Origin of the sequence: Thermopolyspora flexuosa, assembly GCF_006716785.1 — a bacterium.
Classification (GTDB): Bacteria; Actinomycetota; Actinomycetes; order Streptosporangiales; family Streptosporangiaceae; genus Thermopolyspora; species Thermopolyspora flexuosa.
The window spans coordinates 1-43,922 of record NZ_VFPQ01000003.1 but is presented as its reverse complement, the minus strand read 5'-3'; the positions used below and the strand labels follow the sequence as shown (position 1 = coordinate 43,922).

Below are 43,922 nucleotides of genomic sequence, written 5' to 3'. Positions count from 1 at the left end.
GTCTGCGAGCCGCCGGCGCCGACGATCGCCTCGACGATGATCGCGAGGATCGTCATGCCGACGATGCCGATGAGGATCGCGCCGCGGACCCGCCGGGCGACGAGGGCCGCGGTTGACGAGCAGGCCGATCACGAAGACGAGCACGGCCAGCTGGTGAGCGTGCCGCCGATGCCGAGCTCGACCGGCACGCCGCTGCCCGACCGCACGAACCCGGCGTCCACGAAGCCGATCAGGGCGATGAACAGGCCGATGCCGACGCTGATCGCGGTCTTCAGCTCGGTCGGGATCGAGCGGAACACCGCGACCCGGAAGCCGGTGAGCACGAGGATCGTGATGACGATGCCCTCAAGGACCACGAGCCCCATCGCGTCCTCCCACGACATGTGGGAGGCGATGCCGTACGCGAGGAACGCGTTGATCCCGAGCCCGGCGGCGATGGCGAACGGGACGTTCGCCACCAGGCCCATGACGATGGTGAGCACGCCCGCGACGAGCGCGGTGGCGGCGGCGACGAGGGCGAAGTTCGGCGCGGAGCCGTCGCCGAGGTACTGGCCGTCGGCGTCCTGCGCGGTGCCGATGATCAGGGGGTTCAGCACCACGATGTACGCCATCGTGAAGAACGTGGCGAGGCCGCCGCGTATCTCGCGGCCGATGGTGGAGCCACGCTCACTGATGCGGAAGAAACGGTCCATTGAACTACTCGAGGGTGTTTTTGGGGGACTGGGGATTTGGGGGAAGGTGCGGCACGTGTGACGCTCACGCGCGCAGCGTGACAGCCGGTTTCACATGCGGGAAGACCTGCCGAAGGACGGTGACGGGATCGCAACCAATTCGTTCGCGGCCCGCGCTGCTTCGCACAGCACCGAACCACGCTCACGTTACCGTAACCGCTCTTACCAGGTGCTTTGGCCCTCCCCGCTTCCGGCCCCCGGCTGAGGCCGTCGCTTAGTCTTGAGACGTGAGCCAGCCGAAGCGCCCGGACCTGCAGCCGATGAAGACGAACGACACGGCGACGTTCCTCGTCGGCACCGCGTTGTGGGCGATCGCGCTGGTCGTGCTGCTGATCGCGCGCCCCGCCGTGGCGGAGCCCTGGTGGGTCTGGACCTGCGTGGCCGGCATCGGCGGCGGCCTGTTCGGGCTGTGGTACTCCCGCCGCTACAAGGCCCGTAACCCGATCGGGCCCGCGACCGACGAGCGGACCGGGGCGCCGACCGGCGAACCCGCCACCGGCCACACGTCGGCGAACGGCACGGCCGGCGAGGCGCGTACGGCCGAGCCGCACGCGGTGCCGCCCGCCGAGCACAACCGCTGACCTGGCCCGCGCCGCCCAGGCGGGACCGTGCGCCCGGGCGGCTCAGGCTCGGTCAGGCGGAGCCGTCGAGGTCGGCCTCGGCGAGCAGCAGCGGGACCGCCTCGGGGTTGTGCAGCAACGCCGCCACGGCGAGGCGGTCGCTCCACTGGCCGCTCGCCCAGGCCAGGCCGCGGGCGAGCCCCTCGATCCCGGAGGCGTGCACGACGCCCTCGTGGAACCGCCACGCGGCGGGCTTACCGTCGACGAGCAGCCGCTCGTGCTCGACATAGGTGGCGGGGGCGGTCGGCAGCAGCGAGCGGACCTGCGGGGGCACCGGCCGTTCCACGCCGGTCGAGGTGACCTCGCCCGGCACGATCTCCCCGGCGAGCGGCAGGTCGAGCACCTCCGACAGCGCCTCGGCGAGGTCGAACGGCGCGAGCACGAGCGGCCGGGAGGCGACGAGCGGCAGCAGGTCGGGGGCCTCGACCACCACCGGGCAGCCGGGCGGCTCGGCGCCCTCCGGCGTGCCGTCCGGGCCGATCACGGCGCCGTCCTCGGCGTCCGCGACCACGATCTCCCCGCCCAGCACGGCCCGGACCGCCGCGGGCGGCCGCACCCGCTCCGGCGGGACCGCCGCGATCGCGGTCCACAGCGCGCGGAGCTGGGCCCGGTCGACCTCGAGCTCCGGGTCGGCGAGCAGGCCGAGCAGCTCGTCCGGCCCGCCGTGCGAGGCGAGCAGGTCCGCCAGCGTGGTGCGCACGCCGATCAGCGCGAGCGCGGTGCGGTCGATGCCCTCCGGCGCGTCGCCGTACAGGCCGAACAGCAGCGGGTCGCCGTCGGGCACGCGCAGCGTGGTGGGGCGGCGGCCGTCGAGCACCGGGTGGGTGCTCAGCCACCAGGCGGTGTAGGAGGGCACCTCGACGATCTCGCCGCCGGCGAGCACCCGCATCGGCTGCAGCGCGGCGCGCAGCGGCGGCCGGGTGAGCAGCTCGAGCGCGCCCCGCCAGTCGGCGACGAACTCCAGGTCGCGCACCGCGTAGAACTCCCGGCCGATCGGCGGCACGTCGGCGTCCGGCAGCAGCTCGCGGATCGCCTCGAGCCACTCGTCCTCGCGGTCGAGCGCGTGGTCGCACTCGTCCGGGTCGAGCAGCACGTCCGCGTCGGCGACCGTGGCGAAGCCGTCGAGCACGCCGACCGCCTCCAGCACCCGCGGGCCGTACCGCGCGACGAGGTCGGCGGCGACCACCCCGAACGGCGAGTCCGGGGCGACGATCTTGCTGAGTTTGCCGTCCGGCAGCAGCAGCTCGCTCGCCGGGTACAGCTCGCCGTCCGCGCCGCGCAGCGCGAGCTCGGCGAGCCAGGGGGCCTCGCCGGGGGTGAGCCCGGCGGCCTCGACGAGGGAGAGCACGGCCTGCGCCACCGGCTCGGGGTCGTCGGCGTCGAGCGACCCGGTCACCGCGGCGTGGGTGAGCGGGTCCTCCAGCACGGTGCGCGGGGTGGCCTCGGCCGCGCCGAGCCGCAGCAGCAGCGGGTGCGCGGCGTCGGCGTGCACGATGCGCAGCCCGAGCGGGGCGAGCACCTCGGGGTCGATGCGCGCGCCCGGCTCGGACATGAGCAGGGTGCCGCGCGGGCCGCGCACCAGGCGGCCGTCGGCGAGCGGGACCGGGATCGCGCCGATCGCCTCCAGGTCGTCGGCGGGCAGCACCTCGTACAGCGACCGCCACCAGGCCGGGTCCTTGTCCTCGACCGCCTCGCCGGAGAGCATGTCGACCACGTCGGCGAGCTCCACCCGCTTCACCCCGAGCGCGGTCAGCGCCGGGCTCCGGTACGGCCAGCCCGCGGGCAGCAGCCCCGGCACGAACTCGGCGATCTTGGCGAGGAACTCGGCGGGCCCGGCGACCACCGAGGCCTGCCGCCCGGACACGATCCACGGGGCCTCGGCGCCGTCGCCGGGGGTGGCGGCGGTGGCGGGGCGGTCCCCGGCGGACCAGCCGGAGGTGCCGTCCTCGTCGTCGGCGGGCGGGGAGAGCGCGGGCAGCAGCGGGGTGTCGGGCAGGCGGCGCAGGATCGCGCGCCGGATCGCGGCGTCGAGCTCGCCCCGGCCGATCGGCCCCGGCACGAGGTCGAGCAGCCGCGGGGTGCGCGGCAGCGCGGCGAGCAGGTCGAGGTAGGTCTCGGCGACCCGCTCGACGAGGAAGTCGGTGAGCGGCCCGGGCGCGACGTGGCGGCGGTCGGTCGCCATCGGGAACGTGGCGATGAGCAGCGCGGGCAGGTCGAGCGGCTCGTCGCTGGGCGTGGGCGCGTGCACCACCGGCCGCACGTCCTTGGGGAGCGGGCCGGGCTCGCCCGCCGTACCGGTGGCGCCGTCCCCGACCGGTACGGCCCAGCGCACCAGCCAGAACGGCCGGGTGCGCTCCTCGGTGGGCCGGTCCGCGAACAGCTCGGCCACCTGCTCGGGGGTGAACCGGCCGGACGCCTCGACCACCCGCCAGCCCTCGGCGGTGACCGTGCGGATCTCGCCGTCGAGCTCGATCTCGATCGCGCCGAGCGACGGCATGGCGATCGGCAGCGCCGGGCTGGTCTCCTCGAGCATGCGCCGTACCGCGCGCTCGGCGGCCTCGTCGCGCAGCGGCAGCACCACGACGGTGTCGAAGCCCTCGGGCACCTCGGCCTCGGCGGGGAACGGGAGGCGCAGCAGCGGCACGTGCCCGTCGCGGGCGGCGAGCTCCTCGGCGAGCGCGGGCTCGGCGGCGACCAGCTCGGCGGTCTCGGCGCGGGACCAGCGCACGCCCCCGGTGGCCCGGGAATAGATCAGCGGCTCGTCGCACACCGACACCACGGCGGCGAAGCCCACCCCGAAGCGGCCGACCACGTTCGTCTCGCCGCGCTTGTCCGACACGCGCAGCGTGGCGAGGCTCGCCACCCCGGCGGCGTCGAGCGGCGCGCCGGTGTTCGCGGCAATGAGCACCCCGTCGCGCAGGGTGAGGCGGAGCCGCCCGGAGATGCCGGCCCGCGCCGCCGCGTCGGCCGCGTTCTGGGCGAGCTCGACCACGAGCCGGTCGCGGTAGCCGCCGAGCGCGAAGTCCTCCTCGGCGTTCGCGTCCTCGCGAAACCGCGCCGGGGAGGCGGCCCACGCGGCGAGCACGGTCCGCCGGATCCGCGCGGTGTCGAAGGTGTCGCTCATGAGTCTGCGTTCCTGTCGAAGGTCCTGGTGACGGGGCCGGCGGTACGGCCGGCCCGGCAAACGACACGGCGACGCCCGGTCCGCCGGACGCCGCCGTCACTTCTCGGGTCAGGAATGGCCGAACGGCTCGGAGGCGGTCTCGTCCACCGAACCCGGCGGCACCTCGTCCTCGCCGGGCTTGCCCTCCTCGCCCGCGCGCAGCTCGTCGGGCTCGTCCATGAGGTCGTACCCCATGTCGTCGAGGATCGGCGGGGCGGTCTCGGTGGCCGGGGACGGCACGGCCGCCTCGGAGTGGGCGCCGCAGCCGTGGTCGGCCGAGACCACGCGGCCGTCGTCCGGCGCGTACTCGTTGGCGCACACGCCGAACATGTGCCCGAGCGAGCCCGCGAGCGGCCAGTAGAAGCCGCAGGTCGAGCACTGCGCCGGGGCCGCGTAGGCGATCGGGGTGTGCGGGCCGTGGTCGCCGCCGTACCAGCGGCGCACCGCCAGGTCACGGCCGTGGGCGGAGAGCACGCGGGCCCGGCCCAGGCCGAGCTCCCAGATCATCTGGTGGTCGCACTCGTCGTCGGCCGACGTGTAGCCCGGCACGAGCCGGTCGTCGTCGGCCGGGGCGGGCAGGATGTCGCCGACCCCGAGGTCCCCCGGGCGCAGCCGCTCGCTCCACGGCACCCAGGTGGGCGGCAGCAGCGCGCCCTCGCCGGACAGCAGCACGGTCTCGCTCACGGTGACGTGGCGGGCGCGGGCGGCGCGCGCCACGGTGACGGCCCACCGCCACCCACGGTAGGCCCGGTCCAGGCAGGCGAAGTAATGTGTGATGACGCGATCGCCTTCGACGTCGAAACCCAGGTGCTCGCCCACCTCACCCGGACGGGCGATCTCCTCGGCCGCCTTCCGGGCCAGGTCGACGGCGTCCACGCAGGCCGGGTCGGCGACGGGGGTTCGGGTGCGGGTACGACTCACGGTTCAATTTTCCCCCATGCCACGAGCGGACGGGACCGAGCCGGTGCGATAGGACGAAGGCCGACGAGGGGGGAATCCGATGGCCGGAGCCTGGCAGCGGGTTCGGCGCGCGGCGGCGGCGACCGCCCGGGCCACCGCCGAGGCCTGCCGGAGGAGCTACCGGGCCGGCCGTACCACCGTCGACGCGACCCGCCGGGCGGCGCGCGGCGCCGGGCGGGCGGCCCGCCGGTTGACCCACGCGCAGGGGGCGGGCCGCAGTGGGCTGGGGCGGCTCATCGAGCTCACCGCGGCGCACAGCGCGGGGGACGCGCTGGTCACGGTCGCGCTCGCGGGCACGCTGTTCTTCGGCCTTCCGGTGAACCAGGCGCGCGGCCAGGTCGCGCTCTATCTGCTCGTCACGATGGCGCCGTTCGCGGTGGTCGCGCCGTTCGTCGGCCCGGTGCTCGACCGGTTCCGCTCCGGGCGGCGGTACGTGATGGCGGGCACGATGTTCGCCCGCGGCCTGCTGTGCTGGGCGATGGCCGCGGCGATCGGCCCGGCGGACGCGGTCACGCTCTTTCCGGCGGCGCTCGCCGTGCTCGTGTTGTCGAAGGCGTACAACGTGTCCCGGGCGGCGATCATGCCGAGCGTGCTGCCCGCGGACGTCTCCCTGGTGCGGGCGAACGCACGGGTGACGCTGTTCGCGCTCGTCGCGGCGGGCGTGGCCGGGCCGGTCGCGGCCGGGCTCGCGGCGTGGCTCGGGCCCGAGTGGGTGCTGCGCGGCACCACGCTGCTCTTCCTCGTCGGCGGCGTGGCCGCGGTACGGCTGCCGCGGCACGTCGACGCGCCGGACGACCCGGCGGACGATGCCGAGGCCCCGGACGAGGCGGCCGGGCCGTACCCGGCCGACGGGGAGACGGTGGCGTTCGCCGAGCCGGGGCACGGGCGGCCGCGCCGGCGGCGCGGGCGGGAGCTGTGGCGCACGCTGCGCACGGTCGGCCCGGTGGTGAGCGAGGCGATGCAGGCGAACATCGCCACCCGGGTGCAGTCCGGCTTCCTGCTGTTCTTCCTGCTCTTTCTGGTCCAGGAGAACGGCCTGCCGGGGCCGCCCACCGAGGTCACCATCGCGGTGCTCGCCGCCGCGGCCGGGGCGGGCGGGCTGGTGAGCTCGGGGGTGGCGTCGTGGATGCGCGGGCGGTCGCCGGAGCTGATCTCGTTCGGCACGCTCGCGCTCGCCACGGTCACCGCGGTGGTGGCGGCCTTCCTGTTCGGGCTGTGGACGGCGGTCGCGGTCGCCGCCGTGGCCGCGTTCGCGCAGAACCTCGGCAAGCTCGCGCTCGACGCGATCGTGCAGCGGGAGATCGCCGAGGAGGTGCGCTCGTCCACGTTCGGCGTGGTCGAGTCGGTGCTGCAGATCGGCTGGGTGGCGGGCGGGCTCGCCGGGCTGCTGCTGTCCGGCCTCGCCGACGGCCCGGCCGGGCTCGGCGTGATGGCGGCCGGGCTGGTCGCGGTCCTCGCCCACCTGGTGGTCGCCCGGGCGCGCCGGGCGCGGGCGGCCCGCGCGGCACGGCGGCGCGGCCGTCCCGGGTACGGCGGGCATACGGCACCGGCGACGGACGGCCGGGCCGCGGACGGCGGGACCGATCCAGGGGACGCCGGCTCCGGGGCCGGGGACACCCGGCCGCTCACCCGTCCGCACGGATGAGCGGCCGGCACGCGTCGGGGCGGCCGTCGCCCGGCCTCGCCGTACCCGGGGCCGGGGCGGACCGGGGGATCAGCCTTCGATGTCGTCGGCGACCGCGCGCAGCACCGCGGCGATCTTCCTGGAGTGCTGCGCGTCGGGGTGCTTGCCCTTGCGGTAATAGGTGGAGATCTCGTCGAGCAGCTTGATCAGGTCCTCGACGATCACCACCATCTCGTCGGGCTTCTTCCGCCTGGCCTTGGCCTTGCGGACGGACGGTACCTCCACGATTCGGACCGAAAGCGCCTGCTGTCCGCGTCGGCCCTCCGCCACGCCGAAATCCACTCGCTGCCCGGGCTTGAGCGTCTCGACGCCCTTGGGGAGTGCGGAGGAATGCACGAACACCTCACCGCCGTCGTCGCGGGTGAGGAAACCGAAACCCTTTTCGGGGTCGTACCACTTGACCTTGCCAGTCGGCACAGGGGTGACCTCGTTCAGACAGTCGTGGAGATGAATGGAAGTAGGTTATGCCCACCTGAAAGCTCAGGTGACCGTCGAAACCGTTCCTATTTCGCGAACCCGCCACTCGTCGTACCACGCGGCGAACGCCGCCAAGTCCGGCAACACGACGTCCGCCCCGTGATCACGAAGCTCGTCGGCGGTGTAGGGTCCGGTGGCCACCGCGACGCTCACCACGCCGGCCGCCCGCGCCGCCTCGATGTCGGCGATGTGGTCTCCGACGTAGGCCTGCGCGCCGAATTCGGCGATCGCCGAGCCCTTCGCCGCGCCGAACACCATCCCGGCCACCGCGTCCACGTCGATGCCGATGTGGCGCAGGGTACGGCGGGCAAGGTCGGGGTGCTTCCCGGTGACGACGATGACCCCGCCGCCGGCTCGCCGTACCGCGTCGACGGCCTCGGCGGCGCCCTCCATCGGGGTGGTGGCGGGCACGGCGATCTCGGCGTACTTGCCGCGGAACAGGTCCGCCGCCGCGGGGACCTCCTCCGGCGGCAGCCAGTTCGCCAGCTCGGTCTCGAGCGGCGGACCGAGCCTGCTCACCGCGACCGCGCTGTCGATGAACACGCCGAGCCGCTCGGACAGCCAGTCGTAGGTCGCCGCGATGCCCCTGCGCGTGTCCGCCAGCGTCAGGTCAAGGTCGAATCCCACCGATCTCCCCACACTTGAAGCATGCCAAATCCCGAGGCGATTGGCCTAACCCGTATCGGCGAAGTGACCGGGCCCTCCGCCCGTCGCGAACCCCGGGTACGGCGAGCGGCACGGCGACGGCGCGCCTCGCCGCAGCGCTCTCCGTCGTGCTCCCCGGTGTGCTTCCCCGACGCCGGGCGGAAAGACGGCCGGTTCCCGTTCCGGCCGTGACCCGCCGGGGTGTTTGCACGGCTTTTCCGCTGTCCCGCCTTTCGCGGTTTCCGTCCGGGAACGGCCGGCGGTCCCGGTCCCGGCCACCGCAGCGAAACGTCACCGCGCGTGCTTCCGCGGTTTCGCGGCGGGGCGGCCGTCGGTGCGCGTCCCTACGATTGAGGGGATGACCGGGGAGTTCGCCGCCTGGCTGCGTGGCCGTACCGACGAGGAGCTGCGGGCCCTGGTCACCACGCGCCCCGAGCTGATCACCCCGGTGCCCGCGCACCTGGAGGCGCTCGCCGCGCGGGCGGCGACGCCGTCCGCGATCGGCCGCGCGCTCGACCGGCTCGACCGGTTCGCGCTCGCCGTGCTCGAGACGCTGCTGGTGCTGGGCGGGACGGCCGAGTACCCGCGCCTGGCGGAGACGGTCGGCCGCGCGCTCGCCCCGGACGACGCGGGGTTCGACGATGCGCTGCGGCGGACCGTGGACCGGCTGCGCACGCTCGCCCTCGTCTACGGGCCGGACGACGAGCTGCGCCTCGCGCCCGGGGTGGACAAGGCGCTCGAGCCGCCCGCCGGGCTCGGCCCACCCGCCGCCGAGGCGTTCCGGCACCACCCGCCCGAGCATCTGGCCGGCATCCTCGACGACCTGCGCCCCTACGCCCCTGCTGCCGACGAGGAGGCCCGCGGCACGGCCCGCGAGCGCCTCGCCGCGCTGCTCGCCGACCCCGCGGTGGTGGAGCGCGTGGTGGCCGCGGTCTCCCCGCGGGCCCGGGCGGCGCTGGAGGCGCTCACCTGGGGGCCCGCCACCGGCCAGGTGCCGAACGCGCGCCGCGAGGTGCGGGCGGCGACCGCCCGCAGCCCCATGGACGAGCTGCTCGCCCACGGACTGCTCGCCGCCACCGGCGCGGACACCGTGACCCTGCCGCGCGAGGTGGCGCTCGCCCTGCGCGGCGGCCGGGTGCACCGCGAGCTGCGGCACCGGCCCGCCGCGCTCGACGGCCGGCGGCGCGACCCCGCGCTCGTCGACCGCACCGCCGCCGGGCAGGCGTTCACCCTCACCCGGCACGTGGAGGAGCTGTGTGAGCACTGGGGCGTGGACCCGCCCGGCGTGCTGCGCTCCGGCGGCCTCGCGGTGCGGGACCTGCGGCGCACCGCGGGCCTGCTCGACCTGCCCGAGCCGGACGCCGCGTTCGTGGTGGAGGTCGCCTACGCGGCCGGGCTGATCGGCTCCGGCGGGTCGGTCGAGGGCGAGTGGCTGCCCACCCCGGCGTACGACCTCTGGCGGATCAAGCCGCAGGCGGACCGCTGGGCGCTGCTCGCCGCGGCGTGGCTCGCCACCGAGCGCGCCCCCGGCCTCGTCGGCGACCGCGACGACCGGGACCGGCCGCTCAACGCGCTCCACCCCGACCTGCGGCGCCCGGCCGCCGCCGAGGTGCGCACGGCCGTGCTCGCCGTGCTCGCCGCCGCCGAACCCGGCCTCGCCGCAGGCCGGGACGCGGTGCTCGCCCGGCTCGACTGGGAACGGCCGCGGCGGCGCGGGCCGTACCGGGACCGGTTCGCCGAGTTCGCCCTGCGCGAGGCGGAACGGCTCGGCGTCACCGGCCTCGGCGCGCTCTCCGGGCACGGCCGGGCGCTGCTCGCCGACGGCCCGGAGCGGGCGGCCGCGGCGCTCGCCCCGCTGCTGCCCGAGCCGGTCGACCACGTGCTGCTCCAGGGCGACCTCACCGCGGTCGCGCCCGGCCCGCTCACCACCGAGCTGGGCCGGTGGCTCGCGCTCGCCGCCGACGTGGAGTCGAAGGGCGGGGCCACCGTGTACCGGTTCACCGAGACGTCGATCCGGCGGGCGCTGGACGCCGGGCAGGGCGCGGACGAGCTGCTCGCCCTGCTGGAACGGCACTCGGCCACCCCGGTGCCGCAGCCGCTGCGCTACCTGGTGGCCGACGTGGCCCGGCGGCACGGCCGCATCCGGGTGGGGACCGCGAGCGCGTACGTGCGGTGCGACGACCCGGCGGTGCTCGACGAGGTGATGGCCGACCGGCGGGCGGCGCCGCTGCGGCTGCGGCGCATCGCCCCCACCGTGATCATCTCGCGGACCGCGCGGGCCGCCCTGGTGGACTCGCTGCGGGCGATGGGGTACGCGCCGGTCGCCGAGTCGGCCGAAGGCGCGGTGCTCGTGTCGCGGGCGGACGCGCGCCGGGCCGAGCCGGGGGCCGCGCCGCGCACGGCGCCGCCGGCCGCCGTGCCGGAGCCGCACGTGGCCGAGGCCGTGGTGCGGGCGATGCGGGCCGGGGACGAGGCGCGGTCGGCGGCGCTCCGCCACGGCGAGGCGCCCGAGGGCGAGCCGCCGCGCTCGCCGGTGGCGACCACGCTCGCCGTACTGCAGGAGGCGATCCGGCGCGGGTCGCGGGTGTGGATCGGGTACCTCGACTCGCAGGGGCGCGCCACGAGCCGGATCGTCGAGCCCGCGCGGCTCGAGGGCGGGCAGCTCACCGCGTACGACCGGACCCGCGCCGCGGTCCACCGGTTCGCCGTGCACCGGATCACCGGCGTATCCGCCATGTCGGCGGAAAACGATGAATGATGGTATGTGTTGCCGTATCGGTACCGGCCAGTGAAGCGAGAGCAGACGTGAGCCACGGCGGATATCAGCCGGGATCGGATCCGCGGGAATGGCAGAGCCCCGGGCCGAACCCCTACCCGCAGGGATCCGGATACGACCAGCCGGGCTACGGGCAGCCGGGCTATGACCAGGGTTACGCGCAGCCCGGGTACGACCAGGGCTACGCGCAGCCGGGGTACGACCAGGGCTACGGACAGCCCGGCTACGGCCAGGAGGGTTACGCGCAGCCCGGGTACGCCGACCCCGGGTACGCGCAGCCGGGGCAGGCGGCCCCGGGGTGGCAGAACGCCTACGACCAGGCGGCGTACGGCGTCGACCAGCAGGCCTACGGCGCGCCCGGGTACGGCCAGCCGTACCCGCCCCCGCCGCGCAACGACGGCCTGCGCACCCACGCGATCATCGCGCTCGTCATCACCATCGTGCTCGCGCTGAGCTGCTACGTCTCGCTCGGCGGCATCGCGGGCGCGATCCTCTCCGGCATCGCGCTCAGCAAGGTGGACACCCAGCCGGAGACCGCGCGCGGCCTGCTCAGGTGGGCGTGGGTCGCGGTCGGCATCAACGTCGGCCTGATCGCCGCGCTGTTCGTCTTCGGCATCTCGCTCGCGATCACCGGGGCCTGACCGGGCCGCCGGGCCGGTCGGCCGTTCGCGCAGGTGGGGACGGAAACGCCCGCCGGTCGTGTTGGATAGAAGACGGTGCCGTCGGCGCGAGCCGTACCGGACCTGCACCCCCGGCGGGCACGACGCGGACGTGGCCTCGGCGGGCACCGGAACCCCGGGCGGGCCGTCGGGCATGCGCCGCCGGCCCGCCATGGTCGCGACAGGATTCGGGAGCGCCCCGTGAACGATGGCCCGCTGATCGTGCAGTCGGACAAGACCCTGCTGCTGGAGGTCGGCCACCCCAAGGCCGACGAGTGCCGCCGGGCGATCGCGCCGTTCGCCGAGCTGGAGCGCGCCCCCGAACACGTGCACACCTACCGGGTGACCCCGCTCGCGCTGTGGAACGCCCGCGCCGCCGGGCACGACGCCGAGCAGGTGGTCGACGCGCTGCTCAGCTACAGCCGCTACCCGGTGCCGCACGCGCTGCTGGTGGACGTCGCCGAGACGATGTCCCGGTACGGCCGGCTACGGCTGGAGAAGCACCCGTCGTACGGCCTGGTGCTCACCACCACCGACCGGGCCGTGCTCGAGGAGGTGCTGCGCGCCAGGAGCGTGAAGCCGCTGCTCGGGCAGCGGCTCGACGACGACACGGTCGCGGTGCACCCGTCCGAGCGGGGCACGCTCAAGCAGGCGCTGCTCAAGCTCGGCTGGCCCGCCGAGGACCTGGCCGGATACGTCGACGGCGAGCACCACCCGATCGCCCTGGTGGAGGACGGCTGGCGGCTGCGCGACTACCAGCGCGAGGCCGCGGACGCGTTCTGGGACGGCGGGTCGGGCGTGGTCGTGCTGCCGTGCGGCGCGGGCAAGACGATCGTCGGCGCGGCGGCGATGGCGCGCGCCCAGGCGACCACGCTGATCCTGGTGACGAATACTGTATCCGCGCACCAGTGGAAGCAGGAGCTGCTGCGCCGTACCTCGCTCACCGCGGACGAGATCGGCGAGTACACCGGCACCCGTAAGGAGATCCGGCCGGTCACGATCGCCACCTACCAGGTGATGACCACCAGGCGGCAGGGCGTCTACCGGCACCTGGAGCTGTTCGACGCCCGCGACTGGGGGCTGATCATCTACGACGAGGTGCACCTGCTGCCCGCCCCGATCTTCCGCCGCACCGCCGACCTGCAGGCGCGGCGGCGGCTCGGGCTCACCGCGACGCTGGTGCGCGAGGACGGCCGGGAGGGGGACGTGTTCTCCCTGATCGGGCCGAAGCGGTACGACGCGCCGTGGAAGGAGATGGAGAACCAGGGCTGGATCGCCCCGGCCGACTGCGTCGAGGTGCGGGTCACCCTCTCCGACGAGGAGCGGCTCGCCTACGCCATGGCCGAGCCGGACGACCAGTACCGGTTCTGCGCCACCACGCCGTCGAAGACGCGGGTCGCCGAGGCCCTGGTACGGCGGCACGCGGGCGAGCGGGTGCTGGTGATCGGGCAGTACATCGACCAGCTCGACGAGCTGGGGCGGCACCTCGGCGCGCCGGTGATCAAGGGTGAGACGCCGGTGCGCGAGCGGGAGCGGCTCTTCCAGGCGTTCCGCGAGGGGGAGATTCCCGTGCTCGTGGTGTCGAAGGTGGCGAACTTCTCGATCGACCTGCCCGAGGCGACGGTCGCCATCCAGGTGTCGGGGACGTTCGGGTCGCGCCAGGAGGAGGCGCAGCGGCTCGGCCGGGTGCTGCGGCCCAAGCCGGACGGCGGCGGGGCGCGGTTCTACGCGGTGGTGAGCCGGGACACCAAGGACCAGGAGTACGCGGCGCACCGGCAGCGGTTCCTCGCCGAGCAGGGGTACGCCTACCGGATCGTCGATGCGGACGACGTGCTCGCGGGTGACTGACCGCGGGCACGTCGCCCCCTCCCGTTCACCTCGGGAGGATCAGCTCCACGAGATGCCGCGAACCGTCACCAACCTCGTCACCCCCCTCGCTGTCATGACCCCCTAGTTGCCCGTTTGCCGACATACCCGGATCATTCAGGCGAATCACGGACGACGTCCGCCTTCCGGCGAAGCGGATCATCCAGCGTGCTGATCGAGCACGCCCCCGACGAACAGCACGCCCTCGGCGACGAGCCAGCAGATCAGGGCCGCCGTCATCAGCATCGCGAACCGGCTCGGGTCGCGGCGCGCGACCGGACCGAGCCAGGCACCGGCGGTGCACAGCGCCGCGGTCACCGCGAAGACGGCGGACCCGAACGGCACGGACCCGAGACGCTCCCGGCACGCCTCGGACTCCTCCTCCGCCGAGCAGAACGCCTCAAGCCCCCATCCGGCGAACACCGAGAGCCCCCACAGCGCGGCGAGCAGCAGGTTCGCCACGGTGGGGATGACCGGTGACACCCACACGCCCCCGCCCCCCGGCACGCCGCGCCCGCCGCCGGCCGTGCCGGACATGCCCTCGGCCCGGGCCTCGAGCATCGTCTCCGGCAGGTCGTCGGCGCGCCCGTCCGGTGTGCCAAAGATCGGTGTCACAGGCCGAAAATACCGCTGATTCCACTCACATGGAATCAACGCAACAACGATGTCCCGGCGCCGTCATCCGCCGATCCGCGGCACGGGAACCCCGGTCCGCCCGGCGGCCCACCGGCCCGCCCGGCCGTGAACCGTGTTGAGCGCGCGGATCACCGGGGGTAGACTGCCTGGCCCGTCCGCCACGGCCGGGTGCCCGCCGCGCGCGTACGACCGGCGGAACCCGCCCCGGCCCTCTGGCCGGTGCCCGCTGCACCACTCGGTTCGCCGGACCCTGTTCTTCCGGCCGGATCGTCCGGCCCCGTGGTCCGGCCTGGGGTCGCCTGCCCGGTGGAGATCCGGGCCTCGCCGTACCACCGACCTCCTGGCGCGCGGCCGCCGTACGGCCGCGACACGCACGTGATCACCCGCGTGCCCGCGCACGTCCGCGGCGTGCCCGCGCACGCGCCCTGTCGCGTGCCCGCAGGCACGCACCGACGACCGTCCGACGAGAACCTGGAGGCCTTCCCATGCCCGCGCACCGGCTCGCGCCTGACATAGCCGAGGAGTCCGGCGACGACGTACTCGCCGCCGAACGCGCCCACCTCGCCGCCGCCCGGGCGGCGCTGCGCGCCATGCGCGAACACGCCGAGTCCCTCTCCCCCGACGCCGCGGGCGACTGGGTGTCCCAGGAGATCCTGCGGCACGCCCTCGACCAGCGCATCGCCGCCCTCGCCGACCTCCCGGACACCCCGCTGTTCTTCGGCCGCCTCGACCGATCGGCCGACGACGACCTGCCGCACACGATCCACGTCGGCCGGCGGCACGTGCACGACGGCTCCGGCCGCCCGCTCGTGATCGACTGGCGGGCGCCGGTCTCCCGGGCGTTCTACCAGGCCGGGCCCGCCGACCCGATGGGGGTACGGCTGCGCCGCCGGTTCGGCCACCGCGGCGGGGAACTCACCGCGTACGAGGACGAGCACCTCGACCGCGGCGAGCCCCTCGGCACCTCGCGCATCCTCACCGAGGAGATCGAGCGGCCCCGCACCGGCCCGATGCGCGACATCGTCGCCACCATCCAGCCCGACCAGGACGAGATCGTCCGCCGCGACCTCGGCCGCACCGTCTGCGTGCAGGGCGCGCCCGGCACCGGGAAGACCGCGGTCGGCCTGCACCGCGCCGCCTACCTGCTGTTCACCCACCGCGAGCGGCTGCAGCGCGACGGGGTGCTGATCGTCGGCCCGAACCGGGCCTTCCTCGGCTATATCTCCGCGGTGCTGCCCGCGCTCGGCGAGGTCACCGTGGAGCAGACCACCGTGGCCGACCTGCTCGGCGCCACCGGGAACGTCGCCGACGAGGACCCGGAGACCGCGGCGATCAAGGGCGACGCGCGCATGGCCGCGGTGCTCCGCCGCGCGCTGTGGGCGCACGTCACCAAACCGGAGGAGGGGCTCGTCTACACCAAGGGCGCGAGCCGCTACCGGGTCGCCGATTACGAGGTGAGCGAGATCGTCGCCTCGCTGCGCGGCACCGGCCGGTACGGCCCCGGCCGCGCCGCCCTGGCCCAGCGGCTCGCCCACGAGGTGCTCGTCCGCATGGAGCGCCGCGGCGAGGCCCCCGACGACCGGGTGCAGGACGCGGTCGCCCGGTCCCAGCCGGTCAGGCGGCTGCTCGACCGCATCTGGCCGAGGCTCACCCCGCAGCAGGTGCTGTTCCGCCTCTACTCCGACCCGGACTTCCTCGCCGCCGCGGCACGGAACGACCTCACCGCGGCCGAGCGGGAGCGGCTGCTGTGGCGCAGGCCGTACCGGTCGGCGCGGTCCGCCCGGTGGACGGCCGCGGACGCGGCGCTGCTCGACGAGCTCGCCGACCTCATCGAGCGCACCCCGTCGCTCGCCCACATCGTGGTGGACGAGGCCCAGGACCTCTCGCCGATGCAGCTGCGCGCCATCGGGCGGCGGTGCCGCGCCGGGTCGGCGACCGTGCTCGGCGACCTCGCGCAGGGCACCACGCCCTGGTCGGCCCGGTCCTGGCAGGAGGTGCTCGGCCACCTCGGCGTCGCCGGCGGCGAGGTCACCGAGCTGGTCGTGGGCTTCCGGGTGCCCCGGGAGGTGCTCGACTTCGCCGCCCGCCTGCTCCCCGCGATCGCCCCCGGCCTCGCCGCGCCGCGCTCGCTGCGCCCCGGCGCCGGATCGCTCACGGTACGGCCGGCCGCCATGCTCGCCGAGGCGCTGCCGGACGCGGTGCGGGCCGCGCTCGCCCGCGAGGGCTCGATCGGCGTCATCGCCGCCGACGCGGCCGTGCCCGCCGTGTGCGCGGCGCTCGACGGCGTGCCGTACGCGCCGCTCGGCCCGGACGGCGGCGCCGACGGCCGGGTCGTGGTCGTGCCCGCCACGCTCGCCAAGGGTCTGGAGTACGACCACGTGATCGTGGTCGAGCCCGCCGAGATCGCCGAGGCCGAGCCGCGCGGCCTCACCCGGCTCTACGTCGTGCTCACCCGGGCGGTCACCTCGCTCACCGTGCTGCACACCCGCCCGCTGCCCGCGCCGCTCGCGGTCTAGCCCGCAGGCCGCCGCGGCGTGCCGTACCCCCCGGGCCCGCCGAGGGCCGTCCCGGGCAACAGGAAAGGGGCGGCCCGTGCGGACCGCCCCCTTTGCCCGATGGGTGCTGATCGGGAGATGGAAGGGACTCAGAAGTCCATGTCGCCGCCACCCGGGGTGGCCGCGGCCTTCTCCTTCTCCGGCTTCTCGGCGATGACGGCCTCGGTGGTGAGGAAGAGGGCCGCGATCGAGGCGGCGTTCTGCAGCGCCGACCGGGTCACCTTGGCCGGGTCGATGATGCCCGCCTCGAACATGTCGACGTACTCGCCGGTCGCGGCGTTGAGGCCCTGGCCCGCCGGCAGGCTGCGGACCTTCTCCACCACGACGCCGCCCTCGAGGCCGGCGTTGATGGCGATCTGCTTCAGCGGCTCCTCAAGGGCCTTCTTGACGATCTGGGCACCGGTGGCCTCGTCGCCGGAGAGCTCCAGCTTGTCGAAGGCCTTGGCACCGGCCTGGAGCAGGGCGACGCCACCACCCGGGACGATGCCCTCCTCGACGGCCGCCTTCGCGTTGCGGACGGCGTCCTCGATGCGGTGCTTGCGCTCCTTGAGCTCGACCTCGGTGGCCGCACCGGCCTTGATGACGGCGACGCCACCGGCGAGCTTGGCGAGCCGCTCCTGCAGCTTCTCGCGGTCGTAGTCGGAGTCGGTCTTCTCGATCTCGGCGCGGATCTGGTTCACGCGGCCCGCGATCTCCTGCGGGTCACCGGCACCGTCGACGATCGTGGTCTCGTCCTTGGTGACGACGACCTTGCGGGCGCGGCCGAGCATGTCGAGGGTGGTGTTCTCGAGCTTGAGACCCAGCTCCTCGCTGATGACCTGGCCACCGGTGAGGGTGGCGATGTCGCCGAGCATGGCCTTGCGGCGGTCGCCGAAGCCCGGGGCCTTGACCGCGACGGACTTGAACAGGCCGCGGATCTTGTTGACGACCAGGGTGGCGAGGGCCTCGCCCTCGACGTCCTCGGCGATGATCAGCAGCGGCTTGCCGGCCTGCACGACCTTGTCGAGCAGCGGCAGCAGGTCCTTGTTCGCCGAGATCTTGCCGTTCACCACGAGGACGTAGGGGTCCTCAAGGACCGCCTCCATGCGCTCGGGGTCCGTCACGAAGTACATCGAGATCAGACCCTTGTCGAAGCGCATACCCTCGGTGAGCTCGAGCTCGAGGCCGAAGGTGTTGCTCTCCTCGACGGTGATGACGCCTTCCTTGCCGACCTTGTCCATCGCCTCGGCGATCATCTCGCCGATCTGGGTGTCGCCGGCGGAGATGGAGGCCGTGGAGGCGATCTGCTCCTTGGTCTCGACGTCCTTGGCGATCTTGGAAAGCTCTTCGCTCACGCGCTCAACGGCGGCCTCGATGCCGCGCTTCAGCGCCATCGGGTTCGCACCGGCGGCAACGTTCCGCAGACCCTCGCGTACCAGGGCCTGGGCGAGCACGGTGGCGGTGGTGGTGCCGTCGCCCGCGACGTCGTCCGTCTTCTTGGCGACCTCCTTCACCAGCTCGGCGCCGATCTTCTCCCAGGGGTCCTCGAGCTCGATCTCCTTGGCGATCGACACGCCGTCGTTGGTGATCGTGGGGGCACCCCACTTCTTCTCCAGCACGACGTTGCGGCCCTTCGGGCCGAGCGTCACCTTCACGGCGTCGGCGAGCTGGTTCATACCGCGCTCGAGACCGCGCCGGGCGTCCTCGTCAAACGCGATCATCTTGGCTGCCATAAGGCTGAGACCTCCCAGACAGAGGGTGGCTTGCAGCGGATCGAGCCGACGCCCGCGACGGCATGGTCCTGCCTCGGCCGCGACCCCACTCGCGCGGTTCGGCAAGGCCCCATCGCCTCGATCCGGTTGTCACTCTCGACAGGAGAGTGCCAACGAACTGTCTAGCACTCTACCCCCGCGAGTGCAAGCGCAAGCCCTGCGACCTGGAGATATGTGCCCGAAAGGCCGCTCAAAAGGGCTCTCAAGCACCTTTGCCCGCACCTTGACGCGACGCCCTGTGACGCACCTGCGGAGGGACCCAAAAGGGCTCGGTCGCCGCCGCGGGACCGAGCCCTTGCCGTGTCGTGAGTTCGCGTCAGAACGGCCGCACCGATTCGGCCTGCGGACCCTTCTGGCCCTGCGTGATCTCGAACTCGACCCGCTGCCCCTGCTCGAGCGACTTGTACCCGTCCATCAGGATCGCGGAGTAATGGACGAAAACATCCTTACCACCGTCTACCGCGATGAAGCCGTAGCCCTTCTCCGCGTTGAACCACTTGACGGTGCCCTGCGCCACTTTCCGACTCCTCTTGCTGGGCCAGAACCTCGCCCATTTCACCGCGAGGCCCATGACCGACGATCCGGGAAGCCGGGGAAACCTCCCGAACGCGTCGATCGCATTCGACGATACCTGTGGCATGCCGTGGGGCAACAGAGTCAACCGCAAAACTCACGCTTGGCGTTCCCGCCCGGCGTACCGATTTGCACCCGGCACACCGGAAACTCTCCGCGAATTCGTATTTTGTATCCCGTTTCGCAAACTTCGGCGGCGATAGCGAGCGTACGCCGTGGGCGAACAAAAGCCGAGACGCCCGCGTTGCGGCGTCCGCACGCGGGCGTCATCCCTCACCGGCCCGGTCCGGCGTCGGTGCGGTTTCGCACGCGCCGGTATCGCCGGCGACACCGAGGTATCGCCACGACGCGTGCCGTACCGACGCCGTCGCCGGGCGTCAGCCGCCGGCCACGGCCGGGATAATCGAGATCAACGATCCGTCGGGCGTCGCGGTGTCGAGGCCGTCGGCGAAACGCACGTCCTCCTCGCCCACATAGACGTTGACAAAACGGCGAATCCTGCCCTGGTCATCCAGAATTCGGGCGCCGATCCCCGGGTAGTCCGCGTCGAGCTTCTGCAGCACCTCGCGAAGCGTGGCGCCCTCGCCCGTGACCTCGGCGGCACCCTGCGTGTAGGTACGGAGAATCGTCGGAATCCGCACTGAGACAGCCATAATTGCAAACCTTTCAGGAATTGTCCGGGAAGGCGGCGCGGTACGCGTCGAGCGACGGGCGGATCGTGGCGGTGGGCCGGGCGCCGGCCGACACCGCGTCGAGCGTCTTGAGGCCGTCCCCGGTGTTGAGCACCACCGTCTCCGCGTCGGGATCGATCCGGCCGTCCGCGACGAGCTTGCGCAGCACGCCCACGGTGACCCCGCCCGCGGTCTCGGCGAAGATGCCCTCGGTGCGGGCGAGCAGGTGCACGGCGTCGACGATCTCCTCGTCGGTCACGTCCTCGACCGCGCCCCCGGTACGGCGGGCGATGTCGAGCACGTACGGCCCGTCGGCCGGGTTGCCGATCGCCAGCGACTTGGCGATCGTGTCCGGCCGCACCGGCCGGACCACGTCGTGGCCGGCCTTGAACGCGGCCGAGACCGGGGCGCAGCCCGCGGCCTGGGCGCCGAAGATCCTGTAGGGCTTCTCCTCGACGAGCCCCAGCTTGATCAGCTCCTGGAAGCCCTTGTCGATCTTGGTGAGCTGGGAGCCGGAGGCCACCGGGATCACCACGTTGTCCGGCAGCCGCCAGCCGAGCTGCTCGGCGATCTCGTAGGCGAGCGTCTTGGAGCCCTCGGCGTAGTAGGGGCGCAGGTTGACGTTGACGAACCCCCACTTCTCGCCGATCGGGTCGCCGATCAGCTCCGAGCAGAACCGGTTGACGTCGTCGTAGGTGCCCTCGATCGCCACCAGCCGCTTGCCGTACACGGAGGCCATCACGATCTTGGCCTCCTCCAGGCCCGCCGGGATGAACACGCAGGCGTCGAGCCCGGCGCGCGCGGCGGCCGCGGTGACGGCGCCGGCGAGGTTGCCGGTCGAGGAGCACGACAGGGTGTGGAACCCGAAGGTGCGGGCCGCCTCGAGCGCGATCGCCACGACCCGGTCCTTGAAGGAGTGCGTCGGGTTGCCCGAGTCGTCCTTCACGTGCAGGCTGCGCAGCCCGAGTTCCTTGGCGAGGTTGTCGGCCTTCACCAGCTTCGTCCAGCCCGGCGCGAGGTTGGGCTTGGTCGCCACGTCGGCCGGCACCGGCAGCAGCGGGGCGTACCGCCAGATGCTGCCCGGCCCGCTCTCGATCCTCGCCCGCAGCGCCTCCCCGACCTGGTCGGCGGCGAGCTCGCGGCCGGTGCTCCAGGGGTAGGCCACCTCGAGTGGCCCGAAACACTCGATACACGCGAAATTGGGCCCCAGATCGTACAGGGCTCCGCATTCGCGACAGGAGAGGCCGACGGCCGGGCCGAAGTCGTAGGACGTGGACGTGGACGTGCTGACGGATTCCGTGCTTGCAAGCGCCATGAAAGCGAGGCCTTTCTCCTCATCTTCACCCACGACCACCTTGGCCGTGGGCCGGAATTGGCACCTGTCCCGGGCGGCCTCGCGATTCGCGAGAAGTGCACCGGGAGGGTTGCCGGGGCTTCATCGGGCCGGTCCCTCCACCCCTCTGGATGAGCGTCTTCAGTTGTACCCGCGGAGACCTCCGCGGAGCGAATCGATCAGGGCGGTCACCCTCGGTGATCGGCGTCACCTGCCGCCCACGATCGGGGGAAACCAGCAATCAACCGGACAACACCACACTGTGCGGCCCAGACCACACCGGTCTCGATAAAGACTGTACAACGGGGTCTCGCCGCGCCGATGGGGTGTCTCACGTGTCGAGATGCGCCGCCGTGCGCCCGCCGGGGTCGATTACACAGTGTGACCGGCCGCGGGCGTGCCCGGCCGCGGCGCGGCCCGGCGCGCGGGCGGCTCAGCCGTACGCCTCGCCGAGCATGGACTGCACGTACTTGCGGGCCTGGTGGATGCGGGACTTGGCGGTGCCGAGCGGGATGCCGAGCTGGTCGGCGACCTCGGCGTAGTCGAGCTGGCAGATGTCCCGTAACACCAGCGCCTGGGCGAGTTCGGGCTTGTCGGCCTCGAGCGCCTCCATCGCGTCGAGCAGGTCGAGCCGGGAGCCCGCGATCACGCTCACCCGGTGCGGGTCCGGCCGCTGCTCGGGCAGCTCCCCGGCCTGCTCGGAGGCCCGGCGCTTGAGGCTGCGGTAGGTGGTGCGGGCGCAGTTCGCGGTCACGATGTGCAGCCAGGTGCTGAACTTCGCCCGGCCCTCGAAGCGCCCGATGTTGCGGGCCACCGCGAGCAGCGCGTCCTGGCTCGCCTCCTCCGCGTCCTGCGGGTACGGCAGCAGCCGCTGACAGTGCCGGAGCACGTCCGGCTCGATGCGGGCGAGCAGTTCGCCGAGCGAACGCTGATCCCCTCGCGCGGCCGCCCGGGCAAGGTGTTCGGTCGTCTCGTCCAGCGCCATCTCGCAGACTCCCATCGGCGTGTGATCGCGCGCCTCGTCGCGCCGTCATCCTATTGGCGCGGGTCGTCTTTGGTTAGCCTGCTTGCTTGGGGAGCCGCCGGCGAGGGGCACGAGCGAGTGGAGCGGACGATGCACAGGACGATGCACACGGTCCTGGTCGCCTCCAACCGGGGGCCGGTTTCGTTCACCCCGTCCGCGGACGGCGGGCTCACCATGCGGCGCGGCGGCGGCGGCCTGGTCTCCGGGCTCTCCCAGCTCGGGGACGACGACCCGCCGCTGTGGATCTGCGCCGCGCTCACCGACGGGGACCGCGGCGCGGCGCGGGCGGCCCCGGGCGGGCGGCTCGACCTCGCCGGGCATCCGACCGGGCCGCTGCGCATGCTCGACATCCCCCCGGCCACGTTCCACCGCGCCTACAACGACGTGGCGAACTCCACGCTGTGGTTCGTCCACCACCTGCTCTACGACACCCCGAACACCCCGTCGTTCGGGGCGCGGTTCCGCCGCGAGTGGGAGTCGTACCAGGACTACAACGCGATGTTCGCCGCGGCGCTCGCCGAGGAGGCCGCGCACGGCGCGCGCGTGCTGGTGCAGGACTACCACCTCACGCTCACCCCGGCGATGCTCCGCGCCCTGCGGCCCGACCTGCGGGTGGCGCACTTCTCCCACACCCCGTGGGCGCCGCCTGAATATTTCACCCTGCTCCCCGACGACGTGGCGTGCGAGGTGCTCGCCGGCATCCTCGGCGCGGACCACGCGGGCTTCCTCACCGCGCGCTGGGCGAACGCGTTCATGGACTGCTGCGAGGCGGTGCTCGGCGCGGACGTGGACCGGGTGGCGCGCACGGTCCGCCACGAGGGCCGCACCACGCGCATCGGCGTGCACCCGCTCGGGGTGGACGGCGGCGCGCTGCTCGCCCGGGCGGGCGAGCCGGACGTCGAGGCGCGGCTGCACGCGATCCGGGAGGCGGTCGGGGACCGGCGGCTGATCGTGCGCGTCGACCGGACCGAGCCGTCGAAGAACATCGTGCGCGGCCTGCTCGCCTACCGGGAGTTCCTGCACGACCACCCGGAGTGGCACGGCCGGGTGGTGCACCTGGCGTTCGCCTACCCCTCGCGGCACGACCTGCCCGAGTACCGCGAGTACACCGCGGCGGTGATGCGCTGCGCCAAGCAGATCGAGGACGAGTACGCCACCGAGGACTGGGAGCCGATCATCCTCGACGTGCACGACGACTATCCGCGGTCGCTCGCCGCGTACCGGCTCGCCGACGTGCTGCTCGTCAACCCGATCCGGGACGGCATGAACCTGGTGGCCAAGGAGGGGCCGATCCTGTCGCCGCGGTGCGTGCTCGTGCTCTCCCGCGAGGCGGGCGCCGCCGCCGAGCTCGGCCCGGACGCGATCATGGTCAACCCGTACGACGTGTCCGGCACGGCCGCGGCGCTGCACGAGGCGCTCGCCATGCCCGAGGACGAGCGGCTCAAGCGCGGCCGCCGGCTCGCCGCGGCCGCCACCGCGCTGCCGCCCCGGCAGTGGCTCGCCGAGCAGCTCGCCGCGCTCGCCTGACGGAGGGCCGTGCCGTACGGCGGCGCGTCAGCGGGCGGCCAGGGCGGCGGCGAGGGCGCGCAGCAGGCCGACGACCCCGGCCGGGCCGTCGACCACGATGTCGGCCTTGTCGCGCAGCGCGGTCACCTCGGCCGAGCCGCTGCACACCGCCACGCCCGGGACCGGGCCGCGGTGCACCGCGTCGAACGCGGCGAGGTCGCCGAGGTCGTCACCGGCGAACAGCACCGAGCGGGCGCCGCGCTCGGCGAGGAACGCCGACAGCGCCACGCCCTTGTCCATGCCCGGCGGGCGCAGCTCGAGCACCATGCGGCCGGGCTCCACGTGCAGGCCGGTCTCCGCGGCGAGCTTCGCCACCGGGTCGGCGAGCGCCTGCAGCGCCCCCTGCGGGTCGGCGCAGCCGCGGGTGTGCAGGGCGAGCGCCCGGCCCTTGTCCTCGATGCGCGCGCCCGGGAAGCCCGCGGCGAGCCCGGGCAGCGCGGCCCGCACCCGGTCGAGGCCGGGCGGCGGGGGCGGCGCGGTGACCTGGCCGTCCTCCCAGCGCTCCACGCCGTACTGGCCGAGCACCACGAGCCCCGGCACGTCGGCGAGCCCCACCTCGCCACCCGGCGGGCGGCCCAGCTCGATCGCCTGCGCGGCGGGACGGCCGGTGACGATCACCACGCCCGCGACCGTGCGGGCGAGCCCGGCGAGCACCGCCGGGGCGTCGGGGTGGATGTACGCCGCGGCCGGGTCGGCCACGATCGGCGAGAGCGTGCCGTCGAAGTCCGAGGCGATCACCGCGCCCGCGGGGTCGGCGAGCAGCGCCTCGAGCGCCGCCCTGCCGGTCGCGGTGCGCACGCCGAACCGTTCCATGTCCGCGCCCATCTCCCTCACCCCCGGATCCCGGGTCGCTGCGGCCGATCCCCTGTCTAACCGGTTTCCCGGATCATTTCCAGGTGCGGTCGCCGTCGGGGGCGGCGCCGAGGCGGCGGGCGGCGCGCTCCCGCTGCCGGGCGGCGCGCAGCCGGCGCAGGCGTTTGACCAGCATGGGGTCGTAGGCCATCGCCTCGGGCCGGTCGATCAGCTCGGCGAGGATCTGGTAGTAGCGGGTGGCGGAGATGTCGAACGTTTCCTTGATCGCCCGTTCCTTCGCGCCCGCGTAGCGGAACCACTGGCGTTCGAAGGTGAGGATGCGCCGCTCGCGGTCGGAGAGCTCGCGCCCGGCGGGCGTGGGCGGCGTCCGCGGGCCCGGGTCGGCGGCGGCCCTGTCACCGCCGGCCGGTGCGGTGTCCATGCTCTCCTCCTCGGGGTGAGGCGCACGATGGTCACGCCACGGTGGTGATCACACCGTGTGCGGGCGGCCCCAGGCAATGGTAATGGGATCCACGTCCCGGACCCGCCGGCCGACAAACGGTGGCAAAACACCTGACGCGTTCAGCATAGGCGGCGACACGGACGTTTCCGGATTCCGTCGCAGATCGGAAAGCGTGTGCCGGAGGGCGGCCGCCGCCCGGGCGACCGGCCGCCGACAAGCCGCGGACAAAAGCTGTTCACCGCGTGGATCACGCCGTAGTGTCGCGAGCTGTGACCTCTGTTATCACGATGCTCACTGACTACGGGCTGGAAGACGGTTTCGTGGCGGCGTGCCACGGGGTGATCATCAAGATCGCGCCGGAGAGCCGCATCATCGACGTCTGCCACATGATCCCGGCCGGGGACGTCCGGCGCGGCGCGGCGGTGCTCGCCCAGACCGTGCCGTACCTCCCCGAAGGCATCCACGTCGCGGTCGTCGACCCCGCCGTCGGTACGGCACGGCGCGCGGTGGCGGTGCGCGCGGGCGGGCGCGTGTTCGTCGGGCCGGACAACGGGCTGCTGTCGTGGGCCGTGCACGCGGTGGGCGGCGCGGATGCGGCGTACGAGCTCACCAACGAGGAGCTGTTCCTCACCCCGGTCTCCCGGACCTTCCACGGCCGGGACATCTTCGCCCCGGTCGCCGCGCACCTGGCCCGGGGGCGCCCGCTGACCGACGTCGGCCCCGAGCTGCCGGTGGACCGGCTCGTCGTGCTGCCCGAGCCGACCTCGCGGGTGCGGGACGGCGCGGTCGAGGGCGAGGTGCTCTCCGTCGACCACTACGGGAACGTGCAGCTGTCGATCAAGGCCGACGACCTGGCCGCGCTCGGCGTGCGCAACGGCGACACGCTCGCGGTGCAGCTCGGCCGCCGCCAGCTGTCCGTGCCGTACCGGGAGACGTTCGCCGCGGTGCCGCCCGGCGACGTGGTCGCGTTCGCCGACTCGGCCGGGCTGGTCGCGCTCGCGGTGAACTCCGGGGACGCGGCCGAGCGGCTCGGCCTGCCGCCCGGCGCCCACGTACGGCTCTCGCCCGCGGTCCACGCCGGCTAGGCCGCCCCGCCCGCGTGCCGCGCGGGCCGGCCGGAGGCGCGGCCGGCCCGCCGGCCGGGCCGGACCCGCGCCGTCAGGCGGGCTCCACCGACAGCCAGTCGACGTGGTTGCGCAGGTTGATCTGCACGTTCTTCACCCGGTGGGAGTAGGCCGCGTTGAGCCGGTAGAAGTACACCGGGATGTACGGCATGTCCTGGATGAGAATGTCGTCGGCCATCTGGTAGTACTTCAGGCCCTCCTCGGGGGTGCGCGCCGCGTCCCCCTTCTTGATCAGCTCGTCGAACCGCTTGTTCGAGTAGCCGCCGAAGTTCTGGCCGTGGGCGATCGCGGCGGTGGAGAACACCGGGGTGAGGTAGTTCTCCGCCGACGGGTAGTCGATCACCCAGCCCATGCGGAACAGCCCGCCGTACTTGTTCGCGTCGAGCTGGTCGAGGATCGTGCCGAACTTGGGGAAGGCCCTGACCGTGACCTCGACCGAGAGGTTGCGCCGCAGGTCCTCGCCGACCGCCTCCACCCACTCGCGGTGGCCGCCGTCGCTGTTGTAGCCGAGCTCGATCTTCTTCGGCCCGTTCGCCTCGTGGTAGAGCTGCCGGGCCTTGGCCGGGTCGTAGGTGCACGGCTCGCCGCACACGCCCTGCCGGTAGCCCTCGATCGCCGGGTTGATGAAGTCGTCGGCGGGCACCCGGCTGCCGTAGAACACCTCCTCGGCGATCGACTTGCGGTCGATCGCCATCGAGATCGCCTTGCGGACCCGCGGGTCGCTGTAGACCTTGTTGTACTTGAGCGGGGTGCCGATGTAGCCGATCCCGGCGTCCGGCAGGTCGATGAACCGCTCGCCGAGCCGCGCCCGCGCGCTGCCGAGCACCGAGACCGGCAGCTGGTCCATGATGTCGATCCTGCCCTCCAGCAGGTCCTCGTAGGCCTTCTCCAGGCTCTGGTACACCCGGAACTGCAGCCGGCGGAACTTCGGCTTGGGCCCGGGGTGGCCCTCGTGCACCGACAGGTCGATGGTCTCGTCGACGCCCTTGCGGTACGGCCGGTCCATCTTGAACAGGCCCTGGCCGATCGGCTGCCGGCCGTACTCGGGCGTGATCTTGCCGTCCGGGCCGAACGCGGCCTTCGGCAGCGGGTAGAAGGCGGTGTACCCGAGCATCGCCTTGAACTGGGAGAACGGCTCGGCGAGGGTGACCTCGAAGGTGCGGTCGTCGATCACCCGCAGGCCGCGCAGCCGGTCGGTGACCGGCCGCTCGCCGCGGCCCGGGTTGAGCGCGGAGTAGCCCAGGATGCGGGAGAAGAAGTGGTTGCCGGCCTGGGCGTGCTCCTGGTTGGCGACGTAGTTCCAGGCGTCGACGTAGTTCTGCGCCACCACGGGCTCGCCGTTGTGCCAGGTGAACCCGGGCTTCAGGGTGATCCGCCAGACCCGGTTGTCGGACGAGGTGATCGACTCGGCGGCCTTCTCCACCGGCCGTTTGTCCTCGTCGTAGCCGACGAGCGGGGTGAAGAGGGCGGCCAGCACCTCGTCACCCTCGGTCTCCTTGGTGTTGCCGGGGATCAGGAGGTTCTGCGGCTCGCCGATGCGCATGCGCACCGTGAGGTCCGGGGTGGAGCCGGGCGTGGACCCCGCGCCGCCCCCGCCGCAGGAGACCAGCAGCGCGAACATCACCGCGCCGGAGAGGATGCGGGCACCGCTGATCACGCGCATCGCGGGCGGCCCCTCCCGCTCGCCCGGACGGCGCCCCGGCGCCGGTCGTCCACCGCTCCCGTCTCCCCCGGGCGCCCGGGCACGGCCCGCCACGCGCTCGCCGTACGGCCCGCCGGCGTCGGCCGCGGCCCGCTCGGGCGGGGCCGGGGCGGACGGGCGGGGTCGCCGGTGCGCGGCCGGGAGGCGCCCCGGCCGTGCGGGCTCGTACCGGAGGACGGCCGCGGGCAGGCCAGGGGAACGCCCTCCGGTACGGCGAACGAACGTGACATCGATTACACCTCGCTGGTCGACGGGGTCAGGTGCCCCCGCGCCCACCAGCTTGTATCCGGATCATTGCAGTTCGGTCACGTGGACGTCTGCCGGACGTCACACGCATAGGAATATGATCTGCGCTGTTACCCAACTTTTAAATAACCGGTCACCTGACTCCACACGCGACATGAGGCTACGAAAGCGACCATCGGGCTCGTCGACCTGACCCCGGCGAGATCCGCAGCCCGCCCGGAGGTGGGCTACCTTTGTCCCAGTCGTCCAGTGCCCGACGAAGGTGGCCGTCGTATCAGTCTCCCTACAGGAGCGCAACGGATCACCATCGGGGGCGTCCCTACCAGCCATATCCAATAGAGTCCTTGCCATGAGCCAGCCGGAATCCGCGGTCGCGGACGCCCAGGCGGGCGGCCGGGGCGGCGCCACCCCGATGAAGGGGGAGTCGCTGGCCGCATTCGCCGAGCGTCACGGGCTGCGTCGCTCCATCGCGCGACCCGCCCTTCCCGTCTATCTGCGCCAGTTGTGGCAGAGACGGCACTTCATCGTCACCTACGCGACCTCGCGGAACCTGTCGAAGTACTCGAACTCCGTGCTGGGTCAGCTCTGGCAGGTGATCACGCCGCTGCTCAACGCCGCGGTGTACTGGCTGATGTTCGGCCTCATCCTGGGGCAGAAGGACAAGCCGGGCGTCGGCGGCAACTACACGGCGTTCCTGATCACCGGGGTGATGGTGTTCACCTTCACCCAGCGCTCGGTGCTCGGCGGCGCCAAGTCGGTCTCGAGCAACCTGTCGCTGATTCGCGCGCTGCACTTCCCGCGGGCCTCGCTGCCCCTGGCGTACACGCTCCAGGAGCTGCAGCAGCTCGGCTGGTCGATGGCGGTGCTCATCGCGATCGTGCTGGTGACCGGGGAGCCGGTGACGCTGCTGTGGCTGCTCATCCCGGTGGCGCTGCTGCTGCAGACGCTGTTCAACCTCGGCGCCGCGCTGATCGTGGCCCGGGTCGGCGCGTTCGTGCGCGACGTGAACCAGCTGCTGCCGTTCGCGCTGCGCACCTGGCTGTACGCGTCGGGTGTCTTCTACAGCATCCAGGAGCAGACCAAGGGGCTGCCCGAGCTGCTGCGCTGGGTGCTGGAGGTGAACCCCGCCGCCGCGTACATCCAGTTCATGCGTGATCTGCTGATCTTTGAGCAGGCCCCGTCCGCGTTCACCTGGATAACCTGCGTATTCTGGGCGCTGTGCGCGCTTATCGTCGGCTTCCTCTACTTCTGGCTGGCCGAGGAGAAGTACGGCCGTGGCTGAGTTGACCAAGGAGCGCTCCCAGGTGGCTCTGGAAGAGACGAAGGCGACCCACGCGGTCGTCCGTGCCCCCGAGAAGCGGGGCAAGCCCACGGTCGTGGTCGACAACCTGCACATCGTCTACCGCGTGTACGGCGCGGCGAGCGTGCACGAGAAGGGCAACGCGGCGAACGCGCTCATGCGCATCCTGCGCCGCCAGGGCCGGCCGCAGATGAAGGAGGTGCACGCCGTCAAGGGCGTGTCCTTCGTGGCCTACCACGGCGACGCGATCGGCATCATCGGCCGCAACGGATCCGGCAAGTCGACGCTGCTGCGCGCGATCGCCGGGCTGCTGCCGCCGACCAAGGGCGCGGTGTACACCGACGGCCAGCCGTCCCTGCTCGGCGTGAACGCGGCGCTGATGAAGGACCTCACCGGCGAGCGCAACATCGTGCTCGGCTGCTACGCGATGGGCATGACGCCGGCCCAGGTCCGGGAGAAGTACGACGAGATCGTGGAGTTCTCCGGCATCGACGAGTTCGTCAACCTGCCGATGAGCGCGTACTCCTCGGGCATGGGCGCGCGGCTGCGGTTCGCGATCGCCTCGGCGAAGACCCACGACGTGCTGCTCATCGACGAGGCGCTCGCCACCGGTGACCGCGAGTTCAAGCGCAAGAGCCAGGAGCGCATCCGGCAGATGCGCGAGGAGGCGGGCACGGTGTTCCTCGTCGCGCACAACCTCGACGTCATCGAGGAGACCTGCAACCGGGTCATCTGGATGCACAAGGGCAAGATCAAGATGGACGGTGACCCGGACAAGGTCCTTTCGGCCTACACCAAGAACTGATCGCGTGGTACCAGAATGGGGACCGACACAACCACCCGCGGCAACGGAGGTATGTCGTGTCCGCACGGCCACCGATCCCGTATGAGTTCCTGCCCGAGGTCCCCGCGCTGACCGTCGAGAGCGACGACGTCCGCGACGGGGAGCGCAAGCCGGAGGCCCACGTCTTCAACGACTGGGGCATGTCCGGGGAGAACCTCTCCCCGCACCTGCGGTGGTCGGGGGCGCCGGAGGGCACCAAGAGCTTCGCGGTGACCTGCTACGACCCGGACGCCCCCACCGGCAGCGGCTTCTGGCACTGGGTGCTGTTCGACATCCCGGCGAACGTCACCGAGCTGCCCACCGGCGCGGGCTCGGGCGACTTCAAGGGGCTGCCGGAGGGCGCGATCCACGCCCGCAACGACTTCGGCAACAAGCGGTACGACGGCGCCGCCCCGCCGCCGGGCTGGCCGCACCGCTACATCTTCGCCGTGCACGCGCTGAAGGTGGAGAAGCTCGGGCTCGACAGCGACGCCACCCCGGCCGTGGTCGGGTTCAACATCACCGCGAACACCCTCGCCCGCGGCTTCATCGCGCCGATCTACGAGACGACCTGACGCCCGCCGCGACACGCCGGGTTCCGTATGCGGCTGACACCCCCGCCGGCTCTCCACTATGATTCGAACGTAGGTTCGATAAAGGTGGGGATGGCTGATGTGGGTGGGTGCGATACGAGCGCTGTCGACCGCCATCGACCTGCTGGCCGACGAGGACCCGGCGGAGCTGCCCCGAGGCCGGCTCGCCGAGCAGCTGTGCGAGCTGCACTGGCAGATGGCCCGGCTCCAGGCCGAGATCGCCCGCCGTACCCACGTGCGCGCGCCCACCTTCCAGGAGCCGGAGACCTCCCGGTGCCGCGCCCGGCGCACGGCGGCCGCGCCGGCGGGTGATCCCACCGGGTGACCCGGGCGAAGGCACACCACGGGCGGCCGGTGCCCGACCTTCCGGGCACCGGCCGTTCGACGTCTTCTCGGCTGTTCCGCCGCTGGGCGGTCGTGTGCTCAGGCGTATATGCGTATGGCATGCGAACGCGGGCCTGCGGGCGGGCACGCGGGGCGGGAAGGAAGCGTGGGCGCCCCGGTCACGGGCGCGCGCCCCGGTGGACGGCCGTCACCCGCCGCGCCCGGCGGCGTCCGCGGTTCGGCCGGGACCCGGTTCTCCCGTCGGCGGCGAGCTGCGGCAGTGGTGGCACGGGCCGGATGACGGGCGGCGGCCGGTGCGGTGCGGTCTTGTGTGCGGTGCCGGTGCGCCGACGGATCTCGGGGGCCGGGTCTGTCGTTCGCGGGTGGGTTCGGTTTCGGTTGTGCAGAGGGTTCGTCTGTAGGGGGATTTCGCCTGGTCAGGCGGACAGGCGGGCCCCGCTCAGCGCGGGGAAGGCGCCGTTGGACGCGGTGCCGTTCGACGTGCCGTTCGAGGTGGCGGGCGCCGTCTCGAAGGGGAAGCGGTCGGCGAACGCGGGCCGCAGGTCGGTGAGCCAGACCGCGTCCGGGTCGTACTGCGCGAAGAACGGCCGGCCGACGAGCTCGGGGTTGCGCGCCTGGATGAAGTGGAGCACGAACACCCGCTGCCCGGCGACCTCGGTCACGCCGTCCACGCACACCTTGCCGGGGGTGGCCGACATGGACGGGCCGCGCACGGTACGGCACAGCCCGGACACCTGCGCGTACGCGTCGCGGAAGATCTCCCACGCGCGCCCGAGCGGGACCGCGAAGTAGTCCTGCGGACCGGTGTCGCGCTCGACGAACATGTAGTACGGGATCATGCCCATCTGCTGCTGCAGCCGCCACATGCGGGCCCAGACGCCGGGGTCGTCGTTGATCGACCGGATGAGCGGGGCCTGGGTGCGGATCACCGCGCCCGTGCCGAGCACGCGGCGCACCGCGGCGCGCAGCTTCTCCGGCTCCATCTCCCGCGGGTGGGAGAAGTGCGCCATGAACGCGAGCGTCTTGCCGGACTCCACGACCTTCTCGAACAGCCGCAGCGTGTCGTCGGCGTCCGGGTCGGTGAGGAACCGGGCCGGCCAGTAGGCGAGCGACTTGGTGCCGATGCGGATCGACTCGATCTGCTCGAGCTCGAGCAGCGGCTCGATGTAGCGGCGCAGCACCGGCTCACCCATGATCATCGGGTCGCCGCCGGTGAGCAGCACGCTGGTGACCTGCGGGTGCTCCTTGAGGTAGGCGACGAGCCGGGCGACGTCGTCGGAGGCCATCTTCAGGTCCGGCTCGCCGACGAACTGGGCCCAGCGGAAGCAGTACGTGCAGTACGCGTGACAGGTCTGCCCCTGTTTCGGGAAGAAGAGAACGGTTTCCGGGTACTTGTGCTGCAGCCCGTGGATCGGCTCGTCGCCCACCCGCGGCACGTTGAGCTCGAGCTGGCCGGCCGGGTGCGGGTTGAGCCGCATGCGTACCTCGTGGGCGGCCGCCCTGACCTCGGCGGCGGGGGCCTCCTTGCGCAGCAGGTCCGCGATGCGGGACACGTCCGCCTCGGGAAGCATGTCCTCCTGCGGGAAGACGAGCCGGTAGATCGGGTCGTCCGGCGCGGCCGACCAGTCGATCAGCTCGTCGACGACGTACGCGTTCGTGCGGAACGGCAGCACCGTGGCCACGGCCCGGACGCGCAGCCGCTGCTCGGCATCGAAGCCCGCGCGCACCAGAAGCTCGTCCAGGTGCTTGGCGGTGTACGCCCGGTAACCGCGGATGCCTTCCTTCAAGGTCACCTGAAGATCCCTTTCTTTTCGCGATCTATGTAAACCAATCGGTGCCGTCACGCGTCTATGTCATTCATATACCCCGACGTAACCATAGGACCTGGAGTTCCCGGTGGCGATGGGTGACGGCAAGGCTTTACCGTCGCTCACCTAGACTTGTCGGGCTATCGCGACATATCGCGTTTTGCCGTAACGTGGAACCGTGACCGCTCAACCCGCCTATTTCGAGCCGCGGCGACCTGCGGATCCGGCGAGACAACGCGCGTCCGACGCGGACCGCGACCGGGTCGCCGCCATCCTCGGCGAGGCGCTCGCGACCGGCCGGCTGACCAGCATCGAGCACGCCGACCGGCTGGAGGCCGCCTACTCCGCCGTCACGCTCGGTGACCTGCTCCCGCTCGTCGAGGACCTGCCCGACGTCGAGGCCGCGGCGCCCGGTACGGGCACGGAGCGTCAGCAGGTGGCGGCCGTGTTCAGCAAGATCGTGCGCAGGGGACGCTGGGTGGTGGGCCGCCGTACCCGGCTGCGTTCGCTGTTCGGCGCGCTGATCGTCGACCTGACCGACGCGGTGCTACCGGGTCGCGAGATCACCCTCGACCTCGACGCCACCTTCGGCAAGCTGATCGTGCGCATCCCGCGGAACGCCCGCGTGATCGACGAAGGCGGCGCGCTGTTCTCGAAACGGCACGTGTCCGACGACGGCCCATGGGGGTACGACGCGGGCGGCACGGCGAACGGCCCCGCGGCCGACGGCGTGGCCGACCCGGGCGCCCCGCTGATCCGCATCACCGGCAACGCCAGGTTCGGCAAGATCGTGGTCGCGAAGGGCGAGGGCTTCCCCTACTGGTGACCGGTCGAGTGGCGCCGCCCGCAGCGGCGGCGCCTCGGGGGATGGCGGCGGTTCCACCGCGGCGTGACGACGCGGGCCACGCCGGGCGCGTCCCCGGCCCGCCGTACGCGCGACCGCCTGGTTGCCACATCCGGCGGCACGCGCGACGATACGGCGCGGTCTCCGAACGTCCAACACCTGCCGCACATCACCCCCCTTTTCCGTCGTTCGAACCTGTCCTCTGCTTTCTGTATAGCACCCACTACAACGCTCGCCCCGGTCTGAGCGCAACCGCCCAGCAAGCGCCCGGCGTCCCCTACGCCCGCATTCACCGCGCGAGGCCCGACACTCCCACGGGCCTCACCAAGAGGCACGCCCGTGGCCGACGCCGCTTACCATGCGTGAGCGGGCGGCGGAGGGCGTCGATCCGGACGCCCCAAACCCGCGAAAGGAGCATGCCGTGGCCACCGAGGTGACCGATTGCCTGACACCCCGCCCGTAGCGCTCGACGCGATGGGCGGGGATCACGCCCCACACGAGCTGGTCGCGGGAGCCGTGCGCGCCACCCGGGAACTCGGCGTTCGCGTCGTGCTCGTCGGCCAGCCCCGGCCCATCTACGAGGCGCTCGCGGCCCATGGCGCCACCGACGAGATCCCCATCGTGCGCGCCGAGCAGACGGTGGGCATGGACGAGGGCGCGCTCGCCACGCTGCGCCGCCCCCGGTCCAGCGTGGCGGTCGCCTGCCACCTGGTACGGCGCGGCGACGCGGCGGCCGTGGTCTCGGCGGGCTCCACCGCGGCCGTGGTGGCCACCGGGCGGCTGCGGCTGCGCGGCCAGCCGGGGGTGCTGCGGCCCGCGATCGCGGTCACCCTGCCCACGCTGCCGGAGCCGACGGTGCTGCTCGACGCGGGCGCCACCGCCGACGTCAAGCCCGAGATGCTCGTGCAGTTCGCCCAGCTCGGCGCGGCGTACGCGGAGACCGCGCTCGGCATGCCGCACCCCCGGGTCGGGTTGCTCACCATCGGCAGCGAGACCGAGAAGGGGAACAAGGTGACGCGCCGCGCGCACGAGCTGCTCGCCACCACCCCCGGCCTCGACTTCGCCGGGAACGTCGAGGGCCACGACCTGCTCACCGGCAAGGTGAACGTGATCGTCACCGACGGGTTCACCGGGAACGTGGCGCTGAAGACGATGGAGGGCAGCGTGCGCTACACGCTCACCGAGCTGCGCGAGGCGATCGCCGCGAGCCGCCCGGCCCGGCTCGGCGCGGTGCTGCAGCGCGGGGCGCTGCGCCGCCTGGCGCGCCGGCTCGACCCGGAGCAGTACGGCGGCGCCGTACTGCTCGGCCTCAACGGCACCGTGGTGATCGCGCACGGCGCGTCGAAGGCCCCCGCCATCGCCTCGGCCTGCGCGCTCGCCGCCTCGCTCGCGGCGCGGGGCGTGGTGGCCCGCATCGGGGAGCGGCTCGCCGCCTCCCGCCCGCACCACCGGCTCTGGTGACGTACCGGGCGACGTTTCCGCGGCTCGGCGTGCGGTTGTCCACAGGCTCTCCCGCTTCGGTGCGGCCGGACCCGGCCGGGGCCGATAATGGGGATACGGCCTCGATTCATCGATAGGCTGGAAGAACGTGATCGAGCCAGGGGGCATGCGGCGATCACGGCACGTCGCGCCTCCACGGCCGCCAAGGAGAGTTCATGGTCGACCCGCAAGTCGTGCTCACCGAACGCGTCCAGCGTGCGCTCGGCGCCGCGTTCGGCCCGGAGTACGCCGACGCCGATCCGCTGATCCGGCCGTCGCAGTTCGCCGACTACCAGGCGAACGTCGCGCTGAGCCTGGCGAAGCGGCTGCGACGGGCGCCCAGGGACGTCGCCCAGGCCCTCGTGGACGCGCTCGACGTCGCGGACGTGTGCGCCGGCGTCGAGGTGAGCGGTCCCGGCTTCGTCAACCTCACCCTCGCCGACACGTGGATCGCGGGTCAGGCCGAGGCGATGCGCGACGACGAGGCGCTCGGCGTCGCGCGCCGGGCGCCGCAGACCGTGGTGATCGACTACTCCGCGCCGAACGCGGCCAAGGAGATGCACGTCGGCCACCTGCGCACCACGATCGTCGGCGACGCGCTCGCCCGGGTCCACGAGCACGTGGGCGACCACGTGATCCGGCAGAACCACCTCGGTGACTGGGGCACGCCGTTCGGCATGCTCATGGAGCACCTGCTCGACGTCGGCGAGGAGGAGGCGCTGCGCCGCCTCGCCTCCGGCGACGGCAACGCCTTCTACCAGGAGGCCCGGCACAAGTTCGACACCGACCCGGCCTTCGAGGAGCGGGCGCGCCGCCGGGTGCCGCTGCTGCAGGGCGGCGACCCGGAGAGCATGCGGCTGTGGCACGAGTTCATCGAGCACAGCAAGCGTTACTTCAACCAGATCTACCGCGAGCTCGGCGTCACGCTCACCGACGAGCACATCGCCGGCGAGAGCATGTACAACCCCATGCTCGCCGACGTCTGCGACGAGTTGGAGCGTGCCGGGATCGCGCGGATCAGCGACGGGGCGCTGTGCGTCTTCCCGCCGGGCTTCACCGGCCGGGACGACCAGCCGCTTCCGCTCATCATCCGCAAGAGCGACGGCGGGTACGGCTACGCCACCACCGACCTGGCGGCGATCCGGTACCGGGTGCGCGAGCTCAAGGCCGACCGCATCCTCTACGTGGTCGGCGCCACCCAGGCGCTGCACTTCCAGATGGTGTTCGCCACCGCGCGCATGGCCGGATGGCTCACCGACGACGTGCGCGCCGAGCACGTGCAGATCGGCAACGTGCTCGGCGAGGACGGCAAGATCTTCCGTACCCGGTCGGGTAAGTCGATCAAGCTGTCCGAGCTGCTCGAGGAGGCGGTCGAGCGGGCCGAGGCGGTGATCGCCGACCGCGGGTACGACCCGGAGACCCGCAAGGAGATCGCGCGGAAGGTCGGCATCGGCGCGGTCAAGTACGCCGACCTGTCGGTGAGCCACGACAGCGAGTACGTCTTCGACTTCGACCGCATGCTCGCGCTCACCGGCAACACCGGCCCGTACCTGCAGTACGCCACCGCCCGCATCCGCTCGATCTTCCGCAAGGGCGGGATCGACCCGGAGCAGGCCACCGGTGCGATCCGGCTCGGCGAGCCGGCCGAGCGCGCGCTCGCGCTCACCCTGCTCGGATACCCCTCGGTCGTGGAGAAGGTCGCCGAGGCGTCCGAGCCGCACCGGCTCTGCACCTTCCTGTTCGAGCTCGCCCAGGCGTTCACCGGCTTCTACGAGAGCTGCCCGGTCCTCACCGCCGAGGACCCCGCGGTGCGCGAGTCGCGGCTCGCGCTCTCCGCGCTCACCCTGCGGGTGCTGCTGCAGGGGCTGGACCTGCTCGGTATCGAGGTGCCGGAGCGCATGTGATGGATGTTTGGGAGGTCCGTGACAAAGGGAACGGGGCCCGAACGGCGTGGCTTACGAGAATTTCCGCTGACAAAGGCTTAGGCTTAGCGCGGTCATTGGGAGCGTCCGCCGATCCCGGTCCACGCGGGCCTTCCGTCACTCCTCGGGGAGCTTCAGCGTGAGCATGGACCTGACCGCCGGCCCCGACCTATCAGGGCTCATCGACGCCACGGAGCTTCACCGCTACGCGGAGGAGCTCCTCGTCCACCTGGTCGCCGATGGCACCGCCCCGAAACCGGCGCCCGGTGTCACGGACGTGCCGGGCTACTGGCTCGCGCCCGCCATCGACGCCCTGATCCAGATCATCGACGGTGAGGACGCGCTCGACGCGCTCACCCGCGCCGCCCGGCACGACGAGGGGAAGACGGCGCTGTTCCTGTGCCTCGCCCTCGCCCTCGCCGGACAGGGCGACCGGGTCCACGCATCCTGGCTCGCCACCGCGTTCGGCGACCTGGCCGCGGACCGCCCGGTGCTGCCGGGCCAGCGCGCGGTGTGGGTGGCGGCCGCCCGGGGCGCGTACGGCCCGGCCGGGAAGATCTTCGTGCTGCGCCGGCTCGACGCGGTGGCGAACCCGCACGAGTGTGAGCCGGAACGCTGGCTCAAGGCGCTGCTGCCCGGCGAGCCGAAGGTCGTGATCCCGCCGTCGCTGCTCGACTTCCCCGAGCTGGCGGAGCTTCCGGCGCTCCAGCGGCCCGCGTACGCCGCGGACCGGCTCGCCCGGCTGCGTGCCCGGTGCACCGAGATCACCTCGCCGCGCAAGCCCGCCGACCCGCCGGCCCACCCGCCGACCGGCTGGCGGGGTTCGGGCATGTGGCCGGAGACCGAGCCGCTCGAGGTGCTGCGCTCCCTCATCAACCCGAGCGCGCACACCGGCCCGCTGAGCTCGCTCAACGACCACCTGCTCGAGGACCTGCAGCCGAATTCCGACCCGCGGCTCGCCGCGCTCGCCCTGCACGTCGCCGCGCCGGTGATCCGGCAGGCCGCCGAGGAGCTGGCCGCCGCGACCCGCGCGATGCCTCCGGCCGAGGTCACCGTGCCCATCATGGGCCACCCGATCACGCTGCGCCCGGATGGCCCCGACCCGGATTCGATCATGGAGGCCGAGAGTCGCATCCGCGCCCGCGCGGTGCCGCCCGAGCCGTACCCGACGTGGCTGCCCCAGGCGCTGATCGGCGTCGCCGTGGTCCTGCTGGGCCTGTCGTTCGCGCTCACGCTGTGGCTCGCCCTCCTTGCCGTGCTCGCCGGCGGCGGGGCGGGCCTGTTGCTGTTGCGTCGCCGCCGACGCGAGGAGGCCGAGGCCGCCCTGGTCGGCAAGCAGCTCAGCGAGCTGCGCGAACTCGCCGACCGGGCCGTGTTCGCCCTGCACGAGTACGCCCGGGAGTCCACCAGGCGCGCCGAGGCCGCCGAACGCGACCTCGCCGAGCTCTGCCGCCTGCTGCGCCGCGGCCCCCGCGCCGCCTGACGCCCCGCCGTACCGGTCCGGCCGGAGACGAGCGCCACGGCCGGCTCGGCATGTCTTCGGCCGCCCACGTGCTGCCGGGTCGCGATGCCGCCCGGCGGCGTACGGCACAGGGCAGGACGGCCGGTGCGGCGTTGTTCGAGACGCGGTGGAACGGTCCTTCGGCGGCCGGTGGCGTCGTCTCGATCGGCTGCAGCGGGACGCATGTCTCCGGCCGCGCTCCAGGAGCCGAACGCCCCGGCCGTCCTCGGCGCTACGGGTTGCCTGCCGCACCGTCCCGGGCCTGCGCGCCGCGCGTGCACGACGGCGAGGTCGGCCCTGCGACGTGATCACGACAGGACGGCGGCCTCGTGACCGCCCTGCCACCTCAGGATTCGCTGTGGAGCACCGCGAGCGGGCGCGAAACGAGTGCCCGCCCGGACCGCGCTTCTACCGGCACGGTCGACACCACCGATGGGCGGGACAACCGCCAGGAGGCCGCGCAGAGGAGATGTCGGGCCTCCGCCGGCGCGCGGCCAAGCCCGGCGACGAGGCCATGGGGCGAAGCCAAGGCGCACGAGCCCCGTGACGGGACATCCGGTCCGGCGTGCGGCGTTGTGACGCGCTACGGGCGCCGAGGCGGGGAACACCGCAGCGCCGGACGGGCGGTTCCCGGCCGACGGGTGCTACGACGGCCGAGACGCCACGTGAAGGGGGACATCCCCGGACCGGGAGAAAACCCGCCCAGAAACGCGTCCGTGGGCGCGGGACGGCGTCCTGGACACCCGGCCGGGAGCGGCGGTGCGCCGTTCGGGGAAACGGCGCGCTGTGAGGGATGGGGGACGACGACGGAGCGCCTGCGGAATGGCCCTACCTTGCCGACGACCAGAAGGTTGTCCGTGAAGGGGGCTTTTCCATGGACAACCGCGACGGCGGGTACGGCGAATACCGCATCCGCTCCCCGATCGCCACGGCATGCACCATTCCGCGGCGAGCCGGGAACATTCCCGCCGCGCAATCGTCATGCCGAGCGATCCGAGCATGGCGCAGTGTTTCCGCGTCAGATGACGGAGACCTCGATCTCCGCCGGGGCCAGCAGGAAGATCTTGTCCGCAATGCGCTCGATACGGCCATCGCAGCCGTATGCGAGTCCTGCCGCGAAGTCCACCATGCGCGTGGCCTCGGCGGTGGCCATGCCCGCCACGTCCATGACCACGGCACAGCCCTCGCGGAAATGCTGACCCACCGTGAGCGCGTCGTCATACTTCCGCGGCCGGACCATCACAATGCGCGCAGGCTCGCTCTCGTCCTGCGCCTGCTGCCACCGCCGGGCCGCCCGTTCCGAAGCGGGCATCCAGTCGTCCTCGTACTCGACGTCGTCGTATTCATCGTCACTGTACGGTTCGACCACGCCGAGGCCAAGGTAGTTGGCCACCTTACGTACTGCCCCCATTGACTCGTCCTTTCCACGAGAACCGGCCGCATTCACCTTGTCCCACCAATAAGGACGTTAACCGACGATTCGGCTCCGGCCACGCGACACGCCAGAGCAGAAAACGAGAGCCTTGTTATCGTCCCGAAATCGCGCCCTGGACCCGGTCAAACGACACCCAAGCACTTCCCTGCGATTGTTCTTATCGACCGCCTCCTCACCTAGGTTCCGCCATCCCGCCCTCAGTTGCAAGCGATATATGTTCGCGTACCTCAAACCTCGTCACATGCAAGGCAAATATCCGTTCAACGTCGTTATTCCGCTATACCCGAGAAACCCTCGGGCATTCGGCGCGCCGCCGGTGGCCGGCGACCGGCCGCCGGGCGGTCCCCGGCACGGCCGCGAGCGCCGTCGGCAACGGTAGCGACCGAATACGACATTTCGGCCGTCCGGCGTTCATCCGCCACTCCTCCACCAGCAGTCCCAGCTGTCTCGTCTGCTTGGACGTTCCGCGACCGGGCAAAGGTTCGAAGATGTCTCGAGACAGTGACACAAATGCCGAGAAGCGAGGCCGACCACGCGCCGATCGGCACCTCCCGCAGGCCGTCACCAGGACCTCGGTCATAGGCCCGACTCCCTCCCGCCCGCGTTCTCCCGATCGACGACGATCACAACAGAAGAACGATCCAATGCTCCTTCAGGTTCTCGCGCTTCGCCAGGCCACGCGGGACACCGGCAGGGAATACCGGCCCTCGCAGCCGAGAGCCACCTTCCGCCGCGGCGAGCCCTAGCCGGGTTTCTCTAAGCGGCGGAGGACCGGACCCCTACCCGTTGCGGGCTTGGTCGAGCCGACCAAGCCCGGAGAGGAAGAGTGGGCGACCTACCTGGAACGTGCCACCCCAGCAGCGTTGTGGCGTTGGTAGCGCGCTGGTGCCGGCGCCCGTTGGCGTACGGGGACACGCCCGCGTGGTTCCGCTGAAGCTCTTTCCCCCGAACACGTCCCCCCGCGTGAACTGATCGTCGGCCTCAGCACCACGCATCCGTTTGCTGTCGTACAACGCCTCCCGGGCAGTCGCCCACAAACGGGGCATCCGTTCTGTTCCTCCCCACGCTACCAATGTCGATCACGAACCCAACAAACGGCCTAGGGGTAATCCACCGATCCCCACCGCCAGCGCACACGTCGGCCCTCAGCCCTCGACGGGCCGGGCGTTCCCATCACCGCAGATATCGGTACAGGACGGCACTGCCGGCATTACGATCGAGGACATCCAAGGGCGCCGTTCCGGATGCCCGCACATGCTCGTCCACGGCAACACCGGCCACGCGATCGCTTCGACATCGACAGTTGATGACCCGGCATCCCTACCGACGGCATCGCGTCCAACCCCGCCCGGCTCATCCCCGACTCGGCGAAGCGCATCGGCGTCGACCACAGCGACCCGCCCAAGCCGTCACCCACAGCTTGGAGTGCACCTCTACATGAGCACGGGCACCTGCTGGCGGACCTAGACAACCGACTTCCCCACATGCCGGGCATACGGCCGACGCCCCCGCAGAGCCCGAAAGCGTGGCCGAGTCTGACAGAGTGGCCGATCTGACCTTTTTCACCCGTCTGCAACGCCGATGCAGCCGCCCCACTGAACGGACCGGCACATCGACCCGCACGCCAACGCCTCATGGCTCGAAGCATCCCTTTGGGGAGTTCCCGAAGCAGGACGAGAACGGGCCCTGGGGCGTGTCGGAATGTGCCTCCTGCGTCTTCAGATCCTCCACTTCGACCTGCGGGGTTGTGGCACCATGCGCATCTTGAGCCGGCCGAGCTCGCGATCCAACGCCTAGCGGGGTTCTTTCAGACCGAGGACCTCCTCCTGCATTGCGGCCCGGCAGGAGCGCCACCTGGTGCGCCGATGCCCTGGTCAACGTTCAGTCCCGGCAGGGGCCGGTGAGAGCTTGGTCAGGACCGATCGGCCCACCATCCATGGGCGCACGCACTCCTGCAGGCCGGTAGTCCGCCTCGCGACCACACCGACCTGGCTCATCAAATAAAAAAGGCTCTGGGAACCCCCAGAGCCACAACCAAAAACACCCCACAAAATGCGAACGCCCCCAGTCACAAAGACTGAGGGCGTCCACATAAAGTCGTCCGGCAGCGACCTACTCTCCCACACCCCCCAAGGTGCAGTACCATCGGCGCAGGAAGGCTTAACTACCGGGTTCGGAATGTAACCGGGTGTTTCCCTTCCGCCATAACCACCGAAACGACACCCAAAGAACAACAACGGCAAAGCCGCCTGTTGCTCGAGAACCACACAGCGAACACAAGCCTCTAGTGCGAACCACACACCACACCGAGCACGCGATGCCGCATGCTCCGTATGCGGTCAAGTCCTCGGTCTATTAGTACCGGTCAGCTCCACCCCTCACAGAGCTTCCACCACCGGCCTATCAACCCACTCATCTCGTGGGGACCTTACCCCCCAAAGGGGAGGGAGACCTCATCTCGGGGACGGCTTCCCGCTTAGATGCCTTCAGCGGTTATCCACACCGAACGTAGCCAACCAGCCATGCACCTGGCGGCACAACTGGCACACCAGAGGTTCGTCCATCCCGGTCCTCTCGTACTAGGGACAGCCCCCCACAAGTCTCCTACGCGCGCAGCGGATAGGGACCGAACTGTCTCGCGACGTTCTAAACCCAGCTCGCGTACCGCTTTAATGGGCGAACAGCCCAACCCTTGGGACCGACTCCAGCCCCAGGATGCGACGAGCCGACATCGAGGTGCCAAACCATCCCGTCGATATGGACTCTTGGGGAAGATCAGCCTGTTATCCCCGGGGTACCTTTTAGCCGTTGAGCGACACCCCAACCACACGGAAGTGCCGGATCACTAGTCCCAGCTTTCGCTCCTGCTCGACCCGTCGGTCTCACAGTCAAGCCCCCTTGTGCACTTACACTCACCACCTGATTGCCAACCAGGCTGAGGGGACCTTTGGGCGCCTCCGTTACCCTTTAGGAGGCAACCGCCCCAGTTAAACTACCCGCCAGACACTGTCCCCCACCCCGATCCAGGGGCGCGGGTTAGACGCCCAAAACAGCCAGAGTGGTATTTCACCAACGACTCCACCCCAACTAGCGTCGAGGCTTCACAGTCTCCCACCTATCCTACACAAGCCATTCCAGACGCCAATATCAAGCTGCAGTGAAGGTCCCGGGGTCTTTCCGTCCTGCTGCGCGAAACGAGCATCTTTACTCGTACTGCAATTTCACCGGGCCTGTGGTTGAGACAGCGGGGAAGTCGTTACGCCATTCGTGCAGGTCGGAACTTACCCGACAAGGAATTTCGCTACCTTAGGATGGTTATAGTTACCACCGCCGTTTACCGGCGCTTAAGTTCTCGCCTTCGCCCACCGAAGCAGGCTAAGCGGTCCCCTTAACGTTCCGGCACCGGGCAGGCGTCAGTCCGTATACATCGTCTTACGACTTCGCACGGACCTGTGTTTTTAGTAAACAGTCGCTTCCCCCTGGCCACTGCGACCCCCACCAGCTCCCAGCGCACAGCCGTTCACCAGCAGGGGCCCCCCTTCTCCCGAAGTTACGGGGGCAATTTGCCGAGTTCCTTAACCACAGTTCACCCGAACGCCTCGGTATTCTCTACCTGACCACCTGAGTCGGTTTAGGGTACGGGCCGCCGCGGCACTCGCTAGAGGCTTTTCTCGGCAGCATGGGATCACCCACTTCGCCACAATCGGCTCGGCATCACACCTCACCCTCAATGCACCGCGGATTTGCCTACGGTGCGGGCTACATGCTTACCCCAGGACAACCACCGCCTGGGATGGGCTACCCTCCTGCGTCACCCCATCGCTTGCCTACTACCGGATCAGGCCAGGCGTTCAA

The 43,922-nt window shown here is 71.9% G+C and carries 31 protein-coding genes, 2 rRNA genes, 1 pseudogene and 1 riboswitch; of the genes and pseudogenes, 16 read left to right on the top strand and 18 right to left on the bottom strand.

What is annotated here, in order from left to right:
• Positions 1–692: pseudogene (locus FHX40_RS24850) on the bottom strand (solute carrier family 23 protein); the annotation flags it as partial.
• A gap of 266 nt (positions 693–958) precedes the next feature.
• On the opposite strand from FHX40_RS24850, the gene FHX40_RS24845 reads away from it, so the two are divergent.
• Entirely contained in the window at positions 959–1,312 is a 354-nt protein-coding gene (locus FHX40_RS24845) for a DUF2530 domain-containing protein (protein WP_229788777.1), read from the top strand.
• Positions 1,313–1,364: 52 nt separating this feature from the next.
• Here FHX40_RS24845 and FHX40_RS24840 read toward each other — a convergent pair whose 3' ends face one another.
• The gene (locus tag FHX40_RS24840) at positions 1,365–4,475 is read right to left on the bottom strand and encodes a sacsin N-terminal ATP-binding-like domain-containing protein (protein WP_142257678.1); all 3,111 of its coding nucleotides are present in this window, start codon (positions 4,473–4,475) and stop codon (positions 1,365–1,367) included.
• 108 nt (positions 4,476–4,583) lie between these two features.
• Positions 4,584–5,435 (bottom strand): DUF3027 domain-containing protein, encoded by an 852-nt coding sequence (locus tag FHX40_RS24835; RefSeq protein ID WP_142262409.1) that lies wholly within the window; start codon positions 5,433–5,435, stop codon positions 4,584–4,586.
• Positions 5,436–5,514: 79 nt separating this feature from the next.
• Between FHX40_RS24835 and FHX40_RS24830 the strand changes: the two genes are divergently transcribed.
• The gene (locus FHX40_RS24830; protein WP_142262408.1) at positions 5,515–7,119 is read left to right on the top strand and encodes an MFS transporter; all 1,605 of its coding nucleotides are present in this window, start codon (positions 5,515–5,517) and stop codon (positions 7,117–7,119) included.
• Positions 7,120–7,188: 69 nt separating this feature from the next.
• Here the strand turns inward: FHX40_RS24830 and FHX40_RS24825 are convergent, their stop codons facing one another.
• The gene (locus tag FHX40_RS24825) at positions 7,189–7,575 is read right to left on the bottom strand and encodes a cold-shock protein (RefSeq protein ID WP_142262407.1); all 387 of its coding nucleotides are present in this window, start codon (positions 7,573–7,575) and stop codon (positions 7,189–7,191) included.
• 63 nt (positions 7,576–7,638) lie between these two features.
• On the bottom strand, positions 7,639–8,262 hold the full coding sequence (locus FHX40_RS24820) for an HAD family hydrolase (RefSeq protein WP_229788775.1): 624 nt from the start codon (positions 8,260–8,262) through the stop codon (positions 7,639–7,641).
• Positions 8,263–8,638: 376 nt separating this feature from the next.
• On the opposite strand from FHX40_RS24820, the gene FHX40_RS24815 reads away from it, so the two are divergent.
• From FHX40_RS24815 to FHX40_RS24805, 3 genes are all read left to right on the top strand, one after another.
• The gene (locus tag FHX40_RS24815; RefSeq protein ID WP_142262405.1) at positions 8,639–11,038 is read left to right on the top strand and encodes a helicase C-terminal domain-containing protein; all 2,400 of its coding nucleotides are present in this window, start codon (positions 8,639–8,641) and stop codon (positions 11,036–11,038) included.
• Between the two features lie 47 nt (positions 11,039–11,085).
• The gene (locus tag FHX40_RS26140) at positions 11,086–11,697 is read left to right on the top strand and encodes an MgtC/SapB family protein (protein ID WP_211350513.1); all 612 of its coding nucleotides are present in this window, start codon (positions 11,086–11,088) and stop codon (positions 11,695–11,697) included.
• A 219-nt stretch (positions 11,698–11,916) separates the two neighbouring features.
• Complete coding sequence (locus FHX40_RS24805; RefSeq protein WP_142262404.1) at positions 11,917–13,563, top strand: DNA repair helicase XPB; 1,647 nt, start codon at positions 11,917–11,919, stop codon at positions 13,561–13,563.
• A 177-nt stretch (positions 13,564–13,740) separates the two neighbouring features.
• Here the strand turns inward: FHX40_RS24805 and FHX40_RS24800 are convergent, their stop codons facing one another.
• The gene (locus FHX40_RS24800) at positions 13,741–14,196 is read right to left on the bottom strand and encodes a hypothetical protein (RefSeq protein ID WP_170198993.1); all 456 of its coding nucleotides are present in this window, start codon (positions 14,194–14,196) and stop codon (positions 13,741–13,743) included.
• A gap of 506 nt (positions 14,197–14,702) precedes the next feature.
• Between FHX40_RS24800 and FHX40_RS24790 the strand changes: the two genes are divergently transcribed.
• Entirely contained in the window at positions 14,703–16,733 is a 2,031-nt protein-coding gene (locus tag FHX40_RS24790) for a HelD family protein (RefSeq protein ID WP_142262401.1), read from the top strand.
• 128 nt (positions 16,734–16,861) lie between these two features.
• Here the strand turns inward: FHX40_RS24790 and groL are convergent, their stop codons facing one another.
• The 5 genes from groL to FHX40_RS24765 all read right to left on the bottom strand — a co-directional run bounded on the left by groL (position 16,862) and on the right by FHX40_RS24765 (position 22,085).
• Positions 16,862–18,484 (bottom strand): chaperonin GroEL, encoded by a 1,623-nt coding sequence (groL, locus tag FHX40_RS24785; protein ID WP_142262400.1) that lies wholly within the window; start codon positions 18,482–18,484, stop codon positions 16,862–16,864.
• 355 nt (positions 18,485–18,839) lie between these two features.
• Positions 18,840–19,040 carry a cold-shock protein gene (locus FHX40_RS24780; protein WP_142262399.1) on the bottom strand — a complete coding sequence of 67 codons (201 nt, stop codon included), beginning with the start codon at positions 19,038–19,040 and terminating at the stop codon, positions 18,840–18,842.
• 433 nt (positions 19,041–19,473) lie between these two features.
• Entirely contained in the window at positions 19,474–19,749 is a 276-nt protein-coding gene (locus tag FHX40_RS24775; RefSeq protein WP_142262398.1) for a MoaD/ThiS family protein, read from the bottom strand.
• Positions 19,750–19,762: 13 nt separating this feature from the next.
• The gene (thrC, locus tag FHX40_RS24770) at positions 19,763–21,082 is read right to left on the bottom strand and encodes a threonine synthase (RefSeq protein ID WP_142262397.1); all 1,320 of its coding nucleotides are present in this window, start codon (positions 21,080–21,082) and stop codon (positions 19,763–19,765) included.
• A gap of 16 nt (positions 21,083–21,098) precedes the next feature.
• A riboswitch (SAM riboswitch) is annotated at positions 21,099–21,238 on the bottom strand.
• Between the two features lie 295 nt (positions 21,239–21,533).
• Complete coding sequence (locus FHX40_RS24765) at positions 21,534–22,085, bottom strand: RNA polymerase sigma factor (protein WP_142262413.1); 552 nt, start codon at positions 22,083–22,085, stop codon at positions 21,534–21,536.
• 141 nt (positions 22,086–22,226) lie between these two features.
• Between FHX40_RS24765 and FHX40_RS24760 the strand changes: the two genes are divergently transcribed.
• Positions 22,227–23,651: an alpha,alpha-trehalose-phosphate synthase (UDP-forming) gene (locus tag FHX40_RS24760; RefSeq protein ID WP_142262412.1), complete on the top strand. Its 1,425-nt coding sequence runs from the start codon at positions 22,227–22,229 to the stop codon at positions 23,649–23,651.
• A gap of 27 nt (positions 23,652–23,678) precedes the next feature.
• Here the strand turns inward: FHX40_RS24760 and otsB are convergent, their stop codons facing one another.
• Positions 23,679–24,515, bottom strand: coding sequence for a trehalose-phosphatase (gene otsB / locus FHX40_RS24755; RefSeq protein ID WP_229788773.1), 837 nt, complete (start codon positions 24,513–24,515; stop codon positions 23,679–23,681).
• 61 nt (positions 24,516–24,576) lie between these two features.
• Positions 24,577–24,924, bottom strand: coding sequence for a DUF3263 domain-containing protein (locus FHX40_RS24750; protein ID WP_142262396.1), 348 nt, complete (start codon positions 24,922–24,924; stop codon positions 24,577–24,579).
• A 308-nt stretch (positions 24,925–25,232) separates the two neighbouring features.
• Here FHX40_RS24750 and FHX40_RS24745 point away from each other — a divergent pair, with 308 nt between their 5' ends.
• Positions 25,233–26,030: an SAM hydrolase/SAM-dependent halogenase family protein gene (locus tag FHX40_RS24745; protein ID WP_142262395.1), complete on the top strand. Its 798-nt coding sequence runs from the start codon at positions 25,233–25,235 to the stop codon at positions 26,028–26,030.
• A gap of 73 nt (positions 26,031–26,103) precedes the next feature.
• Here the strand turns inward: FHX40_RS24745 and FHX40_RS24740 are convergent, their stop codons facing one another.
• A complete protein-coding gene (locus tag FHX40_RS24740) occupies positions 26,104–27,732 on the bottom strand; it encodes a peptide ABC transporter substrate-binding protein (protein WP_142262394.1) in 1,629 nt (542 codons plus the stop codon).
• Between the two features lie 634 nt (positions 27,733–28,366).
• Here FHX40_RS24740 and FHX40_RS24735 point away from each other — a divergent pair.
• From FHX40_RS24735 to FHX40_RS24720, 4 genes are all read left to right on the top strand, one after another.
• Positions 28,367–29,299 carry an ABC transporter permease gene (locus tag FHX40_RS24735; protein WP_142262393.1) on the top strand — a complete coding sequence of 311 codons (933 nt, stop codon included), beginning with the start codon at positions 28,367–28,369 and terminating at the stop codon, positions 29,297–29,299.
• A 28-nt stretch (positions 29,300–29,327) separates the two neighbouring features.
• Entirely contained in the window at positions 29,328–30,122 is a 795-nt protein-coding gene (locus FHX40_RS24730; RefSeq protein ID WP_373286897.1) for an ABC transporter ATP-binding protein, read from the top strand.
• Positions 30,123–30,178: 56 nt separating this feature from the next.
• Complete coding sequence (locus FHX40_RS24725; protein WP_142262391.1) at positions 30,179–30,715, top strand: YbhB/YbcL family Raf kinase inhibitor-like protein; 537 nt, start codon at positions 30,179–30,181, stop codon at positions 30,713–30,715.
• A gap of 103 nt (positions 30,716–30,818) precedes the next feature.
• Positions 30,819–31,058, top strand: coding sequence for a hypothetical protein (locus FHX40_RS24720; protein WP_142262390.1), 240 nt, complete (start codon positions 30,819–30,821; stop codon positions 31,056–31,058).
• A gap of 436 nt (positions 31,059–31,494) precedes the next feature.
• Here the strand turns inward: FHX40_RS24720 and FHX40_RS24715 are convergent, their stop codons facing one another.
• The gene (locus FHX40_RS24715) at positions 31,495–32,871 is read right to left on the bottom strand and encodes a KamA family radical SAM protein (protein ID WP_229788770.1); all 1,377 of its coding nucleotides are present in this window, start codon (positions 32,869–32,871) and stop codon (positions 31,495–31,497) included.
• Between the two features lie 193 nt (positions 32,872–33,064).
• On the opposite strand from FHX40_RS24715, the gene FHX40_RS24710 reads away from it, so the two are divergent.
• From FHX40_RS24710 to FHX40_RS24695, 4 genes are all read left to right on the top strand, one after another.
• Positions 33,065–33,712 carry a DUF1707 SHOCT-like domain-containing protein gene (locus FHX40_RS24710; RefSeq protein ID WP_142262389.1) on the top strand — a complete coding sequence of 216 codons (648 nt, stop codon included), beginning with the start codon at positions 33,065–33,067 and terminating at the stop codon, positions 33,710–33,712.
• A gap of 459 nt (positions 33,713–34,171) precedes the next feature.
• A complete protein-coding gene (gene plsX / locus FHX40_RS24705) occupies positions 34,172–35,191 on the top strand; it encodes a phosphate acyltransferase PlsX (protein WP_142262388.1) in 1,020 nt (339 codons plus the stop codon).
• A 194-nt stretch (positions 35,192–35,385) separates the two neighbouring features.
• Positions 35,386–37,113, top strand: a complete 1,728-nt coding sequence (gene argS / locus FHX40_RS24700) for an arginine--tRNA ligase (protein WP_142262387.1) — start codon at positions 35,386–35,388, stop codon at positions 37,111–37,113.
• Between the two features lie 163 nt (positions 37,114–37,276).
• Positions 37,277–38,614: a hypothetical protein gene (locus FHX40_RS24695; RefSeq protein ID WP_142262410.1), complete on the top strand. Its 1,338-nt coding sequence runs from the start codon at positions 37,277–37,279 to the stop codon at positions 38,612–38,614.
• A 1,036-nt stretch (positions 38,615–39,650) separates the two neighbouring features.
• Here the strand turns inward: FHX40_RS24695 and FHX40_RS24690 are convergent.
• The 3 genes from FHX40_RS24690 to FHX40_RS25605 form a co-directional block, all read right to left on the bottom strand.
• The gene (locus FHX40_RS24690) at positions 39,651–40,025 is read right to left on the bottom strand and encodes a cell division protein SepF (protein WP_229788769.1); all 375 of its coding nucleotides are present in this window, start codon (positions 40,023–40,025) and stop codon (positions 39,651–39,653) included.
• 2,141 nt (positions 40,026–42,166) lie between these two features.
• Positions 42,167–42,283: ribosomal RNA gene (rrf, locus tag FHX40_RS24685) — 5S ribosomal RNA — on the bottom strand.
• A gap of 119 nt (positions 42,284–42,402) precedes the next feature.
• Positions 42,403–43,922: ribosomal RNA gene (locus tag FHX40_RS25605) — 23S ribosomal RNA — on the bottom strand; the annotation flags it as partial.

Bases quoted from the DNA above. Each gene is read 5' to 3' on its own strand.
- FHX40_RS24840 (WP_142257678.1), bottom strand. From the start codon at position 4,475: ATGAGCGACACCTTCGACACCGCGCGGATCCGGCGGACCGTGCTCGCC.
- FHX40_RS24830 (WP_142262408.1), top strand. From the start codon at position 5,515: ATGGCCGGAGCCTGGCAGCGGGTTCGGCGCGCGGCGGCGGCGACCGCC.
- FHX40_RS24815 (WP_142262405.1), top strand. From the start codon at position 8,639: ATGACCGGGGAGTTCGCCGCCTGGCTGCGTGGCCGTACCGACGAGGAG.
- FHX40_RS24790 (WP_142262401.1), top strand. From the start codon at position 14,703: ATGCCCGCGCACCGGCTCGCGCCTGACATAGCCGAGGAGTCCGGCGAC.
- groL (WP_142262400.1), bottom strand. From the start codon at position 18,484: ATGGCAGCCAAGATGATCGCGTTTGACGAGGACGCCCGGCGCGGTCTC.
- FHX40_RS24775 (WP_142262398.1), bottom strand. From the start codon at position 19,749: ATGGCTGTCTCAGTGCGGATTCCGACGATTCTCCGTACCTACACGCAG.
- thrC (WP_142262397.1), bottom strand. From the start codon at position 21,082: ATGGCGCTTGCAAGCACGGAATCCGTCAGCACGTCCACGTCCACGTCC.
- FHX40_RS24765 (WP_142262413.1), bottom strand. From the start codon at position 22,085: ATGGCGCTGGACGAGACGACCGAACACCTTGCCCGGGCGGCCGCGCGA.
- FHX40_RS24760 (WP_142262412.1), top strand. From the start codon at position 22,227: ATGCACACGGTCCTGGTCGCCTCCAACCGGGGGCCGGTTTCGTTCACC.
- otsB (WP_229788773.1), bottom strand. From the start codon at position 24,515: ATGGGCGCGGACATGGAACGGTTCGGCGTGCGCACCGCGACCGGCAGG.
- FHX40_RS24750 (WP_142262396.1), bottom strand. From the start codon at position 24,924: ATGGACACCGCACCGGCCGGCGGTGACAGGGCCGCCGCCGACCCGGGC.
- FHX40_RS24745 (WP_142262395.1), top strand. From the start codon at position 25,233: ATGCTCACTGACTACGGGCTGGAAGACGGTTTCGTGGCGGCGTGCCAC.
- FHX40_RS24740 (WP_142262394.1), bottom strand. From the start codon at position 27,732: ATGCGCGTGATCAGCGGTGCCCGCATCCTCTCCGGCGCGGTGATGTTC.
- FHX40_RS24735 (WP_142262393.1), top strand. From the start codon at position 28,367: ATGAGCCAGCCGGAATCCGCGGTCGCGGACGCCCAGGCGGGCGGCCGG.
- argS (WP_142262387.1), top strand. From the start codon at position 35,386: ATGGTCGACCCGCAAGTCGTGCTCACCGAACGCGTCCAGCGTGCGCTC.
- FHX40_RS24695 (WP_142262410.1), top strand. From the start codon at position 37,277: ATGGACCTGACCGCCGGCCCCGACCTATCAGGGCTCATCGACGCCACG.